This is a genomic window from Corallococcus interemptor, from assembly GCF_003668875.1.
Classification (GTDB): domain Bacteria; phylum Myxococcota; class Myxococcia; order Myxococcales; family Myxococcaceae; genus Corallococcus; species Corallococcus interemptor.
In genome coordinates, this window is record NZ_RAWM01000053.1 from 1 (window position 1) to 53,133 (window position 53,133).

A 53,133-nucleotide genomic window follows, 5' to 3' on the forward strand; every position below is an offset into this window, starting at 1 on the left:
ATCCAGAAGGAGATGGGGTTCCGGGCAAGGTCCTAAGGGGGCCAAAGCCGGGGGAAAAGCGGATGCCATACCTGTCCATCCGGGGTGCCAGACTCTACTACGAGGACACCGGTGGAAGTGGGGAGCCGGTGCTCTTCAGCCACGGGCTGCTCTGGGACTCCCGGCTGTTCCACCGGCAGGTGGAGGCCCTGAGGGGCCAGTATCGCTGCATCGTGTACGACCACCGGGGCCAGGGGCTGAGCGAGCCCCCGCCTGGCGACTCGGTCATCGGCCTGCGCACGGTGTACGAGGACGCGGTGGCGGTCATCCAGGCGCTGGGCCTGGCCCCCTGCCACTTCGTGGGCCAGTCCATGGGGGGCTTCGTGGGCCTGAGGGTGGCCGCCAGGCACCCGGAGCTGCTGCGCTCACTGGCGCTGTTGGACTCATCCGCCGCGGCGGAGCTGCCGCTGACGCTGGCGCGCTACCGGGTGCTGACGGTGCTCACGCACTGGCTGGGCTTGAGGCCGGTGGTGGACCGGATCATGTCGCTCTACTTCGGGCGCACGTTCCTGCGAGACCCGGAGCGGGCGGCGGAGCGGGCCCTGTTGCGCAGGCAGCTGGTGGAGAACCCGCGCGCGGTGTGGCGAGCGATGGAGGGCGTCATCCACCGCCGCAGCGTGGAGGGAGAGCTGCACCGCATCGAGACGCCCACGCTGGTGCTGGTGGGGGACGAGGACGCGGTGACGGTGCCAGCGGTGGCGGAGCGGCTGCATCAGCGCATCCGGGGCGCGCGGCTCAAGCGGCTGCGCTGCGGCGGGCACATGTGCATCCTGGAGCAGCCCCAGGCGGTCAACGTCGCGCTGGGAGACTTCCTGGAGGAGGTGGAGCGCACCTCGCTCCAGGAAGAGGCACTGGCGGCGATGGGCTAGCCCCGGGCCTCGGGCTCGCGGCAGACCGCCTCCGACGCGTCGCCGGTGTCCGCGGGCTGCACGGAGGCCTGAGGCTCGGAGGGCTGCGCCACCGGCGAGCCGATGCAGACGCCGTAATCGCCACACGTGATGATGTGGCCGGCCTCCAGACAGAGCTCGGCGCACGACTCCCTTTCACAGTAGTCGTTGGTGCAATCCGGCGGCCGGGCGCTGGCGGTCAGCGGTGCGAAGAGAACAGGGACCAGGAGCAGGGTTCGGCGGAGCAGCGTCATGAGGCACCTCGGGCGGAAGTGGCACCACTGCGGCTGAAGGCTGTCGGTGAGACAGAGACAGCCCGGCGCATGCTTGCCCGGAACCCAATGACAAAGCAAACCCCTGTTCCTGGAGCCGGTGGAGACACCGCTCCAGGAACAGGAACCGCGAGGAATGTCAGCCCTGGGCCTGTTCGGCGGGCGCGCGGCAGACGGCTTCCGCGTCGTCGGCCTGGGCGGGCGCGGGCTGCTGCGCGGAGGCCTGCGGCTCGGACGGGGCGACCGGCAACAGGCCGCTGCAGATGCCGTATTCGGCGCACTGGATGGTTTCGCCACCGTTGTCACAGAGGAGGGTGCAGGAACTGGTGGGCTTGCACTGCTCGGGGCAGGGCCGAGGCGCGGCGCTCGCGGTCAGCGGAAGGAGGAAGAGGCCAGCGGCACCAGCGAGAAGGGTCTTGGAGAGCTTCATGGTGGGGCTCCTGTCTGCGTGGGTTGAACGGCGTCCAGCATCCATTCCTACGAAATCCAATTGCAGTCCTGGTCGTGTCTGGAGGCAAAAACACTCAAAGACAGATGTGGGTGTCTGCCTTCACTTCGGGTGCCTGGAACAACCCATGAAGTCGCCCTCTCGCTGAACGTCGATCCAATCTAGCGCCTGAACGCCCGCTCAGTATCTTGATCAGGCGTGAGCTACGCCGAGCTGGTGTGCCGGTCCCACTTCTCCTTCCTGCACGGCGCCTCCCATCCGGAGGAGCTGGTGGCCACCGCGGCGCGGCTGGGGCTGTCCGCGCTGGCGCTGACGGATCGGGATGGGCTCTACGGCGTGGTGAAGGCGCACCTCGCGGCGAAAGAGCACGGCGTGAAGCTGCTCCTGGGCGCGGAGCTTACGCTGGAGGACGGCCCGCCGGTGGTCGTGTACGCGCGGGACGCGGCCGGGTACTCGAACCTGTGCCGGCTGGTGTCCCATGGCCGGATGACGCACCCCAAGGGTGAGGCGGGCGTGCCCTGGCGCAAGGTGGCGGAGCACGCGCAGGGGCTGCTGGCGCTGCTGCCAGGGCCCGCGCCGCTGGAGGCCGTGGCGCCGCTGGCGGAGGCGTTTCCCGGATGCTTCCACGTGGGCTTGAGCCGCTCGCTGTCCGCGGGGGACGCGGCCCGGGAGGCGCGAGCGGAAGCCCTGGCCCGCGCGCTGGGCGTGCCGCTGGTGGCGCACAACGACGTGCACACGCACCACCGCGACCGGCAGCCTCTTCAGGACGTGCTCACGGCCATCCGCCACGGGGTGACGGTGGATCAGGCGGGCACGCGGCTGTTCCCGAACGCGGAGCGGACGCTGAAGTCCCCCGGGGACATGGCGCGGCTGTTCGCGGACCGGCCCGAGGCGCTGGCGCGCACGGTGGAGCTGGCGTCGCGCTGCGAGGCGTCCCTGGACGCGCTGCACTACCGCTTCCCGGAGGAGGACCTGCCTCAGGGCCGCACCGCGGACGAACACCTGCGGCTCCTCACGGAAGCCGGCCTGCGCACGCGCTATCCGGGAGGCGTGCCTCCGGAGGTGACGAAGCAGATCGACCACGAGCTGCGGCTCATCGCGGCGCTGGACTTCGCGGGGTACTTCCTGTCGCTGTGGGACATCGTGATGTTCGCCAGGGGGCGGGGCATCCTGTGCCAGGGACGGGGCAGCGCGGCGAACTCGGCGGTCTGCTACGCGCTGGGCATCACCGCCATTGATCCGGTGCGCATGGGGCTCTTGTTCGAGCGCTTCCTCAGCATGGAGCGCAAGGAGCCGCCGGACATCGACGTGGACTTCGAGCACGAGCGGCGCGAGGAGGTGCTCCAGTACGTCTATGAAAAGCACGGCCGCCACCACGCGGGCATGGTGTGCGAGGTCATCTGTTACCGGGGACGGCTGGCGCTGCGCGAGGCGGGCAAGTCGCTGGGGCTGTCGTTGGATCAGGTGGACCGGCTGTCGCGCGTTGCCTCGTCGCACGGCTTCCAGGTGACGCCGGACGTGCTCCAGGAGGCGGGGCTGTCCCCGACGGACGGGCGGGTGCTGCGGACACTGTCGGTGGCGAAGGAGCTGGAGGGTGTGCCCCGGCACCTGTCCATCCACGTGGGCGGCTTCGTGATGACGCGCGAGCCGCTGGTGGACCTGGTGCCGGTGGAGAACGCGGCGATGCCCGGGCGCACGGTCATTCAGTGGGAGAAGGACGACATCAACGCGGTGGGCCTCCTGAAGGTGGACCTGCTGGCGCTGGGCATGTTGACGGCGCTGTCGCGCTGCTTCGCCTTGATTCACAAGCATTACGGTCGCGAGCTGTCCCTGGCCACGGTGCCGCCGGAGGACCCGAAGGTCTACGACATGCTGTGCAATGCGGACACGGTGGGTGTGTTCCAGATTGAGAGCCGCGCGCAGATGAACATGCTGCCCCGGCTCCAGCCCCGGACCTTCTACGACCTGGTGGTGCAGATCGCCCTCATCCGCCCGGGCCCCATCGTGGGCAACATGGTGCACCCGTACCTTCGCCGTCGGCACGGGCAGGAGCCGGCGACGTACCCCAGCGACGAGGTTCGCGGCATCCTCCAGAAGACGCTGGGCGTGCCGCTGTTCCAGGAGCAGGCGATGCGGCTCGCGATGGTGGCGGCGGGCTTCAGCGCGGGCGAGGCGGACGGCCTGCGGCGGGCGCTGAGCCACAAGCAGGCGGAGGCGCGCATCCTCCCGTACCGGGGCCGCTTCGTGGAGGGCTGCGAGGCGAAGGGCTACACGCGCAAGCAGGCGGAGGAGTGGTTCGACCACTTCCGGGGGTTCGCGCACTACGGGTTCCCGGAGAGCCACTCCGCGAGCTTCGCGTTGATTGCCTATGCGTCCAGCTGGCTGAAGTGCCACTACCCGGCGGCCTTCACCGCGGCGCTGCTCAACTCACAGCCCATGGGGTTCTACGCGCCGCACACGCTGGTGGCGGACGTGCAGCGGCACGGCGTGGAGGTGCGGCCGGTGGACGTGCGGCGCTCGAATTGGGACTGCACGTTGGAGGACGGGGCGGTGCGGCTGGGGTTGAGGATGGTGCGGGGGCTGGGCGAGTCCTCGGGCCGGGCGGTGGAGAGCGCGAGGCGCGGGGACTACGCGAGCGTGGGAGACCTGGCGCGGCGGGCGCGCATTCCCCGGCATGAATTGACGCGGCTGGCGTTGTCCGGGGCGCTGGCGTCGCTGTGCGGGGCTCGCAGGCAGGCGCTGTGGGAGATCCAGGCGCTGGGGCCGCTGGACGCGGACGACCTGTTCTTCGGCATGTCCATGGACGGCACGGCGGTGGAATTGCCGCCCATGGGGGTCCAGGAGCGGGTGGTGGCGGATTACGACACGGTGGGGCTGTCCTTGGAGAAGCACCCGCTGGAGCTCTTGCGGCCCACGTTGAAGCGGATGGGGGCGGTGACGGCGGAGGGCTTGAAGCGGGTGTCTGCGGGGCGGCGGGTGAAGGTGGGCGGGATGATGATCTGCCGGCAGATGCCGCCCACGGCGAAGGGGATCTGCTTCATCTCACTGGAGGACGAGACGGGGATCGCGAACCTGGTGGTGCCCTCGGAGGTGTACGCGCGGTGCAGGCAGGAGATCCACGGCGCGCTGTTCCTCGTGGGGGAGGGGATGCTGGAGCGCTCGGGGAAGGTGACGAACGTGAAGACGCGCAGCGTGGTGTCCGTAAGGCAGTGAGTCCAACAGCGCGCTACATCTGCACGTCTGTTCTCCTGATCCGTGGGTGAGGGGGCGGAACGACCCACGGGGGCATGGAACAACCCGTATTGCTGGCGATATAGGTTGCTTCTGTCTGGAGTGTAGTAGCGTGGATCAGAACGGGAGGGTTCTCAGTGCGCAACAGTCTTCGGTGGTTGGGGTCGCTGCTCGATCGCGTTGGCCTGTCTGAAGTGGTGGAGGAGGCGAGCGATTGGGTGCGGTACTACGCGCAGGGCAAGCCGCCGGTGAACGAGCCCGCGCCGACCCGCGTTTCCCGCCCGGTGCACTCGGAGGCCCCGCGCGCGTCCATGCATGAGGTGATCGAGTCGCTGCGCAACGCGACGCCCCAGCGTCAGGTGGACGCGACGGTGGTGGAGATCCCCTTCGAGGGCCGCATGGAGCTCTCGCCCGCCGCCCGCCGCAAGACGGCGCCCAAGGCGAAGAAGGCCGCGACCAAGAAGAGCGCGGCGAAGAAGGCCCCGGCCGCGAAGAAGGCGGCCCCCGCGAAGAAGAAGAGCGCGGCGAAGAAGGCCCCGGCCGCGAAGAAGGCGGCCACGTCCGGAGCAACGAGCGGGGACGCGGTGTCGGTGCTGGAGACCGCGCTGCGAGGCCACGCGCGCCAGAAGGACCTGGTCTCCGCGGGCAAGGAGAAGGACCAGCTCTTGCGTTCGCTGATCCCGCTCTACCTGGCGAAGGCGCTGGACGTGGAGGTGACGTCCGGAACCACGTCGCGCTTCTGGAGCGGGCTGGGAGTGACGTACGCCGCCCCGAACGCCGCCAAGGCCCTGCGCCTGCACGCCGGCTACGCCCAGGACACCAAGAAGGGCAAGGCCATCACCGCCAAGGGCATCCGCTACGTGGAAGACGCCCTGGCGCAGGCCGCGAAGTAGCGCCTGTCAGTCCCGATGCCGCGTCTTCTCTTGGGCAGACGCGGCATGAGCCCGGTTGTGGTCAGCGTCCTCGTTGGGGCGCTGTCTGCTTGTTCGGGCGCAAAGCCAGGCCCTGAAACTCCAGCTCACAACTCTGCGGCCGGCATCGATGCCGGAACGTCTGCCTTTGAATGGCCAGAGGATGTCGAGCCCATGGCGACACTGGATGGTCCCGCCATCCTGGCATCCCATGCGGCCCTCCAGGATGTGCTGAGCCGCTTTCCCAAGGCGCGCCGCAATGAATGCATTTTCACCGCGCGGGCCCTGGAAGTCGTCGTGGGCAAGGGAAAGGGCGTCTACATTGTTCGCGTGAACCGGCGCGTCGATTACTGCGAGGGAATCGGGCCTGGTGGCAACTTCGAGCTCGACTGGTTCGAGCTCTACGCCGTCTCACCCGAGGGGCGAATCATCGAGCGATACCAGTACGCACCCTGAAGCAACGCTCAATCCCTCGCGGACCGTGAGCCCGGGACGGGCAGGTTGTCCGTCCTGCGGTACGTGGCCACCACGGAGTACTTCGTGTCCGCTGTGTGGTTCCGGCTGGCCGCGTGGAACAGCCGCGCGTGGAAGAACAGCACGTCCCCGGGGGACAGCCGCACGTACCGCGCGCTCTCGATGAGCGCCGCGTTCTCCGGCAGCTCCGGCCGCAGGAACAGCTTCGCGTCATAGCGCTCCGGCGCGAACTGCATCCGGTGCGTGCCGGGCAATACCTTGAGACCGCCGTTCTCCGGCGTCTCCGCGCCCAACGCCAACCACGTGGAGATGAGCTCCGGCCGCGTGAAGGCCCAATACCTCACGTCCTGGTGCCAGCCCGTGTCCGAGGAAAAGCGCGGCTGCTTCGTCATCACGCAGTTGTGGTGCGCCCGCGCCTGCACCACCGGCCCGTCCAGCAGCTGGCCCAGCGCCTCCAGCAACCGCGCGTCGTCGAACCACGCCGCGAACAGGGGCGAGCGTCCGTGGGCCTTCAACAACCGCCGCACCGTCCGGCCGCCCTCGGCGTCCAGGTTCGCGGGCGAGCCCGGATAGGCCACGTCGGCCTCGTACTCCACCGGGCCGTCCCCGGAGGCCAGCTGCTCCTGGATGACGGCCCGCATCCGCTCACACGTCCCGCTGTCCACGAAGGACGGCAGGACGAGATACCCATCGGTGGCGAAGCGCTGGCACTGCTCGGGGCTCAGGACGGACATGGCGCCCGCTTCTTAATGGGCGCGCCCTCCGCGCGCACCTGTCGCGACGCTCAGCCCAGGAGCCGCGAATCATCCAGGTCGACTTCGTCCTGGATGAGGTCCACGCCGTTCTGCCGGAACCGCCGCGCCGCCGCCCGGCTGCGCGGACCGTGCCCGTGCTCCAGGCACCACTGCGCGTGCTCGCTCAGGAGCGCCAATTCCAGCGTGCGCCCCAGCGTCAGGGAGAAGCGCCGCGCCCCGGCCTCCATCGTCGTGGGGTTCGCCATGGCTCCGGACACCCAGGCCCGCGCGTGCTCCAGCGCGTCGTGCGCCGTCTTCACGCACGGCCGCAGGCCCACGTCCGTCACCTTCGACAGCCGGCCCTCCACCTCGTGGAAGAACGCCTCCAGCGTGCCTTCCTTCGCCAGCGCGCGCAGCGCGTCCAGCGACAGCACGTTCGTCGTGCCCTCCCAGATGGACAGCACCTGCGCGTCCGCCTGGATGCGCGGCAGGCCCGTGTCCTCCACGTAGCCCGCGCCGCCGAAGGACTCCGACACCTCCGACGTGATGTGCACCACCTGCCGGCCCGTCGTCAGCTTCGCCAGCGGCGTCACCAGCCGCTGCAACAGCAGCTCCTGCTCCGTCGCCGTGCGCGTCTCCAGCTTGCCCAGCAGCTCCACCGCGCGGAACGCCAGCAGGAACCCCGCCTGGAACTCCGCCTCCAGCCCCGCCAGCGTGTCCACGTGCAGCGGCTTCTCCGACAGCGGCGCGCCGAACTGCACCCGGCGCTTTGCATAATCGTGCGCCAGCGCCAGGGCCCGGCGCATGGCCCACGTCGCGCCCATCGCGTTCCAGGTGCGCGTCACGTTCAGCATCATCGCCATGTTGCGGATGCCGTCCGTCAGCCCCGCCACCGGCGTCGCCAGCGTCCCGTCCAGCGTCAGCTCCGCCGTGGGCACCTTGCGCGTGCCGAACTTGTCCTTCAGCCGGTTGATCTGGATGCCATTGAGCCGGCCCTGCGCGTCCCGCGTCTCCACGAAGAAGAGCGCCAGGCCCTTGCCGCCCGGGCCGTTGCCCGTGGGCCGCGCCAGCGTCAGCGCCATCTGCGCCGTCGTCGCGGACGTGAACCACTTCGTGCCGTACAGCCGCCAGCCCTCTGGCGACTGCCGCGCCTCCGTCAGCGTCAGCCCCACGTCCGAGCCGCCCGTGCGCTCCGTCATCCACTGGCCCGACGTCCAGAACGTCGCCGGATCGCGTGACGTCAGGCGGGGCAGGGCGTGGTCGATGAGCGCCTGGTTGCCCAGGGACAACAGCGAGCGCGCCGCGCCGTCCGTCATCGCCAGCGGACACGAGTAGACGTCCAGCGACGGCTGCACCAGGTAGTTCAGCGCGAACTGGTGCACGCGGCTGAGCGCACCGCTCTTCTGCTCGTACGCCACCGCGACCAGGCCCTTCTTCGCCGTCAGCGCCTCCGCCTCCTTCCACAGCGGGGACACCTCGATGTGGTCGATGCGCTGGCCCCACGGGTCCCACTGCGTGAGGACGGGCTCGTTCAGCCGGTCGCGCTGCTGGAACTCGTAGAAGTACTTGCCGCCCAGCTCGCCCAGCTCCCGGAAGTCGTCCTGGAGCGAGCGAAACATTTCCGGCGGCAGGGTCCGGGCAAGGTAGCCCTGCAGGAACGCGTCGTCGTCGTACTGGTTGCCAAGAACCGGGGGCGCCTGGAAGAAGCTCATGGCCCGAAGTTAACACCGCTGACATGACGGTGGGGTAGAGTGACCTCCCCCTCCGCCGGAGCCGTGATGACCGACTTCACCCGCAGGCCTCCTCCTGGCACCGGTCCGTCCTCGCTCGACACCGACCAGGACCCGAACCGCAGCATCACCCCGCTGGAGACGCCCGCCTCGCCCGCGAGCCCCGTCTTCGCGCCGCCTCCTCGCCCGCGCGCGCCCACCACCGCCGGCATGCCCCTGAGCGGCTCGCAGCCTCCGGAGCCCACCCGCTCCCGGCCGGCCCAGTCCGCGCCGCTGCCGTCCGTCATCTTCGATCCCATGCCTCGCCCTCGCGTGCCGCCCGCGCAGTCCGCGGGCGTGGCCCCGCCCGGAGCGCCGCCGCCCTTCAACGAGGAGATGCTGGACGTGCAGACGGAGCGGCGCACCGCGCCCCCCGGGCCTCCGCCTCCGCAGGAGCGCCGTGCTCCGGAGGCCGAGCGCCGGGGAGGCTCGGAGGCGGACCGCCGTGGCGCCGCGGGTCCGGCTGCCTCGGACCGTCGCGGCTCCACGTCCGCGCCACCGCAGGGCTACGTGGGCCCGGAGCGGCGCGGCTTCCGTCGCGGTGAAGGCTCGGATGCGCCGGCGACGAACCGCTTCTGGCCCGCGCAGCCCAAGACGCTCCAGGAGGCCGGCCTCAACGCGACGTTCGTGGAGGAGCTGGTCCTCAAGGCCATCTTCTTCGCGGGCGAGATGCGCGGCATGGACGTGGCCACGCGCCTGCAACTGCCCTCCGCGCTGGTGGACGAGGTCATCGAGGGCCTGCGCCGCCAGAAGTACATCGACATCCGTGGCGGTGGCGGATCCGGCGTGGGCCGCTCCACGATGATCTACCAGCTCACGACCTTCGTGACGGACGTGCTGCGGCAGATATTGGACCGCAACCGCTACAACGGCCCGGCGCCCGTGCCGTTCAATGAATGGGTCGCCGCCGTGAAGCAGCAGACCGTGCGCGGCAACCGCATCACCCGCCATCGCATGGAGGACAAGTTCGGCGACCTGATCATCCGCGACTACATCTTCGACGGCATCGGCCCGGCGATGAACTCCGGGCGCGCCATCTTCTTCTACGGCCCTCCGGGCAACGGCAAGACGGCCATCTGCCAGGGCATGGTCAACTGCTACGAGGGGGACATCTTCGTCCCGCACGCGCTGCTCATCGACGACTTCGTGGTGAAGATGTTCGACGCGAACATCCACCGCGCGGTGGAGGACGAGCCCGGCATGCCCTCGTATGACCGCCGCTGGGTGCGCTGCCGCCGGCCGCTGGTGGTGGTGGGCGGTGAGCTCACGCTGGAGATGCTCGACCTCGTCTACACCCCGGAGGTGAAGTACTACGAGGCGCCGTTCCAGATGAAGGCGTCCAACGGGATGCTCCTCATCGACGACTTCGGCCGGCAGAAGGTGTCCCCCAAGGACCTGCTCAACCGGTGGATCGTCCCGCTGGAGAGCGACGTGGACATCCTCACGCTGCACACCGGCAAGAAGATCCAGGTGCCCTTCGACGTGTTCGCCGCGTTCTCCACCAACCTGGATCCGAGCGACCTGGTGGATGACGCCTTCCTGCGCCGCGTCCGCTACAAGCTGGAGGTGCAGCGCCCGGACGAGGAGCAGTTCCACGAGATCTTCCGGATGATGTGCAAGAAGCGCGGCGTGCCCTACGACGCGCGCGCCGTGGACTACCTCATCGACGAGCACTACCGCCCGAACCACCGGCCCTTCGCCGCGTGCCAGCCTCGCGACCTGTTGGATCAGGTCATCGACATGGCGAACTACCAGGGCCAGACGCCGCGCCTGGAGCCCGCGCTGCTGGACGCCGCCGTGCGCAGCTACTTCGTGCGCTTCGACAAGCCCGCGTCCTCCACGCCCACCTCCGCGTCCGCCCGCTGAAGCGGCTGGGGGCCGTCCCCCGCGAACGGCCCCCACGGCGACGGCTGGAGCCACGCGCGCACCGTCTCCACGGGCACGTTGGCCAGCACGTCCACGATGGACAGCCCCGTCACGAAGCGTCCCTCGCGCCCCTGCGCGTAGTCCGGGTGGCGGAAGCGCTGCCACAACAGGCGCACGTCCACCGCGCGGAAGCGCTCCGGCTTCAGGTACACCGTGGAGCCCGTCCCCGAGTAGTACGTGTGCGCGCCCGTCTGGAGGCAGTACTCCACCAGCCGCTGCGTCTTGTCCTCACCCCGGCGCTCCAGCGTGGAGGACAGCACCAGGTTCGGCTCCAAACCCAGCGGCGCGTAGAAGAGCGCCATGCTGGACAGGAGCACGCGCAGGAGCGACCCCGGACCGGACTCGCGCGCGGCGGCGTCATAGAAGGGCTCCAGGAGCGGCAGCACCTGCGCGCGGAAGTGGGGCCGGCCTCCGTAGAGCGTCACCAGGGCCTGCAGGTGCTTGCGCGCCCAGGGCTGGCTTGCGTCCACCGCCAGGTCGCGGATGCGCGTGTCGCGGTGCGGATCCTCCAGCGGGATGGACAGCCACTGGAAGCCCGGCTCGGACGGCGGGGGCGTGGGGACACCGTAGGGCAGGGCGACGCGCGTGCGGCGCTGCCAGCCGCGCCTCAGCCACTGCACGTCATCCAGCACCACCAGCGTGCCGGCGCGGGCCACCTGTTCGTAGAAGTCCACCCACGGCAGGTAGTGGGGCTGCTCCGCGACAAGGACTCCAGGGTGGCCGGACACGCCCCGGATGATAGGGCCTTTCAGCCGTTGCGCACGGGGTGGCGGAACACCGGCGGGAAGACGCGCGGGGCCTTCTTCTTGCGCACGCAGGTGGTGTCCGCGCTCATGTAGCAGGCGGAGAACGCGCGCCGCCGCTGTCCGGGCCGGCCGCGCCCGGAGCGGTGCCAGACGTGGTTGTGCACCAGCAGCGCCTCACCGGCCCGCACCGGCAGGGACACGACATGTCTTTCCGCGTCCGCCGCCTCCACGCGGTCCGGGGGAATCACGCCGCCCAGCGCCGTCACCAGCCCCGCGCGGTGGCTGCCGGGGATCAGTTCCAGACAGCCGCCGCCCTCCGGCGCGTCGTCCAGCGCGGTCCAGATCTGGAGGTCCGGCTCGCGCGTGAGGCCCCACAGCTTTCCGCCGTCCTGGTGGAAGGGCAGGTTGCTGCCGCCCGCGGGGCCCTTGTGGAAGAGGATGGCGCGGTACAGGACGATGTCGCCGGGGATGCGCGAGCGGGCGATGCGCTCGAACAGCGGGTTCTCCAGCCACGCGAGGAAGCGCGGATCCTTCTCCAGCTTCTCCAGCTTGCGGTACTCCAGGGACGGCCCCTGCCAGCCCAGCCCCAGGGGGGCGTCCTCGTAGCGGCCGGTGGTGGCGTCCGGCTGGAAGAACATCCCCGGGTACACCACGCGGCCGAGCATCAGGTCGTCCGCCCGCTCGCGCAGCGCCTCCACGCCCGCGTCGTCCAGCACCCGGCCCAGGCGCGCGTAGCCGTGCGCCTCGTAGTGGGCGAGCACGGCCGCCACGTCCAACCCTTCCGCCTCCTGGCTGAGCATCCCCGGCACCATTGCCTGGAGCCGCGAGCGCGTCCAGCACGGCCCTCCGCGGACAGGGGAGGGCGCCCTCGTGGGACGGGCCGTCTGCCCTTGCACCCGCGCCTGCCCGGCCGCATGGTGGGCGGGGATGCCCTACCGTCGCGCCACGCACCTCGTCTCCGCCCCGGACGGCACCCGGGTGGCGGTCCACACCCACAGCTCAGGCATGCCGGAGGAGGGGCGCGACGCCGCGCTCGCGGACCGCCCCACGGTGCTGCTGACCAACGGCATTGGCACGTCGGAGAACTTCTGGCGCCACCTGGTCGCGGACCTGGAGCAGGACCACCGCGTGGTGCACTGGGACTACCGCGGCCACGGCATGAGCGAGGAGTCGCGCGACGGGGACTACCGCGTGAAGGTGCACGTGGACGACCTGGAGCGCGTCACCGAGGCCGCCATGGTGCGCGGCGACGGCCGGCCGCCGCACCACATCGCCTTCTCCATGGGCGTGCGCATCCTGCTGGAGCTGTACCGCCGGCGTCCGGACCTGGTGCCGTCCATGACGCTCATCGCGGGGACGCCGGGCGTGCCGGGCTCGGCGGATCCTCGCTGGAGTTCGCGCTTCGTGCTGTCCGCCGCGAAGGGGATGCTCGCCGCCAGCACGCCGTGGGTGCCCGTGGCGGCGCCCGTGGTGAAGGCCTTCCTCGCCACCCCGCTGGCGGATCCGCTGGCCAGGGCCGTGGGCGCGCTGCGGCCCCGGGCTCCGCGCGAGGACATCGCCGAGTTCCTCGACGCGCTCTACCACATGAGCGCGCAGGCCTATTGGCGCACCCTGCGGGGCCTCACGGAGGGCCACGCCTGGGACGTCCTGCCGTCCATCCGGGTGCCGGTGCTGATCATCGCCGCCAGCGATGACGTCCTCGTGCCCCTGTCGGAAGTGCAGCGGCTGCACCGCGCGCTGCCCCAGGCCCACTGGCTCCAGGTGGACGACGCCGGCCACGCGGGCCTGCTGGAGGCCGGGACGGAGATGGCCCAGGCTGTTCGTGGCTTCCTGGATGCCCATGGATTAGGCGGTTTGAACCCCGCTCCGTGAGCCAGAAGTCACCGGCCGGGGTTTGCGTCGCCCTGTAATTTTGTGGTTTGAGAGGAGGCTCAGTACTCAACACGGAGTCTCCATGTCCTGGTCTTCCCGGCACCTGCTGGTCCCTTTGTCAGCGGTGCTGTTGGTGTTGTCGGCGTGCGGTGGCGATGACGACAACAAGAACCCTGTCTGCGGCAACGGCATCATCGAGAGTGGCGAGGCGTGCGACGACGGCAACCGCGTCGAAGGCGACCGCTGCAACAACAGCTGTCAGGTGACCACGCCCACGGTCGACGCGGGCACTGACGCAGGGACCGAGACGGACGCGGGCACTGACGCAGGGACCGAGACGGACGCGGGCACTGACGCAGGGACCGAGACGGACGCGGGTACGGGCACCGACGCGGGCACCGAGACGGACGCGGGCACGGCGACGGACGCGGGCACGGGCACCGACGCGGGCACGGGCACCGACGCGGGCACCGAGACGGACGCGGGCACCGAGACGGACGCGGGCACGGGCACCGACGCCGGCACGGACGCTGGTACCGACGCGGGCACGGAGACCGACGCGGGCACGGATGGCGGCGCCATCGACGCGGGCCCGGCTCCGGACGCGGGCACGGACGCGGGCACGGACGCGGGCACCACTGTGACGCTGAGCGCCCTGGAGCCGGCCGCGGTCTTCGCGCGCTCGGGCACCACGGGTGAGACGATTCCGGAGCCGCTGGCGGTGACGCTGAGCGCCAACGCCACGGCGGACGTGGTGGTCCAGGTCGCCTCGTCCAGCCCCTCGGTGGTCGTGGCGAACAACGGCCAGGTGACGGTGCCCGCGGGCTCGCGCTCCGCGGCGGTCATCGTGACGGCGGACGACGCGGCGGGCTCCGCCAAGGCGACGCTGACGGCCACGCTGGGGGGGGACTCCCGCACCGCGACGGTGCGCGTGCTGGGTGCGACGGAGGCGGCCTCGCTGGCGTACCTGTCGCCGGAGACGGTGTCCCTGTCCGCCGGTCAGACGGCGAACGTCACCGTGACGCTCGACATCCCGGCCGCGGCGGCCACGTCCATCGCGCTGTCCACCACGGGCAACGTGGGCTCCGTGCCGGCCACCGTGACGGTGCCGGCCAACGAGGTCTCCGCGAAGTTCGTCTTCACCGCCGGCGCGGCCGGCACGACGGGCACCATCGTGGCCACGCTCAACGGCCAGTCCGTGTCCGCCCAGGCGAAGGTCTCTGCCGCTCCCACGACGAACCACGTCGTGATCAGCGAAGTCGCCGCGGCAGGCTCGGCCACCGGCCAGCCCGGCGACGACGACGAGTTCGTCGAGCTCTACAACCCGACGAACGCGGAGGTGAACATCGGCGGCTGGAAGCTCCAGTACAAGAAGGCCGTGGATGGCACCTACACCGGCAGCTATACGCTTCCGGCGACCGCCCGCATCGCCGCGCACGGCTTCTTCCTGATTGCCCGGGACACCTTCCAGGGCCCCGGGACGCCCGACGCGAAGTGGGGCACGGCCATCACCATGGGCGCCGGTGGTGGGCATGTGCGCATTGGCCCCGGCAGCCTCACGGACAAGCTCACGGATCCCAACGTCGTGGACAAGCTGGGCTGGGGCACGGGTGACGACGGGGAAGGCGGGGCCATCAAGAGCACGCCGTCCAGGGCCGGCAGCTTCGAGCGCAAGGCCAACGCCGCCTCGTCGGCCTCCACCATGGAGACCGGCGTCGACAAGACGGCGGGCAACAGCCAGGACACGAACGTGAACAGCGCGGACTTCATCATCCGCACCACGCGTGACCCGCAGAACAAGTCGAGCGCCCTCGAAGTGCCTTGACACGCTGAGCAGTGACTGACCGGCCCCCACCGTCCGTCCAGGAACGGTGGGGGCTGGAAATACCCGCGCGCTTTCGCCATAAGCGGGGGCGTGCGAGTCGTCTCCTGGAACGTCAACGGTCTGCGCTCCATCCACCGCAAGGGCTTCCTCCCTTGGCTGTCCAAGGCCCGGGCGGACATCGTGGGGCTGCAGGAGGTGCGCGCCCGCGTGGAGCAGCTGCCCGCGGAGGTCCGCGCCCCGCGCCGTTGGAAGACCCACTTCGTGGCCGCGGAGCGCCCCGGCTACAGCGGCGTGGGCCTCTTCAGCCGCCACGAACCGGAAGAGCTCACCACCACCCTGGACGCGCCGGAGATGGACGCGGAGGGCCGCCTCCAGTTCGCCCGCTTCGGCAAGCTGACCGTGGTCAACGGCTACTTCCCCAACGGCAACGGGAAGGACCGCGACCTGTCCCGCATCCCCTTCAAGCTGGACTTCTACCGCCGCCTCTTCGCGCGCCTGGAGAAGCCCCTGCGCGACAACCAGCGCGTGCTGGTGATGGGGGACTTCAACACCGCCCACCAGGACATCGACCTGGCGCGCCCGCGTGAGAACCGGGAGACGAGCGGCTTCCGCCCGGAGGAGCGCGCGGAGTTCGACCGGTGGATCCGCTCAGGCTGGGTGGACACCTTCCGCCACTTCAACGCTTCGGGCGGCCACTACTCCTGGTGGAGCCAGCGCGCCGGCGTGCGCGAGAAGAACATCGGCTGGCGCATCGACTACGTGCTCGCCACCCCCGCGGCGCTCGCCTTCGTGAAGAAGGCCTCCGTGCACGCGGACGTCCACGGGTCGGATCACTGCCCGGTGAGCGTGGACCTGGACCCCGCGGTCCTCGCCTGAAACCCCTCATGCCCAAGGGATTCCCCTCATGAACGCACTGCTCTCCATCTGGACCTGGCTCGAGGTGGCCCTCGTCGCCCTGGTGGGCTTCTTCGTCCAGCTCTTCCTGCTCGCCGTCACGTTCCTGTTCGACAAGCGCCGCTACGTGGTGGGCCGCTGCTTCCGCCTGGTGGGCGTCACCGCCGCGAAGCTCACGCCCTACTGGCGCTTCGGCGTGCACGGGAACGTGCCGGACCGCGTGGCGCCCAACACCGTGGTGGTGAGCAACCACGAGTCCAACGCGGATCCGTTCCTCATCTCCCACCTGCCGTGGGAGATGAAGTGGCTGGGCAAGAAGAGCCTCTTCAAGGTGCCCGTGGTGGGCTGGATGATGGGCATCGCCGGGGACATCCCGGTGGAGCGCGGCGACCGCGACTCGGCCACCGGCGCCATGGCGCGCTGCAAGCAGTGGATGCAGAAGGGGATGCCGGTGATGATCTTCCCGGAGGGCACGCGCTCCAAGACGGAGGAGCTCCTGCCCTTCAAGGACGGCGCCTTCCGGCTCGCCATTGAAATGCAGGCGGACGTGCTGCCCCTGGCGGTGAGCGGCACGCGGCTGGCGCTGCCCAAGCACTCGTGGCGCTTCGCCACGTCGCGCGGGCTGGTGACGGTGGGCACGCCCATCTCCACGAAGGGGATGACGCTGGACGACGTGGAGTCGCTCAAGAACCAGGCGCGCGCCCAGATTGAAGCCCTGCGCGCGTCGCTCAAGCCGCTGACGGGGAGCGCGGCCCCCGTGCCGGCGGCGGACGCCAACGCCGCCCGCTGAGAGACCGGCGGGCCGGGCATCCGTCGTCCATCCACACCGCTTCCCAGATTGTTCTTCCCCCCAGGGTTGTCTGGACTATGGAGTCCCCAGGTCCGGTCTCCATGGACAGCTCGGCGCGAGGCGCCCGGGAAGGAAGCGTGTGATGACGCTGGGCGGTCCACGTGAAGAGCAGCGGGTGTCCACGGGCATTCCCGGCCTGGACACCGTGCTGTGCGGCGGCCTGCGCAAGGGCCGCATGTACATGGTCCTGGGCCTGCCGGGAGCGGGCAAGACCATCCTGGCCAACCAGATCTGCTTCCATCAGGCGGCCCAGGGCCAGCGCGTCCTCTACCTCACGCTCCTCGCCGAGTCGCACACGGAGCTGGTGAGCAACCTCCAGACGCTGTCGTTCTTCGACCCGGCCTGCGTGCCGGGGAAGATCAGCTACCTGAGCGCCTTCACCATCCTGGAGCAGGGCGGGCTGGACGCGCTCGCGGAGCTGGTGCGCAAGGAGATCAGGGCGCACAAGGCCTCGCTGCTGGTGCTGGACGGCCTGCTGGCGGCGGAGGAGCTGGCCCCGTCGCGGCAGGCGCTCAAGAAGTTCATCCACGGCCTCCAGGTCGTGACGAGCCTCATCGGCTGCACCACGGTCGTGCTCACCACCGGCGGCGAAAAAGGTCTGCGCGCCGAGCACACCATGGTGGACGGCCTCATCCTGCTCCAGCAGCGCACCTTCGGCGTGCGCACCCTGCGCGAGCTGAGCGTGCGCAAGTTCCGCGGCAGCGCGTACAAGCTGGGCCAGCACGGCTTTGAAATCACCGGCGACGGGCTCACCGTCTACCCCCGCCTGGAGTCCATGGTGGACGGCAACCTGGTGCCCGGGGCGGGGACGCGCGAGCGCGACGCCTTCGGCGTGGCCGGCCTGGACGCAATGCTCAAGGGCGGCGTGCCGGCGGGCTCCACCACCATCCTCCTGGGGCCTCCGGGCAGCGGCAAGACGCTGCTGGGCCTGAGCTTCCTGGCGGAGGGCGCGCGCCAGGGGGAGCGCAGCCACTACTTCGCCTTCTACGACGCGCCGGAGCGGATGCTCGCGCAGGCGGCGGGCGTGGGCCTGCACCTGCAGCCCCTGATGGAGCGCGGGGACCTGGAGGTGAGCTTCCGGCCTCCCACGGAGAACATCCTCGACAAGCTGGGCACGGAGCTGCTGACGCTCGTGCGCAGCGGGCGGGTGCGGCGCATCTTCCTGGATGGCTACGAGGCCTTGCTCCGCGCCTCCACGCGCCGTGTGCGGGTGGCCCGCTTCCTGGCGGCGCTCGTCAACGAGTGCCGGGTGCGCGAGGTGACGCTCCTCTACACGGCGGAGGCCACCGCCGCGTTCGGGCCGGAGGTGCGGTTCCCGCTCAAGGGCATCTCCATGGTGGCGGAGAACATCCTGTTCCTGCGCATGGTGGAGCTGCACTCCGGGCTGCGCCGCGTCATCGCGGTGCTCAAGGTGCGCAACAGCGCCTACGATTCCGCCCTGCGTGAGCTGGAGATCACGGGCAGGGGACTCAAGGTGGGCCAGCCCTTCGAGGAAGGGCAGATGTTGATGACGGGGCTCGCGCGCACGCGGACCCCGGAGCCGACCCCGGTGCCAAAGCCCCGCCGCAAGCCGCGCGCGGGCACCACGTCCTCCGCCAGGGCGACTCCGTCGAAGCCGCGCCGCAACGTCCGCAAGCGCCGGGGCAACTGACCATGGGGCCCGTCCTCATCGTCGACGACGAGTTCGGCATCGTGGAGGCCGTCCGCGATCTCTTGTCCGACGAAGGCTACCGCACGGCCATCGCGCTCAACGGCCGCGAGGCCCTGGAGCGGATGCGTCAGGAGCGCCCGGCGTTGGTGCTGCTCGACTACATGATGCCGGTGCTCAACGGGCCGGGCGTGCTGGAGTCCATGCACCAGGACCCGGCCCTGAAGGACGTCCCGGTGGTGATGATGAGCGCCAGCCCGCCGGAGTTCTGGCAGCACCTGGCCGTCGCGGGCTTCCTGCCCAAGCCCTTCGACATCGATCAGCTGATCGCCATCGTCCGGCGCATGGTCGGCCCGCCGCCGCGGACGCACTGAAGCAGCTCCAGCCCTTTCCTGCGTCGAGGTGAGGCCCCGCGCATCCTGGCGCGGTGTGGCCCCCTGACGCCCGCGCTCCATCCGACCCATACACGGCGCACTGCATCAACAACTTGACCGCACGGCGTGTGTTCCCGGCTGCTTGCAAATGGGTAAAAGGGGCTGGTATTTCTTCGTCAATCGAACGAACTCGCATGTTCGCGATGGGCGGGGACGCGGGACGGCTTCTGCCACCAGGAGCCCGGGTGACGAGAGAGCGCGGATTCTCCTCTGGCATATGTCGGCGTGGGTAACGCGACGCAGCATGCGGGCGGCGGCTTTCAGCAGGTTCGTATTTCTTCGCCGTAAGAACGAAGTCATCCCAGCAAGACAACCCGGAGGGGATTCATGCTTCGCAACAAGCGTTTCGCGTGGATGTTGGCGGCCGTTGGCGTTCTGGCGACATCGGGGCTCGTGGGCGCCTGTGATCCCGAGGACGAGCCGCAGACCCCCAGCACCCAGAACGACGCCGGCACCAAGACGGACGCGGGCACCAACACCGACGCGGGCACCAACACCGACGCGGGCACCAACACCGACGCGGGCACCAACACCGACGCCGGGACGACCACGGACGCCGGGACGACCACGGACGCGGGCACGGAGACGGACGCCGGCACCACCACCGATGCTGGCACCCAGGCGACGCTGCCCCTGGCCGTGGACGGCACCTGGGCGCCCAGCGGCTACATGGGATCGGGCGGAGGCAATCAGGGCGGTCTGGTGGACGAGCCCGTCTGCCACACGCCCCGCCCGGGCGCGGGCCTGGGCACCTGCCACAAGTTCACGGCCACCCAGAAGAACGATGCGTGGGCCGGTGTCTTCTGGCAGTTCCCGGAGGGCGCCTGGGAGGATGACCCGCGCCCGGGCTTCCAGGTGCCGGATGGCGCGAACGCCGTGACCTTCTACGCTTGGAGCGAGACCGGCGGAGAGGTCGTGAACTTCTTCGCGGGTTACGAAGGCAAGGACGGGTGGACGAAGAAGATCGAGGTCACGCTGACCACCGAGCCCAAGCAGTACACGCTGGACATCAGCAAGATCCGCTACAGCACGGTCGGCGGGGGCTTCGGCTGGTCGGCGGGCGGGCTGGACGTCAAGCCGCTTGTCCTCTTCATTGACGACATCCAGTGGAAGTAACCCCCACCTGAGCGCCCGGTGCGCCAAACCAGGAACGTGAGCGGACGATGAGAGCGGGAACGGCGGTGTTGACGGTCGACGCGGCGGGCATGCGGGCCCAGAACAGCGGGCTGCTGCTGAACATGATCTGGCGCGAGCGTCAGATCTCCCGGGCGGAGATTGCCCGGCGCACGGAGCTCAGCCCGTCCACCGTCTCCGCCATCGTCGCGGACCTGGAGCAGGCGGGCCTGGTGCGCAGCATTGGCGCCGGGGTCTCCCGTGGAGGCCGCCGTCCCACGCTCATCGGCTTCTGCGATGAAGCGTTCAGCCTGGTGGGCGTCGAACTGGGCGCCTCCCACGTCACCGTCGTCCTCACGGACCTCCGTGGCCGCGTGCGCACGCAGAGCAAGGCGAGCCACGCGGTGCGCGGCGATCCGGAAGGGTCGCTGCAGAAGGCGAAGGAGCTGATCCAGGAGTGCCTGGAAGCCGAGCGCGTCCCGCGCCGCTCCGTCGTCGGCATGGGGGTGGCCGTGCCCAGCCCCGTGCACCCGGCGGCGCCCGGCAAGATGTCCCCGCTCATCCTCCCCGCGTGGAAGCACGTGGACGTGAAGGACTGGTTCCAGACCACCTTCGACATGCCGGTGTTCGTGGACAACGACGCGAACCTCGGCGCGCTGTCGGAGTGCTTCTGGGGCGCGGGCTCCGGCGGCGAGGACCTCACGTACATCAAGCTGGCCACCGGTATCGGCGCCGGTCACATCATCCACGGCGACGTGTACCGGGGCGCCGGCGGAACGGCCGGTGAAATCGGCCACATCCCGGTGGACTCCAACGGGCCGCTCTGCGTGTGCGGCCTGAGGGGCTGCCTCGTCACGCTCATCGGCTCCACGGCGCTCACGGAGCGCGCGCGCGAGCTCATGGGCACCCGCGGCCGCAAGGGCCCCACCGTGCGCGACCTGGTGGAGGGCGCCCGCACGGGCGACGCCGCCGCGAAGCAGATCATCGACGGCATGGGCGCCTACCTGGGCATCGCCGTGGGCGGCCTGCTCAACCTGTTGAACCCCGCCATCGTCGTGCTCGGCGGAGAGATTTCGTCCGTGGGCGAGATGCTGCTCGACCCCTTGCGCGCGTCCGTGCGCCAGCGCGCCCTGTCCGTCTCCATGGCGGAGACGCGCATCGTCACGTCCACGCTGGGCGAGCGGGCCATCGCCGTGGGCGCGGCCACCCTGGTGCTCCAGGCGGCGCTGCGCGACCGCTCCCTCTTTCCCACGCAGACCGTCGGGAGAACCGCATGACATCGCGCCGTGGTGTCCTCGCCCTGGCCCTCTCGGGCCTGGGAATGGCTTCGTGTGATCCGGCAGCAGGTCTGGATAACAAGCAAAACGAGCAACCCAGGCCCGTGACGGAGCAGCCGGGGACGGGCTGGGAGATCGTCTGGCAGGACGAGTTCGACGGTCCGGCGGGCTCGCTGCCCGCGGCGGAGCGCTGGGTCCCGGACGTGGGCGGGGACGGGTGGGGCAACGGCCAGTACGAATACAACACCGCGCGGGCGGAGAACGCGCAGCTGGACGGTGAAGGCCACCTGGCCATCATCGCGCGCAAGGAGCGCTACGGCGGCAATGACTACACGTCCGCGCGCCTGACGACGAAGAACCGCTACAGCAAGGCCTACGGCCGCGTGGAGGCGCGCATCAAGCTGCCCACGGGCCGGGGAATCTGGCCGGCGTTCTGGCTGCTGGGCGCGGACGTGGACTCCGTCGGCTGGCCCGCGTGCGGCGAGATCGACATCATGGAGCACAAGGGGCAGATCCCCTCCGTCGTCAGCAGCGCGGTGCACGGGCCGGGCTACTCCGGGGGCGGGAACATCGGCCGGCAGCACGCCGTCTCCGGGCCGCCGCTCGCCGAGGACTTCCACCTCTACGCGGTGGAGTGGGAGCCGGAGCTGCTGCGCTTCATCGTCGACGACACGGTCTTCTTCGAGGTCACCCCGAAGAGCCTGCCCGCCGGCCGGAAGTGGGTCTACGACCATCCCCACTTCATCATCCTGAACGTCGCCGTGGGCGGTTCGTTCGTGGGGCCTCCGGACTCCAAGACGGTGTTCCCGCAGACGATGAAGGTGGACTACGTGCGCGTCTACGAAAGGGCCGCGCAGTGAGGTTCGCCCGCGCGCTGCTGCCACTGGCGTTGCTGGTGGCGTGCTCGTCCGAGCCGCGCCCCCGGCCGCCGGGCGTGCTGTTCGTCTCCGTGGAACAGCAGAGCGCGTGGGTGCGCAACTTCAACCCGCTGTTCGCGGGCGCCGGTGCGCGCTGGCCCACCCGGGCCGGTGTGTACGAGTGCATGGAGATCTTCAGCTCCGCGCAGGGCAGGTGGGTGCCGTGGCTCGCCACCGGCCATGCGTGGTCGGAGGACCAGCTCACGCTGCGCTTCCACCTGCGCGATGGCGTCCGCTGGTCCGACGGCAAGCCCTTCACCGCGGACGACGTCGTCTTCACCTTCCACCTGCTCAAGCAGCACGCGGCGCTGGACGCGGGCGGCGTGTGGCGCTTCCTCACGGACGTGAAGGCGGAAACCCAGGGCACCGTCGCCTTCACCTTCTCGCGCGTGTACCTGCCGGGCTTCAGCGACCTGGCGCACCAGATCATCGTCCCCCAGCACGTCTGGAAGGACATCGCGGATCCGGTGACGTTCACCAACCCGGAGCCGGTGGCCACCGGGCCCTTCACCCAGGTGACGCTGTTCCGCAACCAGGTCTACGAGCTGGGGCGCAATCCGCACTACTGGCAGCCCGGCAAGCCCGCGGTGTCCGCGCTGCGCTTCCTCGCGTTCCCCACCAACGACCAGGCCAACATGGCGCTGGTGGAGGGGGAGGTGGACTGGGCGGGCAACTTCGTGCCGGCGGTGGACCGCACCTTCGTGTCGCGCGACCCCGCGCACCACGCGCGCTGGTTCCCGCTCTACGGCAGCACCGTCTTCCTGTACCCCAACACCACGCGCCCGCCGCTGGACGACGTGCGCGTGCGCAAGGCGCTGAGCATGGCGCTGGACCGCGACCGGCTGGTGGAGGTGGCCATGTATGGCTACACCCGCCCCGCGGACGCCACCGCGCTCAACGACGCGTACACCGGCTGGAAGGACGCGGACGTCGCGAAGGACGCGTGGACGCGCTACGACCTGGACGCGGCCAACAAGCTCCTGGACGAGGCGGGCCTCACGCGCGGCGCGGACGGCCTGCGGCGCCTGAAGGACGGGCAGCCCTTCACGATGGACCTGGAGGTCGTGAGCGGGTGGTCGGACTGGGTGCGGGCAGGGCAGGTGGTGGGCCGCGACCTGCGCAAGCTGGGCATCGGCGTGACGCTCAAGACGTACGAGTTCGGCACCTGGTTCACGCGCCTGCAGAAGGGTGAGTTCCAGCTGGCCATCTCCTGGTCGCTGGACGGGCCCACGCCGTACAACTTCTACAAGTGGCTCCTGTCGCCGCGCACGGTGCGGCCGGTGGGGGAAGTGGCCGCGGCCAACTGGCACCGCATGGGCGATGCTCAGGCGGATGAGCTGCTCATGCGCTTCGAGCGCGCCGGCACGCCGGAGGAGCAGCACGCGCTGATGTCCCAGGTGCAGCGGCGCTTCTCCGCCGTGGCGCCCGCGATTCCCCTGTTCCCCAACCCGTCCTGGGGCGAGTCCAACTCCTCGCGCTTCACGGGCTTCCCCACCGAGCAGAACCCGTACGCGCGGCTCGCGCCGCACGCGGAGCCCGACAGCCTGCTGGTGCTGACGGAGCTGTCCCCGAGGGAGCGCTGACCATGGGCCGCTACATCCTCCGGCGACTGGGCTTCTACCTCATCGCCGCGTGGGCCTCGCTCACGCTCAACTTCGTGATTCCGCGCCTGGCGCCCGGCGACCCGGCGGCGGCCATGTTCGCGCGCTTCGAGGGCAAGGTGGCGCCGGAGGCCATGGGCGCGCTCAAGGCCGCCTTCGGCTTCACGGACGCGCCGCTGTATGCCCAGTATCTCACCTACCTGAAGCACCTGGTGCAGGGCGACCTGGGCATGTCCTACGCCTACTTCCCCGCGCGCGTGTCGGAAGTCATTGGCACGGGCCTGATGTGGACGGTGGGGCTGGCGGGCGTGGCGGTCATCATCAGCTTCGTCGCCGGGTCGTTCCTGGGCGTGCTGGCCGCTTGGAACCGGGGCGGGTGGCTGGACTCGGGGCTGGCTCCGGCGCTCGCGTTCCTGGGGGCCTTCCCTTACTTCTGGCTGGCCATGCTGGCGCTGTACCTCTTCGGCTTCGTGCTGGGGTGGTTCCCGCTGCGCCACGCGTACGGGCACGACATGGAGCCCGGGCTGTCGTTCGCGTTCGCCGCGGACGTCGCTCGCCACGCGGTGCTGCCCGCGTCCTCCATCGTGGTGGCCACGCTGGGCGGGTGGATGCTGGGCATGCGCAACACGATGGTGGCCACGCTGGGCACCGACTCCATCCGCCTGGCGCACGCGCGCGGCCTGCCGCCCCGGCAGGTGATGCTGCGCTACGCGGCACGCAACGCGCTGCTGCCCAACGTCACCAGCTTCGGCATGGCGGTGGGCTTCGTGCTGTCCGGTTCGCTGCTCACGGAGATCGTCTTCTCCTATCCGGGCACGGGCTACCTGCTCATCCTCGCCGTGCGCAACCAGGACTACCCGCTGATGCAGGGCCTGTTCCTGGTCATCACCCTGGCGGTGCTCGCGGCGAACTTCGCCGTGGACCTCCTCTGCCTCTGGCTGGACCCGAGGACCCGCGCCCATGCGTGACTTCCTGCGAAGGCTCTCCCGCCACCGGAAGGCGGCGGTGGGCGGCAGCCTGCTCTTGTTCTTCCTCCTGCTGGCGGTGGTGGGGCCCTTCTTCGTGATGGACCCCATGGAGCTCGTCGGCCGGCCGCACCAGCCGCCCAACGCGGCGCACTGGTTCGGCACCACGGGCCAGGGACAGGACGTGCTCGCGCAGACGGTGGTGGGCTCGCGTCAGACGCTGGCGGTGGGCTTCGCGGTGGGCGCGCTCGTGACGCTGATTGGCGCGCTGGTGGGCATCACCGCGGGCTACCTGGGCCGCCGCGTGGATGACGTGCTTTCGCTCACCACCAACGTGTTCCTGGTGATTCCCGGCATGCCGCTGGCCATCGTGCTGGGCGCGTACCTGCCGTCCGGACCGCTGCGCATGGTGGCGGTGCTCACCGTCGCGGGCTGGGCCTGGAACGCGCGCGTGTTCCGCGCGGAGTCGCTGGCCCTGCGCGGGCGCGACTTCGTGTCCGCGGCGGTGGTGACGGGGGAGAGCCATTCGCGCATCGTGTCGCGCGAGCTGCTGCCCAACATGGCGGCGCTGGTGGGCTCGTCGTTCATTGGAAACACGCTCTATGCCGTGGGCGCGCAGGTGGGCCTGGAGTTCCTGGGCCTGGGCGACGTGAGCGTGGTGACGTGGGGCACCAACCTCTACTGGGCCGGCAACGACGCGGCGCTGCTCACGCGCTCCTGGTGGATCTTCGTCCCCACGGGTCTGTGCATCGCGCTGGTGGGCTTCGCGCTCACGCTGCTCAGCTCCGCCATCGACGAGCTGGCCAACCCCGCGCTGCGCGTGCACAAGCCGGCGGCGCTGCCCGCGAGCACCGCGCCTCGCGCGCAGCTGGAGAAGCCGGTGCCGGGCGTGCTCCTGCGCGTGCAGGACCTGTGCATCGACTACGCGACGGAGAAGGGTGCCCACCGCGTGGTGGACGCGGTGTCCTTCGACGTGGCGCCCGGCGAGGTGTTCGGCCTCGCGGGTGAGTCCGGCAGCGGCAAGTCCACCATCGGCTCCGCGCTGCTGGGCCTGCTGCCTGCCTCCGCGCGCGTGTCGCAGGGGCGCATCCTCTTCAACGGCATGGACGTCGCCGCGCTGGAGGGCCCGGCCCTGCGCGCGTTCCGCTGGCGTCAGGTGTCCATGGTGTTCCAGAGCGCCATGAGCGCGCTCAACCCGGTGCTCACGCTGGGCGAGCAGTTCCACGACACGCTCGCGGCGCACGGCCGCGTGTCTCGCGCCGCGTCCTATGCCCGCGCGCGGGAGCTGCTGGGCATGGTGGGCCTGTCTCCGGACCTGGTGACGGCGTGGCCGCACCAGCTCTCCGGCGGCATGCGGCAGCGCGTGGGCATCGCGCTGGCGCTGGCCCTGGAGCCCCGGCTGGTCATCATGGACGAGCCCACCACGGCGCTGGACGTCGTGGTCCAGAAGGAACTGCTCCAGCGCATGGTGGAGCTCCAGCAGCGGCTGGGCTTCGCCATGCTCTTCATCACGCATGACCTGCCGTTGCTGCTCGCGCTGTCGGACCGCGTGGGCGTGCTCCAGGGCGGCAAGCTGGTGGAGGTGGACACGTCCGCCAACCTGCGCGCCGGCGCCCGCCACCCGTACACGCAGCTGCTCCTGTCCTCGTTCCCGCACCTGTCCGCGAAGGACGCCGCGCCGCCTCCGGTGCAACAGGCGCCGGAGCTGTCCGTGTCGCGGCCGTCCACGCGCGTCGCCGCCATCCCCGGAGGTCACCGATGAGCGCGCCCCTCCTGGAGGCCGAAGGGCTCACCCGCAGCTACCTGGCGGGCGGCTTCTTCTCCCGCGAGCGCAAGCCCATCCTCAAGGGCGTGTCCTTCTCCCTCCAGCCGGGGGAGATCGTCGCGCTGGTGGGCGAGTCCGGCAGCGGCAAGTCCACGCTGGCGCGCCTGCTGGCCCGGCTGGACATGCCGGACTCCGGCCGGCTGCGGCTCGCCGGGCGCGACGTGCTGGCGGACGGTGGCGCGCAGGCGTCGCTGGACTACCGCGGCCGCGTGCAGATGGTGTTCCAGGATCCGTTCGCATCCCTCAACCCCGTGCACACGGTGGCGTACCACCTGGAGCGGCCGCTGGTGCGGCATGGACGCGTGCCGAAGTCCGGCCTGCGCACGCGGGTGCTGTCGCTCTTGGAGTCCGTGGGCCTGACTCCGGCGGAGGCCTTCGCGAAGCGCTACCCGCATGAGCTGTCCGGTGGCCAGCGCCAGCGCGTGGCGGTAGCGCGCGCCCTGGCGGTGGAGCCGCAGGTCATCATCGCGGACGAGCCCACGTCCATGCTGGACGTGTCCACGCGCAAGGGCGTGCTGCAGCTGCTTCGCGGCCTCACGCAGGAGCGCGGCATCGGCATCCTGTTCATCACCCACGACCTGGCGAGCGCGCGCCACCTGGCCGACCGCATCCTCGTGCTCTACGCGGGCACGGTGGTGGAGGCGGGCAGGGCGGATGAAGTGCTGCGCCAGCCGCGCCACCCGTACACGAAGCTGCTCTTGTCCGCGGTGCCGGACGGAGACGACTTCCTCCAGGCCGCGCTGCCGGTGCGTCCGACGACGCAGGCGCCGCCGCTCGTGGGCTGTCCCTTCGCCCCGCGCTGCCCGGTGTCCGAGCCGCGCTGCTCCACCCTCACTCCTCCCGACGTCCTCCCGGCCGCGAATCACCTCGTCCGCTGCCACCTTGAAGTTCCGAAAGGAGTTACCGCCGATGCGTCAGTTTCCTCCTGACTTCCTCTGGGGCGTGGCCACCTCCGCGTATCAGATTGAAGGGGCCACCCGCGCGGACGGCCGTGGCGAGTCCATCTGGGACCGCTTCGCCGCCACCCCGGGGAAGATCCAAGACAAGTCCGACGGCTCGGTGGCCTGTGAGCACTACCGCCGCTGGCCGGAGGACATCGAGCTGATGCGCTGGATGGGGCTGAAGTCCTACCGCTTCTCCATCGCGTGGCCGCGCATCCTCCCGGACGGCCGGGGCCGGGTGAACGCCCCGGGCGTGGACTTCTACTCGCGCCTGGTCGACTCGCTGCTGGGCGCGGGCATCGAGCCCTTCGTCACGCTCTACCACTGGGACCTGCCGCAGGTGCTGGAGGACCAGGGCGGCTGGCCCGCGCGCGCCACCGGTGGCGCCTTCGTGGAGTACGCGGACGTCATCAGCCGCGCCCTGGGTGACCGCGTGAAGCGGTGGATCACCCACAACGAGCCCTGGTGCATCAGCTACCTGGGCTACGGCAACGGCGAGCACGCGCCGGGCCACAAGGACTGGAACAAGATGCTGGCCGCGGCGCACACGCTGATGGTGTCGCACGGCAACGCGGTGAAGGTGCTGCGCGCCAACGTGCGGGACGCGGAGGTGGGCATCACCCTCAACCTCACGCCCGGCGAGCCCGCGTCGCCCAGCCCGGAGGACGCGGACGCCACGCGCGACTTCGACGGCGGCTTCAACCGCTGGTTCCTGGAGCCGCTCTACGGCCGGGGCTACCCGAAGGACGTGATTGAAGACCACGTGAAGGCGGGCCGCATCGCGTCCCCGCACCTGGACTTCATCCAGCCCGGCGACCTGGAGACCATCGCCACGCCCACCGACTTCCTGGGCGTGAACTTCTATTCGCGTGCCGTCCTGCGCAGCAACCGCATCCCGGAGGAGAAGAACGCGCCGCGCACCGTGTTCGTGCGCCCGGACAAGACGGACATGGACTGGGAGGTGTGCCCGGCCTCGCTCACGCGCCTGCTGGTTCATCTGGAATCGGAGTACCAGCCCGGCCCCATCTACATCACGGAGAACGGCTGCGCGTACTCCACCGCCCCCAGCGCGGACGGCCGCGTGCACGACGTGCAGCGCGTGGAGTACCTGCGCGGGCACCTGCAGGCGTGCAGTGACGCCATTGGCCAGGGCGTGAAGCTGGCCGGTTACTTCGCGTGGTCGCTGCTGGACAACTTCGAGTGGGCCTACGGGTACACCAAGCGCTTCGGCCTGGTGTGGGTGGACTACGCCACCCAGCAGCGCATCCCGAAGGACAGCGCCCATCTCTATCGCGACGTCGTGGCCCAGAACGGCCTGGACGTGGAGCAGGCCGCTTGAAAAGGCTCTTCCTGACGACGTGTCTGGCGCTGTGCGGCGGCACCCAGGCTTTCGCCCAGGTGTCCGGCGCGGACTCGCCCGTGCCCGAGCAGCCCACTCCGGATCGCCCTCCGTTGATCCACGAGGCCCCGGCCGTCGCGCCCTCGGACGCGAAGCGCACGACGGTGACGCGGATCATCCACGACGAGCGCGGCTTCAAGCTCCAGGTGGACGGCAGGGACTTCCCCGTCCACGGCGTGAACTGGGGCTACACGCCCATCGGTGAGAACTACCGGTACTCGCTCTGGACGCAGCCGGAGGACTTCATCAAGCAGGTGCTGGCCAAGGAGATGGGGATGCTCCGCGACGCGGGCTTCAACGCCATCCGCCAGTTCGACGACATCCCGCCCGTCTGGGTCGAGTACATCTACCGGAACTACGGCATCCACACGCTGCTCAACCCGCTGATGGGGCGCTATGGCCACCCGGTGAACGGGGTCATGGTCGCCAACATCGACTACTCGAACCCCGAGCACCGCAAGGCCATCCTCGACGCGCTGGCGCAGAAGGTGGAGGTCTACCGCGACGTGCCCGGCGTCCTGATGTGGCTCCTGGGCAACGAGAACAACTACGGCCTGCACTGGACGTCGTTCGAGATCGAAGCCCTGCCGGGCCACGAGGACGCTGCGCGCGCGGAGTCGCTGTACTCGCTCTACGGCGAGGCGGCCCGCACGGTGAAGAAGCGGGACACGAACCACCCGGTGTCCATCGCCAACGGCGACCTCCAGTACATCGACCTCATCGCCAGGCACTGCCAGGACCTGGACGTGCTGGGCACGAACGTCTACCGCGGCCCCACCGCGCGCGACCTGTTCGCGGAGGTGAAGGCCAAGCTCAACAAGCCGGTGTTCTTCAGCGAGTTCGGCGCTGACGCCTACGACGCCCGCGCGGGCCGCGAGGACCACGTGGCACAGGCGGAGTACCTGCGCACGCAGTGGGAGCAGATCTACCTGGAGGGCTACGGCCAGGGCCTGTCCGGCACGGCCCTTGGCGGCTTCGTGTTCCAGTGGGTGGACGGCTGGTGGAAGCACGGCCAGGAGTCCAACCTCTCCATCCACGACACCACCGCGACGTGGCCCAACGGCGGCTACGCGGCCGACTTCGTCCCCGGCCAGAACAACATGAACGAGGAGTGGTTCGGCATCGCGGCCCTGGGCCCGCCGGACTCCAACGGCATCAGCGGCATCCAGCCGCGCACGGCCTACTACGTCCTGCAGGCCGTCTTCCGCCTGGACCCGTACGCGCCCACCACGACCCCGGACGCCATCCGCGACTACTTCGCGGGCATCCGTCCGTCCGCGCTCACCAGCGGCTACACGTCGTCGGTGGCGCTGGCGCGCACGGAGGAGCTGAGCGCGGTGCGCGTGTCCAACCTGCGCCTGCTCCTGGATAGCTCGCTGTCGCGCGGGAGCATCGCGACGACGCGGCCCAACCGGAGCGCCGCGGACCACACCGAGTCCATCTTCTTCGACCTGGCGCTGCAGCCGGCCAGCGGCGTGTACGGCCGCGCGTCGTTCAACGTCGTGGGCAACGTGGCGCAGAACCGGCTCAACAACCTGTTCTACGAAAACCGCGGCACGCCTGCCACGCCCGGCGCGGGGCAGGTCCCCGTGGGCCCCGGCACACCGGCGCGCGAGCAGTCCCCGCTGGATCGCTTCGCGCTGTACCAGGCGGAGTTCAAGTTCGACCGCTCCGACTTCGCGCTGGAAGGCTACTACCGCACCGGCCACTACCACTGGGGCGAGGAGGGTGACTTCTTCAACCTCTATCGCGAGGCGAACTACGGGCCGAACATCGACATCTACCACGGCAACGCGCCCTTCGGCGTGGTGTTCAGCGGCAAGAAGGCCATCGACGGGCTGAAGATCGCCATCGGGCCTGAGCTGTACTGGGGCGCCAACCCCTCCGTGGTGGCGAAGTACCGCGACAACGTGGGCCCGGTGAACGTGACGCTGGTGCACCAGGAGGACCTGGCCCAGGGCTCGTCGTCGTCCACGGCCTCCGTGGTGCGCGAGCGCATCGCGCGCAGGACGGCGCTCAACTTCCAGTACGCCACCGGCAAGCTGGTGCTGGACGTGGGCGGCCTGCTCGCCGCGCCCCAGCGCATTGGCGAGACGTTCACGTACACGCGCGCCGCTCCCGACGGCGCTCCCAGCTACCTCAACAGTGGCTACGACGTGCTCCAGGACAAGGTGCAGTTCCTGGACACGCTGGGCGCCAAGGCGCGGCTCACCTACGACATGGGGATGGTGCGCTGGCTCTTGCAGTCCTCCATCCGCGGCCTCGTCGCGGACAGCGGGCCGGAGCACGGCAACGTCATCACCGGCTGGAGCCTGCGCGAGAGCGGCCGCGGCAACCACTACGCGGGACAGCTGGGCGCGGCGCTGCAGTTCGGCTCCATCCAGGTGTCGCCCAACGTCCTGTACCAGAAGCCCCTCATCGGGCCGAACCCCACCATCCAGGACACGTACGACCCCGGCTCCGGCATGTACTACGCGGGCGTGAAGCCGCGCAGCGTGCTGGTGGACGCGTTCAGCGTGCTGGACAACCGCGAGACGCTGGGCGGCGAGCTGCTCATCACCTTCGACCCGACGCCGGGCACCTGGTTCTGGTCGTGGGACCGCGACATGCGCGAGGACGCGCCGTTCGCCGCGGGCCTGGACATCGTCTACCGGCACCAGCCCACGTCGCGCGACGCGGGCATCGCCATCCTCGCGGACGGCAGCACCATCGCCTTCGGCAGCGCGCCGGTGGCCCGCGATGAATGGGAGACGTCCCTGCGCCTGGTGGGCAACCCCACCCAGCGCCTGCGCCTGTACGGCACGGCCTACGTGGGCAGCCAGCAGTCCTCCGGCGAGGACAGCCGGCAGATCCACCGCTTCGGCCTGGACGGCTCCGCGCTCTACGACACGCTGCTGCTCGCGGCCCAGCTGCGCTTCAACGACTGGGGCCCGTACGACTACCACCGCGTCTTCAACCTCACCTACCCGGTGCAGCTGGGCGGGGACCTGTCCTACGGCCTGAAGAAGCCGGTGCTGGGCGCGGTGACCACGCGCTTCGGTCTGCGCGGGCTGGTGCGGATGCTGAACGAATACTCCGAAGGCCTCAACGAGCAGGGCATCGCCGACGGCCTGAAGGGTCGCGAGTACGAGGTGGGCGCGTATGCCATCCTTTCTCTCTGAGGGAACACGCATCATGAGGACTGGTTTCCTGCTGGCCGCCGTGGCCGCGCTGTCCGGCTGCTACGACGACCCGACCATCATCTACGGCAAGTCCCTGGACGACATGACCTTCACGGTCACGGACCCGGCCATGGGCATCTACCCGAACACCTCCGTGCTGGAGGATCCGGACAACCCCTTCGCGATGTCGGGGGTGGGCACGGAGACGAAGTGGCAGATCCAGTCCGGCGCGGACCCGGTGGCGGCGTACTACGCGTGGGCCACGGTGCTCGCGAACGGGCCGTACGGTGAGGCGCAGTACTACGTGGCGCTCAACCTGGCGGCCATCTACCAGCGCGGCCTGGCGGATCAGGCCAGCCTCGCCCAGACGCGCGAGATGGCGGTGAAGGCCTACCAGTCCGTGCTCGACAACTTCCCGGACGCGGTGACGTACGACGCGTCCGGCACGGTGGCCTACGAGCTGGTGACGCCCTCGTACAAGGGCGTCGTCGAGCTGGGCGGCACCGTGGCGGGCGGCTGGGTGATGGTGAAGACCTCCAGTGGTGCGGACCGGGCGGTGAGGCCATGAAGAAGCCAGTGTGGGGCTTGTTGCTGCTGCTCGCCGCCTGCCGCCCGGATCCGGGCCCGGCGGACTACAGCGGCCAGGAGCTGCCGGACAACCAGAACCCGGACGGTGGGACGCAGCCCTCGGACCTGCTGCCCGGGCCGTTCCCCTACGAGGCCGGAAAGGCCCGCCTGTCAGTGGGCATCTTCTACGAGACGGGCCGCTCGCAGGCGATCGTCTTCGACGACATCGATTCCAAACTCTACCTCTACGATCAGACCGCCTACGTGGAGTCAGACCCGGAGCACATCGAGGGCAGGTCCGCGGACCGCATTGTCTATAGCGGCCAGGCGTGGCTGGGCCTGGGCGTGCACTGGTTGAAGCAGACGCAAAACTTCGATGCCTGGAAGACGCTCCACGTGAGCATGAAGTCATCCGACCCCGGCTTTGCCAACGTGAAGGTCGGCATGTCCCACGGCATAGGCGTGGGCAAGGAAAAGGGCTTCCAGTTGGCGGTCTCGAAGTACGGCTGGGCCAACGATGGTGAGTGGCACCACCTGGCCATTCCCGTCGCGGACTACGTCGCCGCGGGCCTGAAGCTCAACGACGTCTCGTCGCCGTTCACCTTCGGGACCGAGGGTGGAGCGACCGGTCAGTCCCTCCTGCTCGACAACCTGTACTTCACCGCGGACTAGGCAGGAACGCAGCGCCAGGACGGGTGGGCCGGCTGTCGCCGTGTGACAGCCGGAACGCCCGAGCCTTGTCTTGAGGTCAGCTCAAGGAGCCATCCCCCTATGTCTGAATCCTTGCCGCGGGTGTCGAGCCCCTGTCTCCGTGATGCGCCGCGTGTCTGGCTCTTACAAGCCTTCGCGGCGGTGCTCACGCTGGTGTCCCTCCTGGGCGGCTCCAGCGCCCTCGCGCAGACGAACGTCGCGCTGAACAAGACCACCTATACCTCCTCCGCGGAGACTCCATTCCTGGGCCAGTACGCGGTGGACGGCGACGGTGGCACCCGCTGGGCCTCCGGCTTCACGGCGAACGAGTGGATCACCGTGGACCTGGGCCAGACGCGCACCCTCTCGCGCGTGGTGCTCACCTGGGAGGCGGCGTACGCGACCGTCTACAAAATCCAGGTCTCCACCAACAACACCACCTTCACGGACGCGCTGACGGTGAACACCGGCGACGGCGCGGTGGACGACCTGTCGCTGCCCTCCGGCACCACGGGCCGCTACGTCCGCATGCAGGGCGTCACGCGCGCGCTGCCCGCGTATGGCTATTCGCTGTGGGAGTTCGCCGTCTATGAGACGGGCGGCACGCCGCCGCCCACCAACACGGACCTGGCGCGCAACCGTCCGGCCACCGCGTCCAGCGTGGAGGCGGACGCGGCCGGGCTGCAGCCGGGCTTCGCGTTCGACGGGGACGTCAACACGCGCTGGGCCTCCGCGCAGGGCGTGGATCCGCAGTGGATCCGCGTGGACCTGGGCTCGTCCCAGGTGGTGGGCAAGGTGGTGCTGGACTGGGAGGGCGCGTACGGCAAGACGTACACGATTGACGGCTCCAACAACGACAGCACCTGGACCACGCTCAACACGGTGACCAACGGCGCCATCGGCCGCCGGGAGATTCCGGTGTCGGGCACGTACCGCTACCTCCGCATGCGCGGCACCGAGCGCGGCACGGGCTATGGCTATTCGCTGTGGTCCTTCGAGGTCTACCAGAACGGCGGCACCACGCCTCCGCCCACGCAGACCACCAACCAGACCATCAAGCTGAACTTCCCGGAGCTGGCGTACGCGAAGATCAACGTGTCGCCCACGCCCCTGTCGGTGACGCCGGTGCCGGAGGAGGGCAACACCACGCCGTCCGTGCGCAACCCGCCCGGGCCCTTCACCTACCAGCTCACGTTCCCGCCCAACACGACGGTGACGCTGTCGAAGAACCAGTTCTCCCCGACGCAGCCCAACACGGACATCCGCCTGGCGGTGGTGGATTACAACGGCGTGCAGCAGCGCGCCCAGTCCGTCACGGCGCTGGCGGTGCAGGGCGCGGACTGGAACGTCGAAATCTTCGCCACGGGCGGCGGCCCCACGGATCCGCGCGACCCCACCATCATCCCGGACCCGTACGTGGCGCCCGCGCCGCTGCCGGTGGCCGGGGCGTTCCGCCTGGCCTCGCCGGCCAACAACGCGATGGTCACCACCACCCGCCGCCCCACGCTGTCGTGGGCCCCGGTGACGGGCGCGACGAACTACAAGCTCTACGTCAACCTCACGCGCGACGACTACGACTGGATGGCGGCGGGTAACCTGTTGGATCGCTACACGCAGGTGGCGTCGCAGACGGGCACGTCCTTCACCTTCACGGAGGACCTGCCGGACCGCTGGACGTACAAGTGGTACGTCGTGGCCACGCTGTCGGGCGGCGGCACGTCGCGCTCGGACATCGGCAACTTCAGCGTGTACCTGCCGGTGGTGGAGACGCAGGCGGACGGCGTCAACCTGATCAATGGCATCCGCGACCTGAACAAGAACGGGACGATTGAGCCGTACGAGGACTGGCACAACCCCGTCTCCGTGCGCGTGAACGACCTGCTGGGCCGCATGACGCTGCGCGAGAAGGCGCTGCAGATGTTCTACGACGCCAAGACGTACCCGGAGGCGGGCTTCCAGATGGGGCCCCTGTCGCCCACGGACATCCCCCTGTTCCAGAAGGCGTCCGCGGCCACGCGCCTGGGCATCCCGCACATCGACGCGGGTGACACCATCCACGGCTACAAGACGAGCTGGCCCACGCAGCCCGCGCTGGCCGCCACGCGCGACCTGGACACCATCCACGAGATGGGGGACATCCAGCGCCGCGAGCAGCTGGCCATTGGCAGCCGCGGCACGCTGTCGCCGCTGGCGGAGGTGAACACCAAGGTCCTGTATCCGCGCACGCAGGAAGGCAACGGCGAGGACGCGGACCTGGCGGCGGGCATCACCCGCGCGCTCATCGCGGGCCTCCAGGGTGGCCCTGAGGTCAACCCGGGCTCCATCTGGGTGACGACGAAGCACTGGCCGGGGCAGGGCGCCGGCGGTGAAGCGGGCATCACCTACGACGGCACGACGATTCACTACCACATGCGTCCGTGGCACGCGGCCATCGAGGCGGGCACCAGCGGCATCATGCCGGGCTACGCGGGCAGCTGGCTGCTGGGGCCGGAGGGCTACGGCGCGGGTGACAACCCGGGCATCCTCAACTACCTGCGCAACCAGCTGAAGTACGACGGCGTCATCTGCTCGGACTGGCTGCCGTCGGGTTCGTGGGTGCGCTCCGCCTCGGCGGGCTCGGACGTGATGGGCGGCGCGACACCGCAGGCCATGGCCAACTTCGAGAACGAGGTCCCCGTCGCGCGCATCAACGACTCCGTGCGCCGCATCCTGGACCTGAAGTTCCGCCTGGGCATCTTCGAGGACCCGTACAAGCAGGGCCCCGCCGGCACGTCCCAGTGGCACACCGCGGACAGCAAGGCGGCGGTGCGCCGGGCGTCCCAGGAGGCCATGACGCTGCTCAAGAACGACGGCGCGCTGCCCATCCGTCTGCCGGCGGGCGGCAAGCTGGTCATCGCGGGGCCGCGCGCGGACGACATGTCCTGCATGGTGACCTGGCGCTCGGACTTCCATGGCAACGAGTTCGGCGACCCGACCATCTACGCGGCGGTGAAGGCGCGCGCGGAGGCCGCGGGGCTCACGGTCTACAAGGACAACGCGCCCGCGGGCGTGACGCCGGACGCGGCCATCGTCGTCGTGGGCGAGAGCTACTTCACGCACGGCACGGAGTGGGACAAGGAGAAGCCGTACCTGCCGGGCGACCCGATTGGCCCGGCGCACGACGCGAAGTGGGGCGACCAGTACGCCGTCATCAACAGCTTCAAGTCGCGCGGCATCCCCACGACGGTGGTGGTCATCAGCCCGCGTCCGTACGTGCTGACGAACGTGGTGCCGCGCTCCAACGCGCTGATGCTGGCGTACCGCCCGGGCGACATGGGCGGCTACGCGGTGGCGGACGTGCTGTTCGGCGACGTGCTGCCGCGTGGCAAGACGCCGTGGCAGCTGCCCCGGTCCATGAGCCAGATTGGCACGGACGTGGAGAACAACCAGCTGGAGAAGTGGGACCTGCCGTTCGACCTGGGCGCGACGGACGCGGAGCGCACGGCCATCCGCCAGAAGATCGCGGCGGGCCAGCCGGTGCCTCCCACGTACGGCAACCCGCTGTACCAGTATGGCTCCGGCATCCAGGGCTTCGGCCTGACGGACGCGACGCCGCCCGCGGCGTTCAGCCTGCTGACGCCCGCGAACAACGTCGTCATCACCGGCACGCGTCCGGCGTTCACCTGGACCGCGAGCAGCGACGCGCAGACGGGCATCCAGCGCTACGAGGTGTTCCTGGACGGTGGTTCGATGCCGGTGGCCATCACCAAGACGCCGTCGGCGGCGCTGGATGGGCTGAAGCTGGCGAACGGGACGCACACCTGGTTCGTGAAGGCGTTCAACTGGGCGAACGGCGTGACGCAGTCCGCGACGTTCACCTTCACGCTGAACGACACGACGCCGCCCGCGGCCTTCGCGGCGCTGTCGCCGTCGGCCGGGCAGCCGGTGCCGGGTACGTCCACGCGCTTCATCTGGGAGCAGACGACGGACGTGGGCGCGGGCGTGGCGGAGTACGTCCTCATCGTGGACGGCGCGGACCGCTCGCCGTCCATCCTGCGCAGCACGCCGGTGCCGGCGGGCACGAACCTGGCGCGGGGCAAGAATGCCTACGCCACGTCCGTGGAGTTCGGCAGCGCGAACGACGCGGTGGACGGCAGCCTGACGACGCGCTGGTCCAGCGTGGGCACGGCGACGACGGGCGACACGGAGTCCATCACCATCGACCTGGGGGCCATCTACTCGCTCAAGCGCATCGTGCTGAACTGGGAGGCCGCGTACGGCCGCCGCTATGTGCTGGAGGCGTCGCTGGACGGCTCCACCAATTGGACTGCGCTGAAGACGGTGGACACCGGCGACGGCGGCATCGACGACTGGACGGTGGCCGGCGTGGGCCGCTTCGTGCGCATGCGCGGCGTGCAGCGCGCGACGGCGTACGGCTACTCGCTGTGGGAGTTCGAGGTCTACGGCGTGGGCACGGAGCAGACGACGCTGAACGGCCTGTCCACGGGCTCGCACACGTGGCGCGTGCGCGCGGTGGACGGCGCGAACAACACCACGCTGTCCTCGGGGCCCATCAGCTTTACGAAGTAGAGGTGAGGCCTTGAGCTGAGAGGAGGGGCGGCCGGAGTCACGGGCCGCCCCTTCTTCATTTGGACGGCATCCCGCGAAGCTGTAGCCAGTCGTCAACGTCCGCGCACCCGGTCCGAGGCACCCGAGAGAAGACAGAGGGTTCAAGCTCCTTCTCGATCTCGTCGGACGAGTCGTATGAATCAATCTCCATGCACTCCCAATAGCGATCGAACAGCGCCTCGGAGATCGAGCCTGCATCGAATTCCTGTCGCAGGTCCTGCGATGCCCCATACGCAGCCAGGACCTGACTGACATCCAGCAGGAAGAGGAGCTTGAACCTCAAGGGCCACCCCCTGCCGGCACGCGCCAATCGGCTCGGCCGGGTCTGGTCCCACAGTCGAGGCTGGTGAAAGTCGGATGTCTCGACCCATGGCTCTCCGCGAAGACGTTCGAGCAGCGCCGGCTTGGGAGTCACCAGGAAGTAGAACGGAATCATCATCTCGCGAAACATACGGCCGGAGCGATGGCCGCCCCTTCTTTCTTCTGCCGGAACGACCCGGGAGACTGGCTGGAGCCGTATCCCAGCCATGCTTCCATCCTGGCTCAGACGCTTCGCGCTGCCGTGCTTCGTCCTGGGTGTGACGGGCTGCGAGTCCAGCGAGCCGCCTCTGGAACCGCCCGGGTTGGGCGGGGTCGCGCTGGCGTACACGGTGGACCGGTACGACTTCGCGTTCGACCTTACGACGGGCGAGGCCGCGTCCCGGTTGGCGTTGGACGTGGAGGCGGGCGCGCGAGGTTGCGTGTCGCTCCCGGCTCCCCCGGAGGTGACGGACGTGCGGTGGGACGGGGTCCCCGCGGACTTTCGCGTGGTGGACGGGCACCTGGAGGTTTGCGGAGTGGCGCCAGCGGACGGGCCCTTGTGGATCGACAGCCAGCAGCGTGTCGCGGAGACCACGGAGCCGTACACGCGGGTGGGGTTCTCCCGGCGGCTGGATGCGCAGGGGCGTCTCTTCACGTACCTGTTGGGATGGCTGGAGTCCTGCGACCTCTTCGGCCCGTGTGATCCCGCACCTGGGCGCCTGGCGCACTTCACCTTCGACGTCACCCATGCGCCCGGCGCGGTGGTGCTGTGTCCGGGGAGCCTGTCGCGACGGGATGACACGCATACGCGGTGTGAGCTGCTGGGCACGCGGGCGCCTACGTATTCAGCGTTCATGATCGCGTCGCATCCGGCGTGGCAGCGCACGCGGCTGGTGGACACGGACGTGGGGCGCGTGGAGTTGTACGAGCCCCCGGGCGGACTGCTCGGGCCGGCGATTGACGCGGGCGCGGTGGCGGAGTTCCTGGCGTGGATGACGGCGCGCTTCGGGCCGCTGCCCTATGGCCCTGAGCTGCGGGTGGCCAGCGGACGCACGGACTGGCTGGGCATGGAGCACCCGGCCAACATCGTCCTGCGCGACGACCTTCAAATGTTTCCCAGTGCCTACACCAACATGACGCTGCACACGTTGCTGCATGAGATCGCGCACCAGTGGGCCGGTAACCGGACGACGCTGGCGAGCGCGGAGGACTACCCGTGGAAGGAAGCGGTGGCGGAGTACCTCACGTATGTCTTTGAGGACGAGCACCGGAGCAACGAGGCCGCGACGACGCTGGCGTACCTGGACCGGCTGGCCCGGACGTCCTCCTACTACCTGCGTCCGCGAGACACGCCCGCGCCGCCGTTCCTCTCCTTCGTGAATGACGTCTACGGCACGGGCCCGATGATCCTCCTGGTGCAGCTGGAGTCCCTGCTCGGACGGCCCCAGGTGCTCGCGGGGCTCCAGTCGTTCCTGGCCGAGCCAGGCGTCCGGAGCATCGAGGACCTGCGCCGGGCGCTCGAGACCGCGTCAGGAAAGGACCTCCAGCGCTACTTCGACACCTGGGTGGACGGGCAGGGGGAGCCGGACTGGCCGTTCTTCCAGGTGGAGTGGCAGCAGGGAGAAGCGTTCGCACTGACCGTGACGCAGCGGACTCAGGCCGGGAAGGTGTATCCCTGCGAGGTGGAGCTGGAGCTTCAGGGCGAAGCGCCGGAGGAGCGCCGGAGGGTCACCGCCTCCTATGGCCTGGATCCGGAGTCCGCGACGGCGGGGCTCACGGTGGAGGGACTGCCGTGGAAGGTCCAGCAGGTCGTGGTGGATCCGCGCAGTCGGCTGGTCAATCGCAGGAGTTTGAGCGCAGTGCCGTAAATGAAAAGCCCCTCGGGCCAGGAAGGCGCGAGGGGCTTTGGAGCCGCGTTGAGGCTACGGCGTGGGCGCGGCGACGGCGGGCGCGGCGGCAGCGGCCTCTTCGGCGGCCTTGGCCTCGGCGACCTTGCGAGCGGCTTCAGCTTCGGCGCGCTTGGTGGCCTCGGTCTGGGTGGCGGTCTTCATGCTGGCGAGGCCCTTCTCGAAGTCCTTGCCGATCATCTGGTCCATGTCCATGAACACGCACATCGCCTTGCTCATGAAGGTGTGCTCCCCGGCCATGGTCCAGGTGACGGTGGTGCCGGCGTCGGCGGGCTTGAACGTGAAGGTGGTGATGCTGCTGTCCTCGAAAGGCTTGATGAACTCCAGCTTGATGCGGACGGACGCGTCGGCGCTGGCCTCCAGGATGGTCATGCGGCCCTCACCTACGTCGTTGTTGCCCACCCACCCATAGGTGGCGCCAACGCCCGACTCCGCGCCGCCAAACGTCCGCTTCATGTTCGGGTCGAGGTTGTCCCAGGGAGACCACTGGTTCCACTGGCGGAAGTCATTGACCAGCCCGAACGCGATGTCCGGCGAGCCCGGCACGGTGGCGGAGCGCGTGACGGTGTAGGTATCAGGGCGGGTGGTGACGAAGCCGGCGAACAGCACGAGCACGGCGACGACGCCAATGGCGATCTTCTTGAACATGGAGGTCCTCGGAACGGGAGCCCTGGGCAGGGCGCCCGCGTCTTAGGCCGCCCGATCGCTCCGGCTCAAGCCCCCCAGGGAACGTCCCACCTTGACGCAGCGTGCAGTGCGTGGGCAATGGGCCCATGCGCCTGGCGGTCGTGTGCTCGGGCGCTCCGCTTCGATGGGTTCACCAGCGGCGTGTTGCTGGGGGCCAAAGGGCCGGGCTAAGAGAAGTTCCTCGAACTGGCCGTGGAGCAGGGCGGATGGCTCGAGAGCTTCATGAACCTCTTCACGGCCGATGACGGAAACCTACTACGCAGGGGTGTACTGGCCGGGAAGACCCGAGCCGCTGGAGGCCTACGCCCGGCGGGCGGAGTCGCTGTTCCAGCGATGGGCCTCCGCGGATCCAGGCCTTGCCTCCTGGTGCGAGCAGGGCCTGTCCCGTGCAACGGCGCTCAACAGTCGATTCTCGCCGGATGCTCGCTCGCTCCAGCACCTGTTCACGAAGAAGAAGTACCAGATTGGCGAAGGCGAGATTTCCTTCGCCGCGTGGAACGGAAGCGCTGACGACAGCAGTGTCGTCAACTTCTCCTGCGGGTCCGACGCAGTGGACCTCTGTGTTTGGACTCCAGCGGCACAGGCCCCCCTTTCCGGACAGCGCGCATCCCAGGTCCTGGGTGCCATGGCCCTGGCCTGGGATCCTGAATGGGGCGTTGTCATTTCCGATGAGCACCGGGACGCGGTGTCTGAGACCGGTGACGTCGGCACGTTCATCGGCTGGATGACGTACTTCTCCCACCAACGTGGCCAGCTGCCGCCACTTCCGGACCCGGTACGAGTCGAGCCCGTCGAGGACAAGGGCACGCTGGTCATCCTGACCTCCGAGCGCTTCACGCTGGCGAATCCAAAGCATGTTGCCCTGGCGGAAGAGGTGCGGGGCCGGTTGTCCCGTGCCGGCTTGTTGGAACCGGTTGGAGCCGTGCCTTGACGACGCTGACCCCTGACACCGCTCGGCACCTGTCCCTGCTGCGGACGCTGGGCACGGCGGAGCTGTCGCCGTATTCGCGGTGGCAGTGGCTGGCGTGGGATGCATCGTCGCGCTACCTGCTGTCGGTTCAGAAGCAGGGTGGGGTGCCACTGCGCTGGTGGGACCTGAACTCGCAAGGGTCGGAGCCGCTGGCCGCGCATTCGGTGCCCGGTTGCATTGCGGCGTGGTTCCTGCCCGGCTCCGAGCAGCTGTTGTCCGTGACGGTGCGTGGCACCCTTCAGACCTGGTCGGTCTCCGACGGCCGGTTGCTGTCCTCCGTGGAGACTGGGGGCTCCGTCTCCCATGCGCACCTGTCATCGGATGGGACGCGCCTGCTCCTCGTGGCGAGCGTGGGCCGCGTGATGCTCTGGGACCTGGAGCGGCGCTGGCTCGTCTGGCGGAAGGAAGACCCCTGGCAGTTCCATGGCTGCGCGCTTTCAGCCGACGGCGCGTTTGCCGCCGTGGGAGCGGCCGAGGAGCAGGAGAACTCCAACACCCGGGCCTCCCTGCGCCTGTGGGACGCGCGGACCGGCATGCGCGTCACGACGCGTGCCTTCGACGCCCGGCGCATCTGGGCCGTGGCGTTCACGCCCTCCAGCGAACACCTGGTCGCCGCGAACTCCGCCGGAGAGCTGCTGTTCCTGGCGTTGCCCACGCTGGAGATCGCGCGGACCTTGAAGGCCCCCGCCTCGTTGGCCCTCCACCTGGAGTTCAACCCGGAGGGCTCCCTGCTGGCGGCCAGTCCAGACACCAGCGCATTCGTGGTCATCGACGTGCAGAGCGGGCAGCACGTCTTTGCCTACTCAGACCTGGATGATCAGCAGGGCAGCACCGCGAACTTCTCTCCAGACGGACGCTTCGTGAGCTGGGGCATGGACGACGGCAAGGTGGGCATCTGGGGCGTGAAGGCCGATCCGCGGAAGAAATGACAGACTGACGGAAGGTGACGCTAGAGTTGAGGCCATGCGCTCACTCCTTCCGTGGCTTGCACTGGCATTGCTGACAGCCTTTGCCGCTCAAGCCCAATTCAGGATTCCCATTCCGCCTCCTGGCGCCTACGGCACCGAGGTGACGACGTTCGCCGGGGGAGATGCGCTCCTGGAGGCCTCGGGATTGATCTGGGCGCCGGATGCGTCCAACCGCCTCTTCGTGCTGCTCAAGTCCGGCAAGGTCCAGGTCATCCAGAACGGCAGCCTCCTGCCCACGCCCTTCATCAATGAACCCGTGGGGACCGAGGGAGAGCAGGGCCTGCAAAGCCTTGTCTTCGACCCGGACTTCGCGACCAATCACTACGTCTACGTCTTCGTCACCAGGCCCGACTTCACCTACACCGCGCAGATTCTCCGGTTCATGGATGTGGGGGGCGTGGGCATCAACCGCACCGTCATCGTCGATGACATCCCGGCGGGTACCATCCATAACGGGGGCGGCATGGCCTTCGGGCCGGACGGGCTGCTGTATTTCGGCGTGGGCGACCGGGGCACGAAAGCGGGTGGCGGGGACGACCTGACGCTGCTGGCCTCGAAGATCAACCGGGTCCACAAGGATGGGACCACCCCCTCGGACAACCCCTTCTACGACGGCGACGGGCCGAACAATGACCTCATCTGGGCCCGCGGCTTCCGCAATCCCTTCCGCATGCGCTTCGAGCCGGGAACCGGGAAGCTCTGGGTCAATGTCGCCGGTGAGGTTTCCGAGCAGATCTTCCGAGTGGGACGGGGTGACCACGCGGGCTGGGCCACGTACGAGAACAACCAGCCCGAAGGCTTCCTGACGCCCCTGGTCGCGTACCTCCCCGGGAGCTGGGAGCTCTACTTCTTCACGCCAACGGGCGCGGTCCGCCAGAACGGCGTCACGACCTTCACCGTCCAGGGGAGCCAGCCGGTCACGGCCCTGCGCAAGGGCCGGAAGGTGACCGTGCGGGAGGTGCTCGACCCGAGCTTCAACGGGACCTGGATCATCACGGGCTTCCCCACGCCCTACTCCTTCACGGTGGACCAGCCAGGACCGGATGCGGCGAGTGGCGGCGGTTGGCTGAGGACCGACATCATGGGCGAGGCCGTCGTCGGCGGAGCCTTCTCCGAGGGCTCGCTGTTCCCAGCGGAGTACCAGGGCAACTATTTCTTCGCGGACTTCACGGGCAACGTCTACCGCGTCGTGCTCGCCACCGACGGCACCGTGGAGCGGGTGCCGCTCGTGCTCTGCTACGACGACCGTGAGGTGTTCACCGACGTCGCGATGGGACCTGACGGCGCGCTGTATGTCATGTCGTACGCGGGAGCCATCTACCGCCTCACGCCCGTGCCAGCAGGGCAGGGCGTGGTCGCCTCCGAGCAGGACCTGGCCATCCCTGAGGGAGGGACGAAGACGTTCACGGTCTCCCTGGCCATGCCTCCCTCCGCTCCAACGTATGTCCTCGTCGAGCGGCGTGAAGAGGACTCGGACATCCGGGTGACGTCGGGGCAAGAACTCCTCTTCACCGCGGCCAATTGGAACGTTCCCCGGACCGTCACGCTCTCCGCGGCGCAGGACGCGGACGCCGACATCGACCATGCGACGATCACCTTCTCGATGGACCAGGGCTACCCGGCGGGCATCCCCGGTGCGGAGGTCCACGTGCGCACTGAAGAGGATGAAGTCCAATCGCTCCAACTCTCCGCCACCGCGGTGGACCTGGAAGAGGGGAGCAGTGACACCTTCACCGTCGCCCTGGCCTACGCGCCGACGGCGCCCCTGACCGTGACCGTGGCGCGCACGTCCGGGAGCGAGGACGTGAGTCTCACCGGGGGCGCCACGCTGACGTTCGCGCCCCAGGACGGCACCGCCGCGAAGACGGTCACGCTGGCGGCCGCGCAGGACGCCGACGGTGAGGACGACCTCGCCGTGCTCACGGTGTCCGCGCCGGGCCTCGCCTCGCGTACGGTCTCCGTCACCGCCCGCGACGTGGCCTCGGTGCCGGTCATCACCTCCACGCCAGCGACGCAGGCGACCGTGGGCGTCCCCTATGCGTACACCGTCACGGCGACCGGCCGGCCCGCGCCCTCGCTCGTGCTGGAGGAGGGGCCCCAGGGCATGACGCTGGACCCTGAATCCGGGCTCCTGTCCTGGACGTCCCAGGCCGAAGCGACCGTGGCGGTTGCGGTGCGCGCGAGCAACGGTCAGGCCCCCGATGCCGTCCAGACGTTCCAGCTCCAGGTCCAGCAACCAGAAGTCGCCGACGCGGGCACCGAACCGGATGGTGGCGGCATCCAGGACGCGGGGACCTCCATGGACGCGGGGATCGTCGCGGACGCGGGCTCCACGCAGGACGGCGGCACGGTGCCCAATCCCATGGGAGGTGACGTGAGCGGCTGCGGTTGCGGTGCCACCGCGATTCCAGGCGTCCTGGGTTGGTGGCTGCTCTCCGGGCTCCTGTGGAAGCCCCGCCGCGCCCGGCGATAGTCCACCCCTCGCCAGGAACGCCCGGCTGGCGGCCAGTCCTGTCTCAATGGTGGCGGGACTGGCGGCGCGACGTCCTCAGGAAGAACGCCCCCGCGAGCGCGATGACGAGTGCCGCCATGGCGAGCACGGTGACGCCATCGTACTTCGACAGGTCCAGGACAATGACCTTCCGGGCGACTGCGATGAGCGCGACCTCCAGCACGATTTCAACGTGCACGACGTTGTCGCGCAGGTACGCCTTGATGGTCTCCAGCAACTCCACGCCAATGAGGATGAGGAGAACGAAACCGAAGATCTCCAGCAGTTCGTCCACTTCCAGAATGAGGATGGGCGGGGTGATGATGTCCTTGGCGATGATCCATCCCAGCTCCAGGGTGGAAAGCGCCACGACCACCATCATCATCACGACGATCGAGACGACGACGACGCGCTCGAACTTCTTGATGAGGAGGTTCAGTCCTCCCTGTGGGGAGGGAGTGCCTTCCGTGCTCACAATCCGTCCCCCTTCCGCTCGGGAGCAGGGGCCGGCCTGCCCGCCGACGAGTGCCCGCACGCCCGGAAGCTCGCGCGGTCATGCGCTGCCTCCCGGATCGAACCTGGGTGTAGGGCACGGGGTTGGCAATTCTTGAAGCGGCAAAAGAGTCGCCTGGGCGCTCAAGCCACGGCCGGATGTGAGAAATAAAGCTTGATAGACAGACAGGCGGTTGCGCTAGCGTTTGCCCCATGCGCCTGAACGCCATCTGGCTTGCCCTGGCATTGCTGACAGCCTTGCCCGTGTATTCCCAACCCACCGAGACCGCTCGTGATCTTGAGATCTCGGATTGGGTCACTTCCCAGACGATCATGAACGCCACGCGGATGGGATGGGTTCCGGACGGTTCGGGTCGCCTGTTCATTTCGACGATGCCTGGAAAGGTCTACGTCGTGCTGAACGGGCAGGTACAGCCGACCCCCTTCATTTCCGAGTCCTTCAACCAGAGCTTCCAGCAAGGCCTCCTGGGCATGGCCTTCGATCCGGACTTCGCGAACAACCACTACGTCTATTTCTTCGCGGCGATGCCGGGCTACAAGCTGGAGGTCTTCCGGTACACCGACGTCGGGGGCGTTGGCGTGGATCGCACTGTCATCGTGGGCGGGCTCCAGGCGGGACGCCTCGACTTCGACGGTGGCGGGCTCACCTTCGGTCCGGATGGCATGCTGTACTTCGGGGTGGGAAATCTCAACGGTACCAAGGCGGAGGATGTCCTGACGAACGCGGCGGGCAAGATCCACCGCGTGTACCCGGATGGCACCGTGCCCACCGACAACCCCTTCTACGATGGGGCAGGCCCCAACGTGGACAGCATCTGGGCACGGGGTTTCTGCAACCTCTATGGGCTCGTCTTCCAGCCGGGGACCGGCCGCCTGTGGGCCAACGCCTCAAGCCCGCAGACCATTCAGGTCTTCAGCGGGGGGCCGGGTGACCATGGAGGGTGGCCGCTCTACAACTTCGTCCGGCCCACGGGTTACCTCTCGCCCGTGTATGCATATATCGCCAACCATGAGTTCAATTCGTTCACGCCGACAGGTGCGGTGAGACAGAACGGCGTCACGACCTTCACGTTCCAGAACAACACCTTGGGGGCCTTGTGGTACCGCAAGGGGACGCGAGTGATGATCCGGGATGTGACGGACCCCAGCTTCAATGGGGACTTCTATGTCACGGGGCATCCTTCCGCGCAGTCGTTCACCGTGGACCAACCGGAGCCGGATGCGGTGAGCGGTGGTGGAATGCTCAGGCGGTGGATCCCGGGTGAGTTCGTCATGGGAGGCATGTTCTATGGAGGGACGCGCTTCCCCACGAGCTACTCCGGCAACTACCTGTACACGGACTTCCGCGGAATGCTTCATCGCATCCGGTTCGCCGCGGATGGATCCGCGGCGGCGGAGGACATCATCATCAATCAGGAGACGGGCGGCGGCTTCGTTGACGTGAACGAGGGACCAGATGGCGCGCTGTATGTGCTGAGCCACTATGGGCGCATCCTGCGGGTCACCCCGGCACCTCAAGGACAGTCCCTGGTCGTGTCGTCATCGGACCTCGTCATCCCGGAAGGCGAGACCAGGACGGTCATGGTCTCGCTGGCGATGCCTCCCACGGTGGACGTCTGGGTCAAGGTGGCGGTGCAGGGCGGCGGTGGCGACCTCACCGTGGATGACGGCGCCTCGCTCCGCTTCACGCTCAACAACTGGAGCGTTCCCCAGCTTGTGACGCTGGGCGCGGCGGTGGACGCGGATGCGGAGGTCGAACACGCGTCCTTCACGTTCACACCGACGCAGGGTCTCCCCATCGTCACCGTCCAGGCCCACACCCAGGAGAACTAGGTTCGGGCGCCAGCCCCTCGCCAAGATCGCCCAAGCGGGGCAGGGGGCCGGGGATTACCCTCCCTCGGGTCACTGCCCGGAGCCCACCCAGTGAGCGAGCTTGCTCCCAACGTCACGTACTTCCGCCACCCCGCGGCGCCCGACCTGGAACTCATCCGCGTGGAGGAGGACTCCTGCCTCCGCGAAACCTACGCGGATGCGTATGCCTTCGTGGCCCTGTACGCGGGGGCCTTCGACGGCTGGTACCGGGGCTCGCGACACACCTGGGAGCCCGGCAACCTGAAGCTCAAGGAGCCGGGCAACCTCTACCGCGACCTCCACATCCACGCGCCCATCACCGTCCAGGTCGCCCGCTTTCCGGCGCACGTCGTCGAACGGGCTGCCCAGGCCCTCGACCTCCGGGGACCCGTCCACTTCCAGGCGCCCCGGGACGGCGGCGCGAAGGCCGCCCAGCGCGTGTATGCGATGCACGCCGTGCTGGCGGATCCCTCGGCTGACTCCCTCGTCGTCGAGACCCGCGTCACCGAAGCCGTAGACGCGGTGCTGTCCAGCTGCGCCGAAGGTGCTCCCTCGGCGCAGCATGTCCGCGCCCCTGCCGCCGTGCACCGTGCTCGGGACTTCCTGCGTGAGAACCTGGACCAGAAGGTCACCCTGGACGCGCTCGCGGCCCACGCGGGCATGGACAAGTTCCACCTCACCCGCGCGTTCCGCCACAGCCTGGGCGTGCCCCCGTACGAATACCTCACCCATCTGCGCATCGACCGCGCCCGCCAGCTCCTGTCGGCGGGCATGTCCGCGGGGGACACCGCGTACGCCGTCGGGCTCTATGATCAGAGCCAGCTCAACCGGCACTTCCGCCGGCTCATGGGCACCACCCCCGCGCACTACGCCCGCTGCACGTCGGTGAAGCCCATGCCCCGCCGTGCCTCAAGCGGCTACAGGAACAGGCCGCCGGACGCCTCCAGCCGCTGACCGGTGATCCACCGCCCGTCCTCCGAGCACAGGAACGCGACCACGCCCCCGATGTCGTCGGGCACGCCCACGCGCCCCAGCGCCGTCTGCTCGCTGAGCATCCCGCGCAGCCCGGGGTTGTGTTCGAACGCGCCCTTCGTGAAGTCCGTCTCGACAGGCCCCGGCGCGACGGTGTTGCAGGCGATGCGGCGCGGGCCCAGCTCCTTCGCCAGGTAGCGGGTGAACGCCTCGATGGCGGCCTTCATGGACGCGTACGCCGCGTAGCCCGGGAAGGTGAAGCGCGCGAGCCCCGTGGAGAAGTTGATCACCCGGCCTCCATCCTCCAGCAGGGGCAGCAGCCGCTGCGTCAGCAGGTACACGCCCTTGAAGTGGATGTGGAACATCGCGTCGATGGCGGCCTCCTCCGTCTGCGCCACCGGCGACCAGTGCTCCGTGCCCGCGTTGTTCACCAGGAAGTCGAACGTCGTCCGGTCCCACTTCTGGCGCAGCGCCTCCCGCAGCCGCGCCGCGAAGTCCTCGAATCCCGCCGGCTTCGACGTGTCCAACCGCAAGGCCACCGCCTTCTGGCCCATCCGTTCAATCTCCGCGACCACCGCCTCCGCTTCCGCCTGCTTGCTGTGGAAGGTGAGGACGACGCCAACCCCGGCCCGAGCGAGCTTCAGTGCGCTGTTCCTGCCCAGTCCCCGGCTGCCACCCGTGATGAGCGCGATGCGATGCGTGTCCGCCATGATGTTTCCTCCACCGGACGGCCTCCGGGCCGTTCGTGATGGAGGGAAGATGCCCGCCCGCCGCGCGCCGCACTTGGGCGATGTTGGCGGGCAATGAACATCCCCACGCGGGGGCTCCGCCAACCCCGGGAGGATGATTAGCGTTCCACCACCAGGAGGTGGACGTGGTGAAGCCGCGCCAGGCGGTCCGGAAGCAGACACGCGCGCCGCACGAGCGGCGGCATGACACCGCGCTGCTCATCATCGACGTCATCAACGACCTGGAGTTCCCCGGCGGGGAGAACGTCCTGCCCTGGGCGCTGCGCATGGTGGAGCGCCTGGGCCCCTTCGCGGACAGGATGCGCAAGGCCGGCGTCCCGGTCATCTACGTCAACGACAACTTCGACCTGTGGCGCAGCAGCTTCACGGACGTCTACAAGCACTGCACCCGCAAGGACAGCCGGGGCCAGCGCGTCGCCCGGGCGCTCAAACCCCGGCCGGATGACTACTTCATCCTCAAGCCCAAGCACTCGGCCTTCTTCGCCACGTCACTGGTGCCCCTCCTGGAGCACCTGGGCACGAAGAAGCTGCTGCTCGCGGGCATCGCCACCAACCTGTGCGTCTTCTTCAGCGCCCACGACGCGCACATGCACGAGTACAAGATCACCGTGCTCAGTGACTGCTGCTGCGCGGAGAGCGACAAGGACCACGACCTGGCCCTGGATCAGCTCCAGCGCTTCCTGAGGGTGCGCGTCCGCCGGGGCGACGAGGTTCACCTGGAACCCCGCTCCCGCCGCCGCCCCACCCGCAAGCCCCCGGCTGAAGGGAAGTGACCGGGACGGCTCAGACGTCCTTGTCACCGTCGTCGTCGTCGTCGAGGATGTGGCACTTGCCCGCATCCTCGTCGAGCGCCTTGCCGATGAACTCCTTCACCAGGTCGTCGCCGTTGAAGACCAGGGAGAAGTTGACCTGCTCGCCGCCGACGTCCTCCTTGCGATCCAACTGGAGCTTGCCGCCCAGCGCCGTCGCGTTCCCGTCGACGTGAGCGCCCGCGGGCACCTTCACGTCGCCGCCGACGGACACCACGTCGCCCTTCACCTTCGCCCCGGGCTCCAGGATGACGCGGCCCCGGATGGCGGCCACGTCGTTGTCCACCACCGCGCCCTTCTTCACGATGACGTCGCCGTCCACGGCGACCGCGTCCTTGACCTTCTCCCCGGGCTCGATGACCAGGTTCGTGCCCTGGACCGCCTTGCTCCCGTCCTTCACGTTGACGCAGATGGTCTTCGCGGGAGCCTTGGCCAGCTTCTTCGCCGGCTCCGCCGCCAGGGCGGGCACGGCCAACGAACAGGCAAGCACGACGGTGGGCAGCAAGGAGCGGCGCATGGCGGGGACCTCCGGAACGCGGAAGGGGAGCGGCATGCCCTTGCTACGGACGGCCGCGTCCCCCATTGCATCCGGTGCCCCCGGCCCGGCCGTTCAGCCGAGCACGCCCTTCGCCGCGTCGATGGCCTCGTGCGTCCCCGCGAGCGCCAGGATGTCGCCCGCGCGCAGCACCTCCTGCGCGCTGGGCACCAGCACGCCCGCGTCGCCCCGGCGGATGGCCAGCACCGTGGCCCCCGTCATGCCGCGCAGGTTGAGCTCCGCCAGCGTCCGGCCCACCGCCGCGCTGGACTCGCCGAGCGCCACGGACTCCGGTTCCCCAATGCCCGGCAGCATCTGACGCACGCCGTGCAGCACGTCCGGTGAGGGCTCGTCCTCGTCGCCCTTGGCGTGGGACTGGGCCGCCAGCGCCTCCACGATGACCTGCGCGCCCGCGCGCATGTGCCCCTGCAGGTTCGTGGCGCTCTTCCAGAAGGCGAAGCCCAGCGCGCCCAGGGACACCAGCAGCAGCACCGCGCCCGGCACGCCCGGCAGGAACGGCTGGGTGATGGCCAGCACCGGCACGCCCACCATGAAGACGCTGGCCAGTTGGAGCGCCACCACCAGCACCCTTCGAGGCGCCGCCGCCAGGTCCACCTTGCCGTTGGCGGCCGTCGGCAGCGCGCCCTCCGCCAGCACCACGCCCAGCCGGCGCCCCATCCGCACGATGCCCACGCAGAAGGGCAGCGCCAGCGCCGTGGCCAGGCCAATGACGATCCACGGCGTCATCGTCTTGCCCCAGCCCATGCGCTCGTCGATGAACTCCGTCACCTGGGGCAGCAGCAGCGACGTGCCGATGACGATGATGGTGATGAACGCCGCGTCCAGCAGCATCAGGAGCGCCATGCGCCGCACGCGCGCGCCCACCGTCTTCTGGCGCGGCGACGTGCGCAGGTTCTCCACCCAGCTGCCGTACAGCGACGCGAACGTCTGGAGCGGCGCCGGGAGCTTGCGGTCCACCCAGTTGGCGATGGGGCCGGACGCGCGGATGAGCCACGGCGTCGTCAGCGTGGTGATGGCGGACACGGCCACCGCCACCGGGTAGAGGAACGTGCCCGTGGCCTTCAGGGACAGGCCCAGGCCCGCGATGATGAAGGAGAACTCGCCAATCTGGGACAGGCTCAGGCCCGCCTGCACGGACGTGCGCGTGCCGTTGCCGGTGAAGAACGCGCCCAGCGACACGCTGATGATCTTCCCGAAGACGACCACGCCGGTGAGCACCGCGATGGCCAGCCAGTGCTCGCGGATGAGCGCCGGATCGATGAGCATGCCCACCGACACGAAGAACACCGCGCCGAACAGGTCGCGCACCGGCTGCACCAGGTGCTCAACCTCCTTGCCCTCGCCGGACTCCGCCACCAGCGAGCCCGCCAGGAACGCGCCCAGCGCCACCGAGTAGCCGAACGTCTGCGCCAAGAGCGCACCCGCGAAGCAGATGCCCACGCTGGTGACGAGCGTCGTCTCCGGCCGCTGCAGCTTCGTGATGTAGCGCATCAGCCGGGGCACGACGAACAGGCCAATGCCGACCAGGCCCACCAGGAACGCGGCCAGCCGGCCCACGGTGATCGCCAGGTCGCCGGCGGACAGGCCGGTGCCGCTGGACACCGCGGTGAGCATGGCCATCAGCAGGATGCCGATGAGGTCCTCCACGATGAGGATGCCTACGACGATGCCGCGCAGCGCGCCCCGGATGTTCTGCTCGTCGAACGCCTTGGCGATGATGGTGGTGCTGGAGATGGCGATGCAGGCGCCGGTGAACAGGCTCTCCAGCATCGTCCAGCCGAACGCGCGGCCGACGACGAAGCCCAGCCACACCATCACGCTGCACTGGATGACCGCGGTGAGCCCCGCGGTGGGTCCCACCTGGAACAGCCGGCGCAGGCTGAACTCCAGCCCCAGGGAGAACATCAGCAGGATGACGCCCAGCTCCGACAGCGTCTGCACGATGCCCGGGTCCGCCACCAGGGGAATGGGGACGTGCGGCCCGATGATGAAGCCCGCGAGGATGTAGCCCAGCACCACCGGCTGGCGCAGGCGCTGGAAGAGGACCGTCGTGACCGCCGCGACACAGAGGACGGTGGCGAGGGCTTGGAGGAAGGCGTGGGCGTCGTGCATGGGGGGCGCCTCTGGAGGTGATGGGGCTCGCGATTGTCCGGCCCCGCCCGCACCGCGCGGGGCCGGATCCACAGGAAGTTAGGGCGGGCTCAGCCGCATCGCTCGAACGCGATGGCTCCGCCGATGATGAGCAGGCACAGCAGGGCGCTCCACAACAGGCGTGCCCCCTGCCACTGGTCGTGGGTGGCGCCGCCCTGCTGTGCCTGCTCATCATCGGCGGAGCC

At 69.4% G+C, this 53,133-nt stretch carries 42 protein-coding genes; 30 read left to right on the forward strand and 12 right to left on the reverse strand.

Features of this window, described 5'->3' with window-relative positions; all coding sequences use genetic code 11:
• Window positions 1–62 precede the first annotated feature (62 nt).
• A complete protein-coding gene (locus D7X96_RS19980) occupies window positions 63–908 on the forward strand; it encodes an alpha/beta fold hydrolase (RefSeq protein WP_121770464.1) in 846 nt (281 codons plus the stop codon).
• On the opposite strand, the gene D7X96_RS19985 is transcribed toward D7X96_RS19980, so the two are convergent.
• Window positions 905–1,180 carry a hypothetical protein gene (locus D7X96_RS19985; protein ID WP_120548902.1) on the reverse strand — a complete coding sequence of 92 codons (276 nt, stop codon included), beginning with the start codon at window positions 1,178–1,180 and terminating at the stop codon, window positions 905–907. The two genes, D7X96_RS19980 and D7X96_RS19985, sit on opposite strands and share 4 nt — an antisense overlap.
• 157 nt (window positions 1,181–1,337) lie before the next feature.
• Window positions 1,338–1,628 (reverse strand): hypothetical protein, encoded by a 291-nt coding sequence (locus D7X96_RS19990; protein ID WP_120548903.1) that lies wholly within the window; start codon window positions 1,626–1,628, stop codon window positions 1,338–1,340.
• Between the two features lie 216 nt (window positions 1,629–1,844).
• On the opposite strand from D7X96_RS19990, the gene D7X96_RS19995 reads away from it, so the two are divergent.
• The 3 genes from D7X96_RS19995 to D7X96_RS20005 all read left to right on the forward strand — a co-directional run bounded on the left by D7X96_RS19995 (window position 1,845) and on the right by D7X96_RS20005 (window position 6,244).
• Window positions 1,845–4,859, forward strand: coding sequence for an error-prone DNA polymerase (locus D7X96_RS19995; protein ID WP_120548904.1), 3,015 nt, complete (start codon window positions 1,845–1,847; stop codon window positions 4,857–4,859).
• 155 nt (window positions 4,860–5,014) lie between these two features.
• Window positions 5,015–5,770, forward strand: a complete 756-nt coding sequence (locus tag D7X96_RS20000; RefSeq protein WP_244219661.1) for a hypothetical protein — start codon at window positions 5,015–5,017, stop codon at window positions 5,768–5,770.
• Window positions 5,771–5,962: 192 nt separating this feature from the next.
• Window positions 5,963–6,244, forward strand: a complete 282-nt coding sequence (locus D7X96_RS20005) for a hypothetical protein (RefSeq protein ID WP_120548905.1) — start codon at window positions 5,963–5,965, stop codon at window positions 6,242–6,244.
• Window positions 6,245–6,252: 8 nt separating this feature from the next.
• Here D7X96_RS20005 and D7X96_RS20010 read toward each other — a convergent pair whose 3' ends face one another.
• The gene (locus D7X96_RS20010) at window positions 6,253–6,996 is read right to left on the reverse strand and encodes a phytanoyl-CoA dioxygenase family protein (RefSeq protein WP_120548906.1); all 744 of its coding nucleotides are present in this window, start codon (window positions 6,994–6,996) and stop codon (window positions 6,253–6,255) included.
• A 50-nt stretch (window positions 6,997–7,046) separates the two neighbouring features.
• Window positions 7,047–8,708 (reverse strand): acyl-CoA dehydrogenase family protein, encoded by a 1,662-nt coding sequence (locus D7X96_RS20015; protein ID WP_121770465.1) that lies wholly within the window; start codon window positions 8,706–8,708, stop codon window positions 7,047–7,049.
• Between the two features lie 66 nt (window positions 8,709–8,774).
• Here D7X96_RS20015 and D7X96_RS20020 point away from each other — a divergent pair, with 66 nt between their 5' ends.
• Window positions 8,775–10,631, forward strand: a complete 1,857-nt coding sequence (locus D7X96_RS20020) for a DUF8689 domain-containing protein (protein ID WP_120548908.1) — start codon at window positions 8,775–8,777, stop codon at window positions 10,629–10,631.
• On the opposite strand, the gene D7X96_RS20025 is transcribed toward D7X96_RS20020, so the two are convergent.
• Together D7X96_RS20025 and D7X96_RS20030 are read right to left on the reverse strand one after the other, a co-directional pair.
• The gene (locus D7X96_RS20025) at window positions 10,571–11,419 is read right to left on the reverse strand and encodes a WbqC family protein (protein ID WP_120548909.1); all 849 of its coding nucleotides are present in this window, start codon (window positions 11,417–11,419) and stop codon (window positions 10,571–10,573) included. The genes D7X96_RS20020 and D7X96_RS20025 overlap by 61 nt on opposite strands.
• 20 nt (window positions 11,420–11,439) lie before the next feature.
• Window positions 11,440–12,237, reverse strand: a complete 798-nt coding sequence (locus D7X96_RS20030) for a phytanoyl-CoA dioxygenase family protein (protein ID WP_121770466.1) — start codon at window positions 12,235–12,237, stop codon at window positions 11,440–11,442.
• 127 nt (window positions 12,238–12,364) lie between these two features.
• Here D7X96_RS20030 and D7X96_RS20035 point away from each other — a divergent pair, with 127 nt between their 5' ends.
• From D7X96_RS20035 to D7X96_RS20120, 18 genes are all read left to right on the forward strand, one after another.
• A complete protein-coding gene (locus tag D7X96_RS20035; RefSeq protein WP_121770467.1) occupies window positions 12,365–13,309 on the forward strand; it encodes an alpha/beta fold hydrolase in 945 nt (314 codons plus the stop codon).
• A gap of 82 nt (window positions 13,310–13,391) precedes the next feature.
• Window positions 13,392–15,134: a lamin tail domain-containing protein gene (locus tag D7X96_RS20040; protein WP_121770468.1), complete on the forward strand. Its 1,743-nt coding sequence runs from the start codon at window positions 13,392–13,394 to the stop codon at window positions 15,132–15,134.
• A gap of 90 nt (window positions 15,135–15,224) precedes the next feature.
• Complete coding sequence (locus D7X96_RS20045) at window positions 15,225–16,010, forward strand: exodeoxyribonuclease III (RefSeq protein WP_120548912.1); 786 nt, start codon at window positions 15,225–15,227, stop codon at window positions 16,008–16,010.
• Between the two features lie 28 nt (window positions 16,011–16,038).
• Entirely contained in the window at window positions 16,039–16,818 is a 780-nt protein-coding gene (locus tag D7X96_RS20050) for a lysophospholipid acyltransferase family protein (protein WP_121724401.1), read from the forward strand.
• A gap of 142 nt (window positions 16,819–16,960) precedes the next feature.
• Complete coding sequence (locus D7X96_RS20055; RefSeq protein WP_121770469.1) at window positions 16,961–18,529, forward strand: ATPase domain-containing protein; 1,569 nt, start codon at window positions 16,961–16,963, stop codon at window positions 18,527–18,529.
• A 2-nt stretch (window positions 18,530–18,531) separates the two neighbouring features.
• Window positions 18,532–18,900 (forward strand): response regulator, encoded by a 369-nt coding sequence (locus D7X96_RS20060; protein WP_120548915.1) that lies wholly within the window; start codon window positions 18,532–18,534, stop codon window positions 18,898–18,900.
• A 387-nt stretch (window positions 18,901–19,287) separates the two neighbouring features.
• Window positions 19,288–20,076, forward strand: a complete 789-nt coding sequence (locus D7X96_RS20065; protein ID WP_120548916.1) for a hypothetical protein — start codon at window positions 19,288–19,290, stop codon at window positions 20,074–20,076.
• Between the two features lie 47 nt (window positions 20,077–20,123).
• Complete coding sequence (locus D7X96_RS20070) at window positions 20,124–21,350, forward strand: ROK family transcriptional regulator (RefSeq protein WP_120548917.1); 1,227 nt, start codon at window positions 20,124–20,126, stop codon at window positions 21,348–21,350.
• Window positions 21,351–21,454: 104 nt separating this feature from the next.
• Window positions 21,455–22,210: a glycoside hydrolase family 16 protein gene (locus D7X96_RS20075; protein WP_244219662.1), complete on the forward strand. Its 756-nt coding sequence runs from the start codon at window positions 21,455–21,457 to the stop codon at window positions 22,208–22,210.
• A complete protein-coding gene (locus tag D7X96_RS20080; RefSeq protein WP_121770471.1) occupies window positions 22,207–23,850 on the forward strand; it encodes an ABC transporter substrate-binding protein in 1,644 nt (547 codons plus the stop codon). Before D7X96_RS20075 ends, D7X96_RS20080 begins: the two co-directional genes overlap by 4 nt.
• Window positions 23,851–23,852: 2 nt before the next feature.
• Window positions 23,853–24,836 (forward strand): ABC transporter permease, encoded by a 984-nt coding sequence (locus D7X96_RS20085; RefSeq protein WP_120548920.1) that lies wholly within the window; start codon window positions 23,853–23,855, stop codon window positions 24,834–24,836.
• On the forward strand, window positions 24,829–26,595 hold the full coding sequence (locus D7X96_RS20090; protein WP_121770472.1) for a dipeptide/oligopeptide/nickel ABC transporter permease/ATP-binding protein: 1,767 nt from the start codon (window positions 24,829–24,831) through the stop codon (window positions 26,593–26,595). Before D7X96_RS20085 ends, D7X96_RS20090 begins: the two co-directional genes overlap by 8 nt.
• A complete protein-coding gene (locus D7X96_RS20095; protein WP_120548922.1) occupies window positions 26,592–27,587 on the forward strand; it encodes an ABC transporter ATP-binding protein in 996 nt (331 codons plus the stop codon). The genes D7X96_RS20090 and D7X96_RS20095 overlap by 4 nt, the downstream gene beginning before the upstream one ends.
• Entirely contained in the window at window positions 27,568–28,938 is a 1,371-nt protein-coding gene (locus D7X96_RS20100; protein ID WP_120548923.1) for a GH1 family beta-glucosidase, read from the forward strand. The genes D7X96_RS20095 and D7X96_RS20100 overlap by 20 nt, the downstream gene beginning before the upstream one ends.
• Window positions 28,935–32,159, forward strand: a complete 3,225-nt coding sequence (locus tag D7X96_RS20105; protein WP_121770473.1) for a glycoside hydrolase family 2 TIM barrel-domain containing protein — start codon at window positions 28,935–28,937, stop codon at window positions 32,157–32,159. The genes D7X96_RS20100 and D7X96_RS20105 overlap by 4 nt, the downstream gene beginning before the upstream one ends.
• 13 nt (window positions 32,160–32,172) lie before the next feature.
• On the forward strand, window positions 32,173–32,727 hold the full coding sequence (locus tag D7X96_RS20110) for a hypothetical protein (protein ID WP_199746901.1): 555 nt from the start codon (window positions 32,173–32,175) through the stop codon (window positions 32,725–32,727).
• Window positions 32,724–33,398 carry a hypothetical protein gene (locus tag D7X96_RS20115; protein ID WP_120548926.1) on the forward strand — a complete coding sequence of 225 codons (675 nt, stop codon included), beginning with the start codon at window positions 32,724–32,726 and terminating at the stop codon, window positions 33,396–33,398. The genes D7X96_RS20110 and D7X96_RS20115 overlap by 4 nt, the downstream gene beginning before the upstream one ends.
• 99 nt (window positions 33,399–33,497) lie before the next feature.
• Window positions 33,498–37,985 (forward strand): discoidin domain-containing protein, encoded by a 4,488-nt coding sequence (locus tag D7X96_RS20120; protein WP_121770474.1) that lies wholly within the window; start codon window positions 33,498–33,500, stop codon window positions 37,983–37,985.
• A gap of 55 nt (window positions 37,986–38,040) precedes the next feature.
• Here D7X96_RS20120 and D7X96_RS20125 read toward each other — a convergent pair whose 3' ends face one another.
• Window positions 38,041–38,463 carry a hypothetical protein gene (locus D7X96_RS20125; protein WP_147442761.1) on the reverse strand — a complete coding sequence of 141 codons (423 nt, stop codon included), beginning with the start codon at window positions 38,461–38,463 and terminating at the stop codon, window positions 38,041–38,043.
• An 88-nt stretch (window positions 38,464–38,551) separates the two neighbouring features.
• Between D7X96_RS20125 and D7X96_RS20130 the strand changes: the two genes are divergently transcribed.
• Window positions 38,552–40,192, forward strand: a complete 1,641-nt coding sequence (locus tag D7X96_RS20130) for a M1 family metallopeptidase (protein ID WP_121770475.1) — start codon at window positions 38,552–38,554, stop codon at window positions 40,190–40,192.
• A gap of 54 nt (window positions 40,193–40,246) precedes the next feature.
• On the opposite strand, the gene D7X96_RS20135 is transcribed toward D7X96_RS20130, so the two are convergent.
• Window positions 40,247–40,879, reverse strand: a complete 633-nt coding sequence (locus tag D7X96_RS20135) for an SRPBCC family protein (protein ID WP_121770476.1) — start codon at window positions 40,877–40,879, stop codon at window positions 40,247–40,249.
• Window positions 40,880–41,159: 280 nt separating this feature from the next.
• Here D7X96_RS20135 and D7X96_RS20140 point away from each other — a divergent pair, with 280 nt between their 5' ends.
• The 3 genes from D7X96_RS20140 to D7X96_RS20150 are packed head-to-tail and all read left to right on the forward strand — an operon-like array spanning window position 41,160 to window position 45,329.
• Entirely contained in the window at window positions 41,160–41,849 is a 690-nt protein-coding gene (locus D7X96_RS20140; RefSeq protein WP_121770477.1) for an immunity 52 family protein, read from the forward strand.
• A complete protein-coding gene (locus D7X96_RS20145) occupies window positions 41,846–42,817 on the forward strand; it encodes a WD40 repeat domain-containing protein (RefSeq protein WP_121770478.1) in 972 nt (323 codons plus the stop codon). The genes D7X96_RS20140 and D7X96_RS20145 overlap by 4 nt, the downstream gene beginning before the upstream one ends.
• Window positions 42,818–42,851: 34 nt before the next feature.
• The gene (locus D7X96_RS20150) at window positions 42,852–45,329 is read left to right on the forward strand and encodes a PQQ-dependent sugar dehydrogenase (RefSeq protein ID WP_121770479.1); all 2,478 of its coding nucleotides are present in this window, start codon (window positions 42,852–42,854) and stop codon (window positions 45,327–45,329) included.
• Between the two features lie 43 nt (window positions 45,330–45,372).
• Here D7X96_RS20150 and D7X96_RS20155 read toward each other — a convergent pair whose 3' ends face one another.
• Window positions 45,373–45,822: a phosphate-starvation-inducible PsiE family protein gene (locus tag D7X96_RS20155; protein WP_199746900.1), complete on the reverse strand. Its 450-nt coding sequence runs from the start codon at window positions 45,820–45,822 to the stop codon at window positions 45,373–45,375.
• A gap of 365 nt (window positions 45,823–46,187) precedes the next feature.
• On the opposite strand from D7X96_RS20155, the gene D7X96_RS20160 reads away from it, so the two are divergent.
• Together D7X96_RS20160 and D7X96_RS20165 are read left to right on the forward strand one after the other, a co-directional pair.
• Window positions 46,188–47,693 (forward strand): PQQ-dependent sugar dehydrogenase, encoded by a 1,506-nt coding sequence (locus D7X96_RS20160; RefSeq protein WP_158626605.1) that lies wholly within the window; start codon window positions 46,188–46,190, stop codon window positions 47,691–47,693.
• Between the two features lie 90 nt (window positions 47,694–47,783).
• Window positions 47,784–48,665, forward strand: a complete 882-nt coding sequence (locus D7X96_RS20165; RefSeq protein WP_121770481.1) for a helix-turn-helix domain-containing protein — start codon at window positions 47,784–47,786, stop codon at window positions 48,663–48,665.
• Here D7X96_RS20165 and D7X96_RS20170 read toward each other — a convergent pair.
• On the reverse strand, window positions 48,629–49,393 hold the full coding sequence (locus tag D7X96_RS20170; protein ID WP_208647342.1) for an SDR family oxidoreductase: 765 nt from the start codon (window positions 49,391–49,393) through the stop codon (window positions 48,629–48,631). The genes D7X96_RS20165 and D7X96_RS20170 overlap by 37 nt on opposite strands.
• 164 nt (window positions 49,394–49,557) lie before the next feature.
• Between D7X96_RS20170 and D7X96_RS20175 the strand changes: the two genes are divergently transcribed.
• Window positions 49,558–50,205: a cysteine hydrolase family protein gene (locus D7X96_RS20175; RefSeq protein WP_199746898.1), complete on the forward strand. Its 648-nt coding sequence runs from the start codon at window positions 49,558–49,560 to the stop codon at window positions 50,203–50,205.
• A 10-nt stretch (window positions 50,206–50,215) separates the two neighbouring features.
• Here the strand turns inward: D7X96_RS20175 and D7X96_RS20180 are convergent, their stop codons facing one another.
• Together D7X96_RS20180 and D7X96_RS20185 are read right to left on the reverse strand one after the other, a co-directional pair.
• Complete coding sequence (locus tag D7X96_RS20180) at window positions 50,216–50,758, reverse strand: hypothetical protein (protein ID WP_121770484.1); 543 nt, start codon at window positions 50,756–50,758, stop codon at window positions 50,216–50,218.
• Between the two features lie 93 nt (window positions 50,759–50,851).
• Entirely contained in the window at window positions 50,852–52,909 is a 2,058-nt protein-coding gene (locus D7X96_RS20185; protein ID WP_121770482.1) for a monovalent cation:proton antiporter family protein, read from the reverse strand.
• Between the last annotated feature and the right edge of the window lie 224 nt (window positions 52,910–53,133).

What these genes read in the sequence shown, in the direction of transcription:
- D7X96_RS19980 (WP_121770464.1), top strand. Translation starts at nt 63, where the DNA reads ATGCCATACCTGTCCATCCGGGGTGCCAGACTCTACTACGAGGACACC.
- D7X96_RS19985 (WP_120548902.1), bottom strand. Translation starts at nt 1,180, where the DNA reads ATGACGCTGCTCCGCCGAACCCTGCTCCTGGTCCCTGTTCTCTTCGCA.
- D7X96_RS19990 (WP_120548903.1), bottom strand. Translation starts at nt 1,628, where the DNA reads ATGAAGCTCTCCAAGACCCTTCTCGCTGGTGCCGCTGGCCTCTTCCTC.
- D7X96_RS20005 (WP_120548905.1), top strand. Translation starts at nt 5,963, where the DNA reads ATGGCGACACTGGATGGTCCCGCCATCCTGGCATCCCATGCGGCCCTC.
- D7X96_RS20010 (WP_120548906.1), bottom strand. Translation starts at nt 6,996, where the DNA reads ATGTCCGTCCTGAGCCCCGAGCAGTGCCAGCGCTTCGCCACCGATGGG.
- D7X96_RS20015 (WP_121770465.1), bottom strand. Translation starts at nt 8,708, where the DNA reads ATGAGCTTCTTCCAGGCGCCCCCGGTTCTTGGCAACCAGTACGACGAC.
- D7X96_RS20020 (WP_120548908.1), top strand. Translation starts at nt 8,775, where the DNA reads ATGACCGACTTCACCCGCAGGCCTCCTCCTGGCACCGGTCCGTCCTCG.
- D7X96_RS20030 (WP_121770466.1), bottom strand. Translation starts at nt 12,237, where the DNA reads ATGCTCAGCCAGGAGGCGGAAGGGTTGGACGTGGCGGCCGTGCTCGCC.
- D7X96_RS20035 (WP_121770467.1), top strand. Translation starts at nt 12,365, where the DNA reads ATGCCCTACCGTCGCGCCACGCACCTCGTCTCCGCCCCGGACGGCACC.
- D7X96_RS20040 (WP_121770468.1), top strand. Translation starts at nt 13,392, where the DNA reads ATGTCCTGGTCTTCCCGGCACCTGCTGGTCCCTTTGTCAGCGGTGCTG.
- D7X96_RS20050 (WP_121724401.1), top strand. Translation starts at nt 16,039, where the DNA reads ATGAACGCACTGCTCTCCATCTGGACCTGGCTCGAGGTGGCCCTCGTC.
- D7X96_RS20055 (WP_121770469.1), top strand. Translation starts at nt 16,961, where the DNA reads ATGACGCTGGGCGGTCCACGTGAAGAGCAGCGGGTGTCCACGGGCATT.
- D7X96_RS20060 (WP_120548915.1), top strand. Translation starts at nt 18,532, where the DNA reads ATGGGGCCCGTCCTCATCGTCGACGACGAGTTCGGCATCGTGGAGGCC.
- D7X96_RS20065 (WP_120548916.1), top strand. Translation starts at nt 19,288, where the DNA reads ATGCTTCGCAACAAGCGTTTCGCGTGGATGTTGGCGGCCGTTGGCGTT.
- D7X96_RS20070 (WP_120548917.1), top strand. Translation starts at nt 20,124, where the DNA reads ATGAGAGCGGGAACGGCGGTGTTGACGGTCGACGCGGCGGGCATGCGG.
- D7X96_RS20085 (WP_120548920.1), top strand. Translation starts at nt 23,853, where the DNA reads ATGGGCCGCTACATCCTCCGGCGACTGGGCTTCTACCTCATCGCCGCG.
- D7X96_RS20090 (WP_121770472.1), top strand. Translation starts at nt 24,829, where the DNA reads ATGCGTGACTTCCTGCGAAGGCTCTCCCGCCACCGGAAGGCGGCGGTG.
- D7X96_RS20095 (WP_120548922.1), top strand. Translation starts at nt 26,592, where the DNA reads ATGAGCGCGCCCCTCCTGGAGGCCGAAGGGCTCACCCGCAGCTACCTG.
- D7X96_RS20100 (WP_120548923.1), top strand. Translation starts at nt 27,568, where the DNA reads ATGCGTCAGTTTCCTCCTGACTTCCTCTGGGGCGTGGCCACCTCCGCG.
- D7X96_RS20110 (WP_199746901.1), top strand. Translation starts at nt 32,173, where the DNA reads ATGAGGACTGGTTTCCTGCTGGCCGCCGTGGCCGCGCTGTCCGGCTGC.
- D7X96_RS20115 (WP_120548926.1), top strand. Translation starts at nt 32,724, where the DNA reads ATGAAGAAGCCAGTGTGGGGCTTGTTGCTGCTGCTCGCCGCCTGCCGC.
- D7X96_RS20120 (WP_121770474.1), top strand. Translation starts at nt 33,498, where the DNA reads ATGTCTGAATCCTTGCCGCGGGTGTCGAGCCCCTGTCTCCGTGATGCG.
- D7X96_RS20125 (WP_147442761.1), bottom strand. Translation starts at nt 38,463, where the DNA reads ATGATGATTCCGTTCTACTTCCTGGTGACTCCCAAGCCGGCGCTGCTC.
- D7X96_RS20130 (WP_121770475.1), top strand. Translation starts at nt 38,552, where the DNA reads ATGCTTCCATCCTGGCTCAGACGCTTCGCGCTGCCGTGCTTCGTCCTG.
- D7X96_RS20135 (WP_121770476.1), bottom strand. Translation starts at nt 40,879, where the DNA reads ATGTTCAAGAAGATCGCCATTGGCGTCGTCGCCGTGCTCGTGCTGTTC.
- D7X96_RS20140 (WP_121770477.1), top strand. Translation starts at nt 41,160, where the DNA reads ATGACGGAAACCTACTACGCAGGGGTGTACTGGCCGGGAAGACCCGAG.
- D7X96_RS20150 (WP_121770479.1), top strand. Translation starts at nt 42,852, where the DNA reads ATGCGCTCACTCCTTCCGTGGCTTGCACTGGCATTGCTGACAGCCTTT.
- D7X96_RS20160 (WP_158626605.1), top strand. Translation starts at nt 46,188, where the DNA reads ATGGGATGGGTTCCGGACGGTTCGGGTCGCCTGTTCATTTCGACGATG.
- D7X96_RS20170 (WP_208647342.1), bottom strand. Translation starts at nt 49,393, where the DNA reads ATGGCGGACACGCATCGCATCGCGCTCATCACGGGTGGCAGCCGGGGA.
- D7X96_RS20180 (WP_121770484.1), bottom strand. Translation starts at nt 50,758, where the DNA reads ATGCGCCGCTCCTTGCTGCCCACCGTCGTGCTTGCCTGTTCGTTGGCC.
- D7X96_RS20185 (WP_121770482.1), bottom strand. Translation starts at nt 52,909, where the DNA reads ATGCACGACGCCCACGCCTTCCTCCAAGCCCTCGCCACCGTCCTCTGT.